Genomic DNA, 56,446 nt, shown 5'->3' with positions numbered 1-56,446 from the left:
CGGTCAACTCGGCCAGCTCGCCCAGCGGTTTGAGCGTGAGGTTCGGGTCGGCGTCGGTGGACACGTCGGCCGGCAGCCGGAAGGACGGCCGCATCGCGTCGATCCGGGCGAGCGCGCCGGCCGCGATCCGGTCCAGCAACTCGGCGTCCGGGTGGGGTACTTCGCCCTGGGCGCCGGGTCGGGCGGGGAAGTCCGGTGAGTCCGGGGGGACTTGGCGGTCTCGGCCCGGCGCGGCCCGCGTGGCGCCGACCCGGTCCGACACGCCCGGCGCTTCCGCCGCCCCTGCCCCTGCCCCCGCCCCCGCCTCCGGCCGAGCCGGACCGGACGCGGCCGCACCCGCGCCCGGTCCCGTGGCCCCGCTCCCGCCCGCGCTCACCGCGCCCCGCGCCCGTAGAAGCGCCGGGCGACCGCGGCGTGCAGGGCCACCCGGGGGTCGCCGCCGCTCATCCGCAGGACGTAGACCAGCCCCGTGTCCAGCCCGAGGGAGTCCGGTACGTCCGGTACCCGGGCCAGCCAGCGCCCGATGCCCGCGGCCTGGAGCCAGTCGCGGCGGCGGACCGCCCGGACGAAGCCGCGGGCCAGGTCCTCGGTGCGCGCGGTCAGCCCGTCGGCGATGGCGGGTGCCAGGCCGGGCAGCGACAGGGCGCCGAGCTGGGAGGCCCGGTGGGCGAGCTTGGGCCACGGGTCGGAGTACAGCCAGTCGGTGCCCGCCTGCGGCTCGGACGGCCGGCCGTCCTGTCCGCCGTCGCCGGAACCGCCCACGCTGTGACCCGCGCCGTATCCGCCCGCGCCGTATCCGCCCGCGCCGGAACTCCCGGGCAGGAAGGCGCGGGACGCCTCCACCAGCCCCCGGTAGCTCCACACGGACACGTCGGAGGCGTCGGCGGCCGGCGGATAGGCGGCGAGCGCCTTCCGCACGATCGCCTCGTCCGCGAGGCCGGCTCCGCCCGGGCGCGTCGCGTCGCCGCGCCCCGCTGCCCGGCCGCTCGTCGTGTCGGCGGCCGGCGCGTACGGCGCCAGCACATCCGCCCCCAGGACCCTGATCGCGGCGAGTGCGACCGGGTCGTCCTGCGCGAGGACACCCGACAGCGCGTAGGAGTCGTGCCCGCCGTCGAGGGCGAGCACGACTCCCGTGGCGATGTCGGCGACCACAGCGCTCAGCGAGGTGTTCCCTTGCGGCTGCTCGGCCAACGTGTCGCCTTCCGCGTCAGCGGGTGTCCGTCTTCGGACGCGGGGTAGGCGGTGAGATCAGAAGCAGGCCCGCGAGCAGAAGCGCTCCGCTGCACTCACGGGTGTCACGGTAGATGCCTTCCGGTTCTGCGGAATCCAGCAGTCCTTCGACCTCAGCGGCAAGGGCTGCCGTCTCGACCGGGGCTGTCAGCTCCGAAGCCATGGGACCATCTCCTCTTGATCGGCTTGGATCTTCAGGATGGCATTCGGTTCAACAGCCCGCAAATGCGACATTTGTCCCCGGGCGTGTCGTGCTCCCAGCCCGTGCTGGGACGGCGATCCGCGCGTCGCGGGCCGCCCGCCGCGCCCGCCGCCGCGTACCCCGTAGCGCGCCGCCCTCCCGCCGGCCGGCCCCGGACCGTAAGCGCACACGTCGAGCCCCCACGCGGCCGGGTGCCCCACGCGGTCAGGCGCCCCACGTGTCGAGCACCCGTCGCGCGCGGGCCCGCCGCTCAGAACTCCTCGTGCTGCTCCGGGTCGCCGCCCAGCCGCCGCCGCTCGCCGGCCGTGATCGCCGCCAACTCCTCCTCGGACAGCTCGAATCCGAAGATGTCCAGGTTGTCGCGCTGCCGCTGCGGGTCACCCGACTTGGGGATCGGCACCGCGCCGAGCTGGGTGTGCCAGCGCAGCACCGCCTGGCCGGGCGTGCGGTCGTGCGCCTCGGCGACCGCCTTCACCGCGGGGTCGGCCAGCAGGTCGCTGCCACGGCCGAGCGGGCTCCAACTCTCCACCGCCACGCCCTTGCCGGCGAGCTGACCGCGCAACTCCTCCTGCGGGAACAGCGGGTGCATCTCGATCTGGTTCACCGACGGCAGCACGCCCGTCTCGCGCTCCAGCCGGTCGATGTGCGCGGCGGTGAAGTTCGAGACCCCGATCGACCGCACCGCGCCCTCCTCGCGCAGCTTGACCATCGCCCGCCAGGAGTCGACGTACTTGTCCACCCTCGGCAGCGGCCAGTGGATCAGGTAGAGGTCGACGTACTCCAGGCCGAGCCGCTTGCGGGACTCCTCGAACGACGCGAGCGTCTCGTCGTAGCCGTGGTGGCGGCCGGGCAGCTTCGTGGTGACCACGATCTGCTCGCGCGGCAGCCCGCTGTGCCGCACGCCGCGGCCGGTGCCGGTCTCGTTGCCGTAGTTCACCGCGGTGTCGATCAGCCGGTAGCCGAGCCGGACCGCCTCGGCGACCGCCCGCTCCGCCTCGGTGTCGTCCATCGGATACGTGCCCAGGCCGAGCCCCGGCAGCCGTGTGCCGTCGTTGAGCTCGCGCACCGGTGCCGTGGCGGCGGGTGAAACAGGGGACATGGGGGGACCACTCCGTTCCCTACGATCGCTGTACGTTCCCGCCATTGTCCCCCTGCGCCCCGCGCGACCTGGGGGGACACCCGCCATGTCGCCCGCGGCACGGTCGGCGCGGGCCGGTCGCAGCACGGTCGGCGCGCACTGGTCGCGAACCGGTCGTGGACCGGTCGTGGACCGGTCGTGGACCGGTCGGCGCGGACCGGTCAGGAATGGAGAAGCGGGCCGCGCGGCCCCGCCCGTAGCGTGAAGCGCATGGACCTCACACTCTCCCAGTGCTTCATCGCCGTCGACGACCACGACAAGGCGCTCGCCTTCTACCGCGACGTGCTCGGTCTCGAAGTGCGCAACGACGTCGGGTTCGAGGGCATGCGGTGGGTCACCGTCGGCTCGCCGTCCCAGCCCGGCGTCGACATCGTGCTCGAACCGCCGCTCGCGAACCCGAACGCCTCGCCCGCCGACAAGGAGGCCATGGCCGAACTGCTCGCCAAGGGCATGCTGCGCGCCGTGATCTTCGCCACCGACGACTGCGACGCGACCTTCGAGCGCATCCGCGTCGCGGGCGCCGAGGTGCTCCAGGAGCCGATCGACCAGCCGTACGGGGTGCGCGACTGCGCCTTCCGCGACCCGGCCGGCAACATGCTGCGCTTCCACCAGCCCCGCAAGCGGTGATCGCGGGCAGCGGTGATCCCGGGCACCCGGTGATCTGTGGACATACCGCGCCGAGCTGGTTGGATCGGGTGCAGGAGACGCCGACCGAGGACCGGACCCGTGCGGGCGGCCCCGCGGAGCAGATGGAGAGAGCATGAGCACGGCCAGGAAGACCGCCGCGAAGAGCGGCGCCAAGGCCGCCGGCCGCGCGCCCGAGCCGCGGCTCGCCGACGACCACGACCTGATCCGGGTGCACGGCGCCCGCGTGAACAACCTCAAGGACGTCAGCGTCGAGATCCCGAAGCGCCGGCTGACGGTGTTCACCGGCGTGTCCGGATCGGGCAAGAGCTCCCTGGTCTTCGGCACCATCGCCGCGGAGTCGCAGCGGCTGATCAACGAGACGTACAGCGCCTTCGTCCAGGGCTTCATGCCGACGCTGTCCAGGCCCGAGGTCGACGTGCTGGAGGGGCTGACCACCGCGATCATCGTCGACCAGCAGCGGATGGGCACCGACGCGCGCTCCACGGTCGGCACCGCCACCGACGCCAACGCGATGCTGCGCATCCTGTTCAGCCGGCTCGGCACCCCGCACATCGGCCCGCCGAGCGCCTACGCCTTCAACGTCCCCTCGGTCCGGGCCAGCGGCGCGATGACCGTCGAGCGCGGCGCCAAGAAGGCGCAGAAGGTCACGTACCAGCGCACCGGCGGCATGTGCCCGCGCTGCGAGGGCCGCGGCACCGTCTCCGACATCGACCTCGAACAGCTCTACGACGAGTCCAGGTCCCTCAACGACGGCGCGATCACCGTGCCCGGCTACAAGGGCGGCGGCTGGAACTCGCGGCTCTACATCGAGTCGGGTTTCTACGACCCGGACAAGCCGGTCGGCCGGTTCAGCAAGAAGGAACTGCACGACTTCCTGCACCACGAGCCGGTCCGGATGAAGATCGCGGGCATCAACATGACCTACGAGGGTCTGATCCCGCGCGTCGAGAAGTCGATGCTCTCCAAGGACCGGGACTCCCTCCAGCCGCACGTGCGGGAGTTCGTGGACCGGGCGGTCACGTTCACCGCCTGTCCCGAGTGCGGGGGGACCCGGCTCAGCGAGGGCGCGCGCTCGTCGCGGATCGGCCGGATCAGCATCGCCGACGCCTGCGCGATGCAGATCAGCGACCTGGCCGACTGGGTGCGCGGCCTGGCCGAGCCCTCGGTGGCGCCGCTGCTCACCGCGCTCGGTGACACCCTCGACTCGTTCTCCGAGATCGGCCTCGGCTACCTCTCGCTCGACCGGCCGTCGGGCACGCTGTCGGGCGGCGAGGCGCAGCGGGTGAAGATGATCCGCCAGCTCGGCTCCTCGCTCACCGACGTGACCTACGTCTTCGACGAGCCGACCGTCGGCCTGCACCCCCACGACATCCAGCGGATGAACGACCTGCTGCTGCGGCTGCGCGACAAGGGCAACACGCTGCTGGTGGTGGAGCACAAGCCGGAGACGATCCGGATCGCCGACCACGTGGTGGACCTCGGCCCCGGCGCCGGCCCGGGCGGCGGCTCCGTCTGCTTCGAGGGCACCGTCGAGGGGCTGCGGGCCGCCGACACCGTCACCGGCCGACACTTCGACGACCGGGCCGTGCTGAAGGAGACCGTGCGCGAGCCCACCGGCGTGCTGCCGATCCGCGGAGCGACGACGCACAACCTGCGGGACGTGGACGTCGACATCCCGCTCGGGGTGCTGGTCGTGGTCACCGGCGTCGCCGGCTCGGGCAAGAGCTCGCTCGTGCACGGATCGCTCGGCAGCGGCCGGGCCGGCGCCGACGCGGGGGTGGTGTCGATCGACCAGAGCCCGATCCGCGGCTCGCGGCGCAGCAACCCGGCGACGTACAGCGGCCTGCTGGACCCGATCCGGAAGGCGTTCGCGAAGGCGAACGGTGTGAAGCCGGCGCTGTTCAGCGCCAACTCCGAGGGCGCCTGCCCGCATTGCAACGGCACCGGCGTCATCTACACCGACCTGGCCATGATGGCGGGCGTCGCGAGCGTCTGCGAGGTGTGCGAGGGGAAGCGGTTCGAGGCGTCCGTGCTCGACTACCACCTGGGCGGGCGCGACATCAGCGAGGTGCTGGCGATGCCGGTGGCGGAGGCGGCGGAGTTCTTCGGCGCGGGGGACGCGCGGACCCCGGCCGCGCACGCCGTCCTCGGCCGGCTCGCCGACGTCGGCCTCGGCTACCTCAGCCTCGGCCAGCCGCTCACCACGCTGTCCGGCGGCGAGCGGCAGCGGCTCAAGCTGGCCACGCACATGGCCGACAAGGGCGGCGTCTACGTCCTCGACGAGCCGACCACCGGCCTCCACCTCGCCGACGTCGAGCAACTGCTCGGCCTGCTCGACCGCCTCGTCGACGCCGGCAAGTCGGTGATCGTGGTCGAGCACCACCAGGCGGTCATGGCGCACGCCGACTGGATCATCGACCTGGGCCCCGGCGCCGGCCACGACGGCGGGCGGATCGTCTTCGAGGGCACCCCCGCCGACCTGGTCGCCGCCCGCTCCACCCTCACCGGCGAGCACCTGGCGGATTACGTCGGCGGCTGAGCGGCCGGCCGAGTGGTCGGCCGAGTGCTCGGCCGAGCGTTCAGCCGAGCCGGCGGAAGGAGCAGCGGGGCGACGGCGCGGGCCCAGGCGAGGAGCTGCTCGTCGGCTCCCGCGCGAGCGACCCACTGGGAGCCGAGCGGGAGCCCGTCGGGGGTCCGGTCGGCGGGCAGGGCAAGCGACGGCCAGCCCGCGTGGCTCCAGGGCAGGCACATGACGGGGTCGCCCGTGTCGGACAGGCCGTGGGGCGCGGGGCCGGTGGCGGCCGGGCAGATCCAGAGGTCGACCCCGGCCCGGTCGGTCGCCGCGAGCAGCCCGGCGCGGAAATCGTCGCGCGCCGACAGCGCCTCCTCGTAGCGGGTGCGGGAGATCGCGAGCCCCTGGCGGACGGTGGCCGCGGACTGCTCCCGGTAGAGGCCGCCGTGGCGGGGGAACCACTCGGCGTGGCTGAGCGCGGCCTCGTGGCGGTTCACGGCGAACACGTCGTCGGCGGTGCGGGCGAAGTCCGCGAACATCGGCACCCTGCGCACCGCGCACCCGGCCCGCGTGAGGGCCGCCACCTGCCGTTCGAGCGCCGTACGCGCCTGCGCCCCGGCCCGGTCCAGGTAGGGCCCGTCGGGCACGCCGAACACCGGAGGGCGCAGCCCGGCGTCGCGTACCACCGGCTGCCAGCCGTCGCACAGCGCGGCGGCCGCCACCTCCACCGCGGCGGGCGTCGCGGCGAAGATCCCGAGGGTGTCGAAGGTCGGCGCGTTGGGGACGACACCGTCGATCGGGATGCGGGAGACGGTCGGCTTGAACCCGACGACACCGCAGTACGCCGCCGGCCGGATCAGCGATCCGCCCGTCTGCGTGCCGATCGCCAGGGGCACCATGCCGGCCGCGACCGCTGCCGCCGACCCGCTGCTGGAGCCGCCGGGCGTGTGGTCCAGCGCGTGCGGATTGCGGGTGGGGCCCGGTGCGGACATCGCGAACTCGGCCGTCACGGTCTTCCCCGCGACCACGGCCCCGGCCGCGCGGAGCCGGTCCACGACGGACGCCTGCGCGCCCTCGAACACCTCGGCGGGCAGCCGTGATCCGGCGCGCGTCGGCAGCCCGTCCACGCGCACGATGTCCTTGACCGCGACCGGCACACCGAACAGCGGCGGCCGCGCCCCGTCCACCGGCGGGCGCGCGTGCACCGCCGCCAGCTCCTGGTGAACGCGCGCTCGCCGGGCGGCACTTGTCTCCGACCCGGCGACGAACGCTTGAACGGCCCGGTCCCGCAGGTCGATCCGGTCGCACAGCTCGTCGGCCGTCACCGACGCCGCACCTTCCATGCCGTACGTTCTCAGGTCCACGACGGCCAGGGTGCCAGATGCGCGGAGCGGTGCGCCGGTGGGAGACGCGGGGGAGACGCGCGGGAGGTGTGGGTACGGGTTCGTCCGGGCGCCGGTTCGCCCGAACTCGGCTGTCAGGCGCGGGTGCTGCGCAACTCGGCCCACACCCGCTTGCCGCGGCGCAGCGGGGTGGCGCCCCAGGTCTCGGCGAGGGCCGTGACCAGGACGAGGCCACGGCCGCGCTCGTCCTGGGGGTCGGGGACGCGCAGCACCGGGAGTTCGGGGGAGTAGTCGGTCACGGCGACCCGGACGAGCTGCCCGCCCGGCCGGGTGATCGACACCCGCAACCGCGAACCGGAGGTGTGCCGGGCCGCGTTGGCGACCAGCTCACCGACCACCGCGGCGGTGTCCTCGGCCAGGTCGTCCAGCGCCCACACGCTCAGCACGATCGTGACGAGGTTCCGCGCGGACCGCGCGCTCTGCGGCGCGCAGGGCAGCGTCGCCTCGTAGCCGGGGCGGCCGCGCGGATTGGCGACGGTGGTGACGGTCATCTGGATCTCGATGGGCTGGAGATGTGCGGTGGGGTCGGCGGTGTCGGTGCGGTCGGTGGGATCGGCTAGCTCCTGCCCGCCGTCGGCGCTCCTCGCACCACGGTTAGCCGGAATGCGCGGCAATTCCCACCATTCGGCCGTAGCGAGCAGGCATGGCGCGCGCCGGACGCCCGACGTACGCGGCGCCGGCCGAATCCGCCCGACCGGCTCGGTACGCTCGCCGGGTAGCAGGTACGGCCCGTACCTGCTACGCCCGAACGTCCGTACCCCGTACCCCGTACCCCCGTGCCGGAAGGAACCGTGCAGCCGCCATGCGTGTCGACCGCCTTGACCACCTCGTCCTGACCGTCCGGGACATCGACGCCGCCATCGCCTTCTACGCGGGGGTGCTCGGGATGACCGAGGTGACCTTCCGGGGCGGGCGGAAGGCGCTCACCTTCGGGCACAGCAAGATCAACCTGCACCGGGCGGGGCACGAGTTCGAACCGAAGGCCGCGCGGCCGACACCGGGCAGCGCCGACCTGTGCCTGGTGGTGGAGCAGCCGCTGGACGAGGTCGTCGCCGAACTCGCCGGGCACGGTGTCGCGGTGGAGGAGGGGCCGGTCGAGCGGACCGGGGCGACCGGAGCGATCACGAGCGTGTACGTCCGCGACCCGGACGGCAACCTCGTGGAGTTGAGCACCTACCCGTCCTGAACCGGGCGGGTGGGCGCGACGGGCCCTACGCGAGGCCGCCGTTGCTGTACAGGAGCTGCCCGTTGATCCACTGGCCGCGCGGCGAGCAGAGGAAGTCCACCAGGTGCGCGGTGTCGCGCGGGGTGCCGAGGCGGCCGAGCGGGGTCTGCGCCACGAGGTCGTCGCGGAGCCCGTCCGTCATCCAACCGGTGTCCACCGGGCCGGGGTTGACGACGTTGGCGGTGACGCCCAGGTGGGCGAGCTCCCTGGCGGCGGCCTGGGTGATCCGGTCCAGGGCGCCCTTGCTGGCGCCGTAGGGCAGGTTGCCGACGGTGTGGTCGCTGGTCAGCGCGATGATCCGCCCGGTGCCGTGGGCCCCGGTGAACCGGCGGCCGAACTCCCGTACCAGCAGCCAGCTCGCGCGGGCGTTGACCGCGAAGTGGCGGTCGAAGCTCTCGACGCTCGTGTCCAGCAGGCCCGAGTCGACCGACTCGCAGTGGCACATCACCAGCGCGGTCACCGGCCCGAGCCGCCGCTCGACCACGTCGAACACCCGTGCCGCCGCGTCCACTTCGGCCAGGTCGGCCTCGACCGCGGCAGTGGCCGCGCCGCGCCCGGCCAGGTCGGCCGAGACCGCCTCGACCGCGCCGTCCTCCACCCCCCACGCCATCCGCGCGTCGTACGGGTTCCAGTAGCTGAACGCGATGTCCCAGCCGGAGTCGGCCAGTTGCGCGGCGATCCCCGCGCCGATCCCGACCGTCCGCCCCACACCGGTGACCAGCGCGAGCGGGCGGGACGCGGAGACGGCACGGGAGCTGTCGGCGGAAGTCGTCACGATCCGCGATCCTCGGCCACCCCCGACCCTCCCGGCAACCGGTTTACGGCCCCCGCGGGTCCTACGGTCGGGACTCGCGGCGCCCGTGCCATCCGCAGGTTCGGGAGGCGCCCGTGCCACAACTCGCGCTCGCCGGTGGGCCGGAAGCCGTGGCGGGCGTAGAAGCGGACCGCGGCTTCGTTGTACGACGTCACCCACAGCCGGGCGGGGTCGGCGCCGGTCCAGCCGAGGAAGTCGGTCATCAGGCGGCCGCCGACACCGTGGTCGCGCGCCTCGGGCAGCAGATACATCGGGCCGAGGGTGACCACGTGGGAGCCGGGCGTTGGGCGCCGGGTGCCGCCCGGCGTCCCTTCCACGGCCGGCTCGCGCAGCCCGCACAGGAAGCCCGCCACGCCGTCGCCGTCCACCGGTCGTACCGCCCGGCAGAACGTCCGATCCGGGCGGTCCCGCGCGTCCGCGATCACCGCCCGCCAGCGGGCGACACCCGGCGGGGCCGTCACCGGGCCGATGTGCTCGGTGATCCAGGCCGCGTCGATGCCCGCGTCGGCGTTCGGGTAGGTCTCCAGCCAGGTCCGCAGGTGGACGTCCGCGAGGGCGGCGGCCTCGTCGGGGTGCGGGGTGTCGATCCGGTGGCGGTGCACGGTCCCCAGTGTGGGGGAACCGACCGGTGGGGCCCCTGCGGTTCCGGGCGGGCTCACTTCGGGGCGGGCGCGGACCAGCCGTTGGCCACGGAGATGACGGCACCGGCGAGTTGGGCGGATCGGCGGGCGATCTCCTGCGGGGGCGAGGGCATCCCCTGGTCCAGCCACCAGGTGATCGACTGGGTGAACAGGGCGCCGAGCACGGAGGCCGCGAGGCCGTCGGCGGTGCCCGTGGCCGGAAGGTGCGGCCGGGTCATGTCCGCCAGCGACGCCTGCATCCTCGCCGCGAACCACGTGCTGCCGCGCTTGCCGAGCAACGCGCCGTAGAAGCGGTGGTACTGGGCGATGTGCTCGAAGAACGAGACCCACCGCTCGGCGTCGGTCCGGGTGCCGGCGGGCGCGGCGGCGCGGTCGGGTGGGGTGCCGTGGTCGGGCGGGGCGGTGGCGGAGGAGCCGGGCGGGGCATCGGCCATGGAGCCGTGCAGGTCGGCCATCGCGTCGTCGAAGATCTGCTCGACCAGGTGGAACTTGTCGCGGTAGTTCCGGTAGAAGGCGGCCCGGCTGACCATCGCCCGCTCGGTGATCCCGCCGACGGTGACGCGGTCGAAGCCGCGCTCGTCGATCAGCTCGATCAGCGCGTCCCGCAGCAGTTTGCGGGTGCGCCGGACCCGGACGTTCTCGGTGGGCTGGGACACTTCGCGCTCCTTGTCCACAACGGGACACGTCGGTCGATCTGTTGCTTGCCGCTGCCGCCGGCGGAACGCGAGGCTGGTCACGGAACCGCTGCCCCGAACGAGACGTGCCGACCGGTCGGACACTCGCTGCCCGGATCGGGACATGCTGTCTCGATCGGGAGCGACTGTCAACGCAGACGCCGGCGTGCGCACTTTGCGTTCACGTACATCGTCCGCGCCCGCTCCGTCCGCCCACCTGCCTTTCGAGGAGCCACCCGTGAAAGCCATCCGAGTCCGCGAGTTCGGCCCGCCGGACGTCCTGCGGGTCGAGGACGTCGAGATCCCCGCCCCCGCCGAGGGCGAAGTGCTCGTCGCCGTGGAGGTGGCGGGACTGTCGTACGGCGATGTGATCGTCAGGTCCGGCCGCTACCCGTTCCCGCTGCCGTACGTGCCCGGCCTGGAGGTCGGCGGGCGGGTCGTGGCGGCGGGCCCAAGTACCGATCCGGCGCTGGTCGGTGCCCGGGTGGTGGCCGCCACTGTCGGAATGAGCGGCGGGTACGCCGAGTTCGCCGTCGCCGAGGCCGTCAACGCCCATCGCGTGCCCGAGGCGCTGGGGCTGGACACGGCCGTCGCCGTCGCCCAGTCCGGCGCCCTCGCGATCGGGATGCTCGCCGCGATCGCGCCGCGGCCGGGCGAGAGCGTGCTGGTCACGGCCGCCGCGGGCCGGATCGGCTCGCTGCTGGTGCAGCGGGCCGGGGTGCTGGGCGCGGGCACGGTGATCGGTGCGGTCGGCGGCGGTGAAAAGGCCGCCGCCGCACGCGAGTTCGGCGCTGACGTGGTCGTGGACTACACCGACGCGGACTGGGCCGCGCAGGTCCGCGAGGCGACCGCCGGGCGCGGCGCGGACGTCGTCCTCGACGCGGTCGGCGGTGACACCGCCGTGCAGGCGCTCGCCGCGACCGCCGACGGCGGCGGCCGGTTCGGCCTGTACGGGTTCACGTCCGGGCGCTGGGCCGAGCTGGACCCCCTCGCGATCGCCGGGCGCGGTCTGGCCGTGATCGGTGTGCTCGGCATCGTCTTCGCCAAGCCCGCCGCGGAGCAGCGCGCCGACGTCGCCCTGGCCCTCGCCGAGGCCGCGGCGAGCCGGCTGGTGCCCCGGGTGCACGCCTCCTTCCCGCTGGAGCGCGCCGCCGACGCCCACGCCGCCGTCGAGGGCCGCGCCAACGTCGGGGCGGTGCTGATCACTCCCTGAACCCGCCCGTGCCCAGGGGCTGTTCGCTGCCCGAAGCGAAATGCCCGAGGCGCCTGCCCGGTGCGGCAGGGCAGGCGCCTGGAGGGCTCGGCCGGATCAGGCCGGCGCGAGGTGTCGGTCGAGGCGTCGGTCCAGGTGTCGGTCGAAGTGTCGGTCGAGTCGGTCGATGTGCCGGCAGACGTGCCGTCAGCAGGAGTTGTTCGGCGGCTTGTTCACGAAGCGGTTCGCCAGGAAGACCTCGACCGACACGGCGCGGGCGGCGGCCTCCTCGGCGTGCTCGCCGAGCAGGTCGCGGACCTTCTCGACGGTGCCGCCGGCCGCGCACCAGCCGCTGACGGCGGTGTTGTCCTGGCCGACGGGCACGATCTCGTCGGTGTTGGCGTGGTAGTCGTAGACGGGAGTGGTGGGGGCGGCGGAGCCGAGGGTGTTGGCGCGCAGGACGGCCGCGACCGAGGGGACGGCGAGCGGGTCGGACACGGAGGTGTCCTCGTTGAGCTTCCGGAAGGCGTAGGCCGGCAGGATGTTCAGCTCGCAGGTGCCCTTGATGGACGCGAAGTCCTGCTGCCCGCGGGAGTTGAGCAGTCCGTTGATGCCGGACTCCGGGAACTCGGTGGCGAGGCCGTACGCGGCGGCGAACTCGAAGCCGGCGAAGGCGGTGCCGTCGATGTAGCTCGCGACCGAGGACGGGTCGGAGGGCAGCCCGCCGATCGCGGCACCGGCCAGCTTCACCTCGGGCGCGTAGGACGGCTGGAGCTGCGCGGCCCAGCCGGTCGCCTCGGCGCCGCCCGAATAGCCGTCCAGCGCCCAGGGGTTGGCAGGACCGATGCCCGCGGTGTCGAACGCCTTCACCGCGCGGATGCCGTCGAGCACGGCGTGCCCGGCCTGCGGCCCGGCGAGGAACACCGACTTGGGCCCCTCGAAGTCGGGGACCGCCACTGCCCAGTTGGCCGCGAGGAGCTGGGCGCCCAGCGCGGCGTCCTGCACGTCCTTGCCGGTGGCGATCTGGTACGAGGGGGCGCAACTGGTGCCGACGCTGTCCTCGGGAGTCTGGAGCGAGACCACCGGCCGCGGCCCGGACCCGGTCCAGGCGGTCTTGGGCACCACCAGGGTGGTCACGGCCAGCTCGGCCTGCCCGTGCGAGTCGTTGGTGCGGTAGGAGATCTGCCAGGCGTTCACCGGGACGGAGATGCCGAAGAGGTTGACGCCCGGCACCGGGCGGCTGTCGACGACGGAGCCGGGCGCGTACGAGGCGATGTCGGCCGGGGCCGCGTAGAAGGGGTCCTGGTCCGGCACGGTGGAACCGGGTGCGGTGGTGGCGGACGGTGCCGCGGCCGACGCGCTCGCGGCGGCGGGCAGGAACATGCAGGTGCAGGCCAGAGCGGCGGTCACGGCCAGGGCGTAGGGCTTGCGCACGGCTCTCCTCGAGTCCTCGGGGGTGGGGGAGTGGTGGTGGGGCGGGCGGGTGCCCGCCGCGGCGGCAGGCCGGACGGGTGACACGGCGCACGCGGGGTGCGTGGGACGGATCAGCCGTACGGGAATGACGGGATCGACGGGAACATCGGGCTCAGCGGGTCTCACGGGGTCACGCCATCATGTGCCGGGCCGGTACGCGATGAGCCTGGGGTGGTGGCGCAGACTTTCACCCGCCCGGTTGTGACCGGGCACAAAGCCGGGAGCGGCACTTCACACCGGGGTTACCCGTAGGTAATAGTGGAAGGTCCCGTATCCGGGCGCGTAGGGCCCCGCGATCCGACCCGCGCGCGCCCGCAACCCGCGAGGTGCCCTGTGACGACGCAGCCCGCGGCGGTGCCACGCCCCGCCGCCCCGATCACCATCGGCGGCACCCCGCTGGACAAGCGCCTGGTCACCGCCGTGCACGAGCTGGCCGCGCGTGTGGTCACCCGGCTGACCGAGCGGATTCCGGTGTACGCGTCCCTGCCCGCCGAGCAGCTGCGGGGCGACATCACCGCGGTGGTGGTCCGCGCCATCCGCTCCTTCGCGCAGGTGCTGCGGACCGGGCAGCCGCCCACCGCCGCCCAGTTGGCGCTGACGCACCGCTCGGCGGCGCGCCGCGCGCAGGAGCACATCCCGCTGGACGCGGTGGTCGGGGCGTACTTCCTGGGGGCGTACGAGTGCCTGGACGAGGTGCTGGCGGAGGCCGGCCCGGAGGACCTGGCGGACGTGCTGGCCGCGCAGAAGCTGCTGCTGCGCTACCTCGACGCGGTCACCGCGTCGGTGTTCGCCGGGTACATCGCCGAGAGCCAGGCCGCGCTCGGCGAGCGGCAGAGCGCGCGTCAGGCGCTGCTGTCGGCCCTGCTGGACGGAGGCGCGGCGCGGCAGGCGGCCGAGCGCGCCGGGATGCGGCTGCCGGAGCGCTACTGGGTGGTGAGCGTGGCGGCCGCCCCGCACCCGGACGAGCACACGCCCGGCGTCGACCCGGGCATCGCCGCGGGCCGCAAACTGCGCCGGATGCGGGCGGAGCTGGACCGCTGGGCGCACGGCGAGGCGCTGTCGGCGCTGTCGCCCGACGGCGGAGTGGCGCTGGTCCCGGCCGCCCCGGCACACGACACGGCCCGCGACACCACCCGGGACACGGCGCCGGCCCCCGGGGCCACCCCCGAGACCACCGGCGTCCACGGCCTCACGGGCGCCGGCTCCCACGCCCCCGCCGCTGACTCCGCGGCTGACTGCGCCGCCGACTTCGACCGGCTGGCCGGACTCCTGCGGGACATGGCGCGGGCCTGTGGCGCCGAGCTGACCGCTGCGGCGGTCGCGGCGCCCCCGCAGGACGTCGCCGGGGCGGCGCGGCTGGCGGCCCGGATACGGCAGGTCGCCGAGAGCTGCGGGCGCGGCCCGGGCCTGTACCGGCTGGACGACGTGCTGCTGGAGTACCAGCTCACCCTGCCCAGCCCGGCCCGCGACCGGCTCGCCTCGCTGCTGCGCCCGCTGGAGGGCCGCGCGGACCTGCTGGAGACGTTGCGTACGTTCCTGGCCTGCGGGTTGGACCGGCGGCGCACCGCCGAGCGGTTGCACATCCACCCGAACACGGTGGACTACCGGCTGCGCCGGACCAGCGCGCTGACCGGGCTGAACGCCGCGCACGGCCCGGACCTGCCCAGGCTCCAGGCCGCGCTGGCGGCGTACGGCGCGTGAAGCGCGGGACTCAGCCCTTGCTCGACCCGAGGGACAGACCCGCGATGAACTGCCGCTGGAGGCACAGGTACACCACCAGCGTCGGGATCGCGGCGATCATCGCGGCCGCGGCGATGAGGTTCTGGTTGCTCACGAACTGCCCCTGGAGGTTGGCGAGCGCCGAGGTCACCGGCCGTTTGTCGCCCGACGACATCAGGGTGATCGCCCAGAAGAAGTCGTTGTAGATCCAGGTGGTCAGCAGCGTCGCGAGCGCGGCCAGCGCCGGGCGGCACAGCGGCACGGTCAGCCGCCAGAACCGGGTCCACAGGCTGGCGCCGTCCACGAGCGCGGCCTCGTACATCTCACCGGGGATCGACTTCATGTAGTTGCTCAGCACGAACACGCAGAAGCCGAGCTGGAAGGAGACGTTGATGACGATCAGACCGAAGATCGAGTTGTACATCAGGCCGCTGTCCGCGAGGAAGTGCGGCAGCGGGATCTTCAGGTAGATCCGGTAGAGCGGGGTGATGATGACCTGCTGCGGCAGCAGGTTGCCGGCGGTGAAGACGATCAGCAGCGCCACGTTGATCTTCACGTTGACCCGGACCAGGACGAAGGCGACGCCGGCGGCCAGCGCCAGCACGATCACCACCGCCGGCACCGTGATCAGCACCGAGTTCCAGAAGAAGTGCGGCATGTCCGACTGCGACCAGGCGTCCCGGAAGTTCTGGAACGTCAGGTGGTGCGGCAGCGACACGTAGCCGTACTTGCTGGTGTCGGAGTAGGGGCGTACTGCCACGTAGAGGGCGAAGAGGATCGGCAAAATCCACAGCACCGACGCGACGATCAGGAACGCCTGCGAGGCGATCTGCCCGCGCAGCCGCGGCTTGGCACCGGGGCCGCCGACCCGCGGCGCCTCGGTCCGCGGCCGGGTAAGGGTCTCGGAGCTCACGCGTCCTCCTTGTTCGCTTCTCCGCCTGCTCGGCGAAGCCGCGGGCGGTCGCTTACCTGCACGTCGCCTGCCTCGCATGCGTCGCTCACGGGGTGTCCTCCCGGCGGAACGTCTGATAAAGGAAGATCGTGATCGGCACCAGGGAGATCACCAGGAGCACCACGCCCAGTGCGGAGCCGAAGCCGACCCGCTGGGTCTCGCCGACGATGTTGGAGGTCACCAGCACCGACAGCAGTTCGAGGCCGTTGATGCCCTTGTTGGTGATGTAGACCAGGTCGAAGGCGCGCAGGCTCTCGATGACGGTGACCACCATGATGACGATGTTGATCGGCTTCATCACCGGGAAGATCACCCGCCAGAAGGTCTGCCAGGGGTTCGCGCCGTCCATCAGCGCGGCCTCCCGCAGCGTCGGGTCGACGGCCTTGAGCCCGGCCAGGTAGAGGATCATCACGTACCCGGCCTGCCGCCAGGTCGCCTCCAGCAGCACCGCCCACAGGTTCAGATGGGGATTGCCGAGCCAGTCGATCGCGTTGTCGTTCCCGTTCCTGCCGATCACCGTGTTGATCAGACCGTAGTTCTGGGAGTAGACGAACTCCCAGATGATGCCGATCAGCGCCAGTGACAGCATCACCGGCAGGAAGAGCAGGCTCTGGTAGATCCGGGTGCCGCGCAGGCCGCGGTCGAGCAGCACCGCGAAGAGCATGCCCAGCGGGGTGGCGATCACCACGAAGACCGCCAGCCAGATCAGGTTGTGGCGGACCGCGGGCCAGAACTCGGGGTAGATGGTGGCGGCCTGGTGGTAGTTCTGGACGCCGTACCAGCAGCCGTTGTTGAGGATCGACGGCATGTTCGGCTTGCACGTCTTCTCGTGCAGGCTGCCCACGCCGTTCCACTTGGTGAACGACAGCAGGACCGTGCCGATCGCCGGGAACCACACGAAGGCCAGGTCGAGCAGCAGAGGTATGCCGAGCAGCAGCGCGACCACGATACGGTCGCGGGCGGTCATCGTGCGCAACCGCCGACGGCGGCGCCGGACCGGGGACTTGAGGTCCTCGGGCTTGTCCGACACCGCCGCCGGGGTACGCCCCTGGGACGTAGCGCTCATCAGGAGTAGATCGCCTTCGCCTGCTTCTCCGCGCTCTGCTGGAGCTTGGTGATGTTGGAGGTGCTCGGGTCGTCGATGAACTTCTGGCAGATCGCGATCATCGCGTTGGCCATCGCCGGGTCGGAGTCGCGGTCCATGAACTGCGCGACCGCCTTGCACTTGGCGATCTCTTCCACCGACTTCTTCTGGATCGCGTTGTACGTCGGCACCTGGAGGCCGTTGACCAGGCCGACGTCCCACTGGTCGGTCTTGAGGTACGTCGACTCGGCCGGGCCGGTGCCGATGTACTCCAGGATCGCCTTGGCGGCGTCGGAGTTCTTGGCCTTCTTGCTGAGCATGAACCCGTCGGTGGGCGCGTCCATGTAGTCCTGTCCCCACTGCGGGTTGACCGCGGGGAAGGTGAAGAAGTCCAGGTCGGCCAGGTCGGCCTTGTCGGTCACGTACTGCGCGGCGACCTGGTTGGTGCCCTGGAACATCATCCCGGCCTGCTTGGCCTCCAGGGACTTGGCGGCGTCCTGCCACAGCCGGCCGTTGGCGCCGGTCTGCATGTAGGGCATGAGCTCGGCCCAGTGCTGGAAGACCGTGTGCACGCCCTGGTCGGTCCACGGGATCTTGTGGGTCATCAACTTGTTGTGGTAGTCGTACCCGTTGATCCGCATGTTGAGGATGTCGAAGGTGCCGAGCGCGGGCCAGCCGTCCTTGTCGGCGAAGGCGATCGGGATCAGCCCGTCCTTCTTCATCTGCTTCGCCAGCGCGATGTATTCGTCCCATGTGGTGGGAATGGTGTAGTGCCGCTTGGCGAACTCGCTCTTGTTGTAGAAGACCACCCACGGGTAGTTGTAGATCGGCACCAGGTACTGGTGGCCGTCAAGACCGGTGGAAAGCTTCTTCGCCGCGGGGCTGAAGCTGCCGCCTATCTTCTCCCACACATCGTCGATCGGCTCGACCAGGCCCTGAGCAGCGAAGTACTGCATGCGGTATCCGGCGAACCAGGTGAACAGGTCGTCCGGGGTGCCCTGCAGGTAGCTGGTGATGTTGTTCTGGAAGGTGTTGTGGTCGACCGTGTTGATCTTCACCTTCACCTTGCTGGACGCCGTCGCGGCGGTCGTCAGCGCGGCGAAGGCGGCCTTGGGTGCCGCGTCGGAGTAGTTCGACCCGAAGGTCACCGTGCTCCCCGCGACGGGCTTCTTGCTGCCCGAGTCCTTCTTCTTGTCGCCGGAACCACCGCACGCCGCGAGCAGGCCGCCGCCGGCGGCGGTCAGGCCGGCGACCCCGACGCCCTTGAGCAGGTTCCTGCGGGTCGCGGACAGCGGGCTGCCCGTGGTACCCGACGACTCGACCTCCGACATGGTGCCTCCATGTGTGTGTGGGCGTATCTGGTGGAACAGCTGGCGAAAACCCGGGTGTCGGAACCTCTCGGCGACGCTTCCCGCCGATCCGTTTCCAACAGAAGTCACCAAGATGAAACGCCATCGCAATCGCAGGGTAGTTCTACGCCACATGCAGAAGACCGTCAACGCCCTGCTGTCGATGCGTTGCCGGACCGTGATGCGCACACCGTGTTTAATCGTGTTCGCTTCCGTCAACTCGATAACGGGGTAGGCCGAACCGGCCGTGCGCGCGGGTGCACCAGGCCGCGGCCGGTTGCCCGCCGAGGGCGGACGCGGTCTGCCCGTAACGCGCTGTTCGGCCTGATCGTGCCTACCGGCTGCCTTCGGCGCCTGTTCGATGCCACGCTGTCGTCATGAAGGGCTTCATTCCGCAGGAGACAACGAGTTTCGTGGGCCGCGGGCCCGAACTGGCCAGGTTGGACGGCCTGCTGGCGTCACGTCGGCTGCTCACGCTCACCGGCGCGGGCGGGGTCGGCAAGACCCGGCTGGCGCAGCGCGCGGCCACCCGGATGGCCACGTACGCGCCCGAACTCTTCCCCGACGGCGTGTGGTGGGCGGATCTGGCCACGCTCGACGGCGACGACCTGCTGCTCGCCACCGTCAGCGACGCGGTCGACCTGTCCGACCACTCGCCGCGGATGCCGGTCGACGCGCTGTGCGAATGGCTCGACGGCAAGCGGCTGTTGCTGGTGCTCGACTCCTGCGAGCACCTGGTCGACCCGGTCGCGCGCCTGGTCGGCGAGGTGCTGGCCAAGGTCCCTGGGCTGAGCGTGCTGGCCACCAGCCGCCGCCCGTTGGAGTGCGCGGCCGAACAGGTCATCGAGGTGGCCCCGTTGCCGGCCGGCCCCGACGCACTGGAGCTGTTCACCCAGCGCGTCGCCGACCAGGACCCGCACGCCCTGTCCGCCGAAGGAGCCGCCGAGGCCGCCGAGTCGATCTGCCGGCGGCTCGAAGGCATCCCGCTGGCCGTCGAGTTGGCCGCCGCGCAGGTCGGCCCGACCGTGTCCGTCGCCGATGTCGCCGCCCGCCTCGGCTCCCGCTTCGACGTGCTCGCCCGCCGCACCGGCTTCGTCTGGCCGCGCCGCCACCTGACGCTGCGCACCGCCATCGGCTGGAGCCACGAGCTGTGCGACCCGCCGGAGCGCCTGCTGTGGGCGCGGCTGACGGTCTTCCGCGGCTCCTTCGACCTCGCCTCCGCCCGCGCGGTCACCGCCGGCGCCCCGCTGGACGCCGACGCGGTCGCGGCCGGCGTGGAGCGGCTGGTCGCCCAGAGCGTGGTGCGCCGCGACGGCGAGCGCTACCGCATGCTCGACACCATCCGCGAGTACGGCCGCGAGTGGCTGCGCGAACTCGGCGAGGAGGAGTCGCTGACCGCCCGCCACGCCGACCACTTCGTCGCGCTGGCCCGCTGGGCGGAGCACAGCTGGCCCGGCAGCGACCAGATCCACTGCTACCGCATCGTGGAGGACGCCCACACCGACCTGCGCACCGCGCTGGACCACCTGTCCGGCGACGACCCGGAGCGCGGCGCCGAACTCGCCGGGCTGCTGGTCTTCTTCTGGACCTGCTGCGGCCGGCTGAAGGAGGCCCGCGCGGCCCTGGAGGGCGCGCTGGCCGGCCCGGTCCCGCCCGGCCCGGCCCGGACCCGCGCACTGGCCGGACTCGGCGTCACGCTCACCCTCCAGGGCGAGTACGACGAGGCGTTACGCGTCAGCGACGAGGCGGTGCGCGCCGCCGACGCCGACGGCGACAAGGAGGGCGTCTTCGGCGCCGCCTACCTCGCCGGGTTACTGGCCCTGCTCACCGGCCGCGGCGAGGACGCCCGCCGCACGGTCCGCGACGTCCTCGCGGCGGCTCCCGGCTTCGCCTTCGACTCACCGGCGCGCCTGCGCTGCCACCTGGTGGAGATCTTCGCCCACACCGGCCTCGGCGACCTGGACCGGGCCCGCCGCGACGCGATCGAACTGCGCGCCCACTGCGAGGAGATCGGCGAGCGCTGGACCCGCTCCTACCTCGACTACCAGCTCTCCCTGATCGCCCTGTTCCAGGGCCACCCCGACGAGGCGGCCGACCGCGCCCGCGCCATGCTCGACGCCAAGCGGCAACTGGGCGACGCCTTCGGCACCGCGCTCGGCCTCGACGTGCTGGCCGCGGCGCTGGCCGCCGACGGGTCGGTCGAGCACGCCGCCCGGGTGTACGGCCACGGCGAGGCGGTCTGGCGCAGCGTCGGCCACCCGCAGCGCGGCACGCCCGAACTGCGCGCCGTCCGCGAGCAGTACGAGCGCACCGCCCGCGGCGCCCTCGGCGACACCCGCTACGCGCGGGCCTACGCGTCCGGCGCCGCCTCCCCGACCATGCCTGTGAGCTAGATCACCCGTGCGATGCGCCTGGGCCGTACGGTGGTTCGCGCGGCCCCGGTGAGCGGCGGGAGCGGGCCGCGGGGCAGCGGGAAGCCGCCGTACGGCCGTCGCGTGCCGCCGCCGTGCCGCGCGCCCGGACGCCGGCGCCGGGCGACGCGGGCGCGGGTGCCGGGGTGGCTGTGCGCCGGGCCCCGGCGTGCGCGGGAGAATCGGGGAGGCACCCATCGGGGGTGCCGCGGCCGGGGGTGTGGACCTCCCGGCCGGTCGATGGCCTGAAAGGCTCCCATGAAAGCTGAGATCGCTGTGCCCATGGGGGCACCGCACAGCCGAATTCTCGGAGTGGGCGCGTACCGCCCCCGGCGGATCGTGGACAACGCGGAGGCGTGCCGCCATATCGACTCCTCCGACGAGTGGATTCGCGCGCGGACCGGCATCGTGACCCGCCGCTGGGCCGACCCGGACGAGACGCTGGGCGTGATGGCCGAGGCCGCCGCCCTCAAGGCGATCGCCGCCGCGGGAATCACCCCGAGCGACGTGACCTGCGTGATCGCCGCGACCTTCACCCACCTGATGCAGACGCCGGCGATCGCCACCGAGATCGCCCACCGGGTGGGCGCCGACCGCGCGGCCGGCTTCGACATCTCCGCGGGCTGCGCCGGGTTCGTGCACGGCGTGGTGCTCGCCTCGGACGCGGTGCGGGCCCGTGGCGGCCACGTCCTGGTGGTCGGGGTCGAACGGATGTCCGACATCATAGATCTGACGGACCGTTCGACCGCTTTCATCTTCGGCGACGGAGCGGGCGCGGTCGTGGTCGGCCCGTCGCAGACCCCCGGCATCGGCCCCGCGGTGTGGGGCGCGGACGGCTCGCAGGCCGACGCGATCCGGCAGAGCGTGCCGTGGAACACGCTCAGGGACGACCCGCAGCACCCCTTCCCCGCGCTGCGCCAGGACGGCCAGCGGGTCTTCCGCTGGGCGGTGTACGAGATGGCGAAGGTCGCCGTGCAGGCGGTCGAGGCGGCCGGGCTCCGGCCCGAGGACCTCGACGCGTTCATCCCGCACCAGGCCAACGAGCGGATCATCGACAGCATGACCAAGTCCATGGGGCTGCCCGCCCGGGTGACCGTCGCGAAGGACATCGTGACCAGCGGCAACACCTCGGGGGCGTCGATCCCGATGGCGATGGACGCGGTGCTGGCGGCCGGCGACGCCGCCTCGGGGGACACCGCTCTGCTGCTCGGCTACGGCTCCGGCCTGTCGTACGCGGCCGTGGTCGCGACCCTGCCGTAACGGCGTCAAGAGCGCCGTACCGGCCAGCGGCCGACGGCGCGCCGCAGCACGAGGAGGCGGTGATCCGTGGATCACCGCCTCCTCGTCCGGCACCCCGCCTGAGCGAAATGCGCAGCCTACGGCCGTGTCAGGGCGGCCGCGAGCCGCAGGGGCATCCTCTCAGAGCACCCCGGTCCTCCGAAAGGATTCGGCCACTTCTGTCACAGCTGTCGCCGGGCGCGCGCCGCGTCCCCCGCCGCGTTCCCCGCCCGCGTCAGCCGGCCGCGGCGGCCAGTTCCCCGGGCAGCCGGGACCCGGCGAACTCCCGCGCCCAGGCCAGGTGCTCCCCGCCGTACCCGCGCGGCACCACCTCGACCAGCATGATCAGGTGCAGATACGCGCGGTACAGCGCGATCCGCCGCCGGGCCGCCTCGTCCCACGTGGTGCAACCGCCACCGGCCGCGTATCCGGCGCGGAAGGCCGGGTCGTCCTCCGGGACGCTGTCGGTCAGCTCCAGCGACGCGAAGTCGGCCAGCGGGTCGCCCCAGAACATCCGCTCCCCGTCGATCAGCCCGCCGACGCTCCGGGCACCGGGCGCTCCGACCAGCAGCACGTTCCCCGGCCACAGGTCGAAGTGCACCAGCGCCGGCGTCTCCACCCGCTCCAGCAGCGGACCGGCCGCCGCGAACGCCGCGCGCGCCTCGGCCACCGTGACCGGCAGCCACGCGCCGTACCGCTCGGCGTCGTCCAGGATGGCGTCGGTCATCGCGGCGAAGGCCGGCGCCCACCGGTCGGTGAGCGGGCCGGTGCTGCCGGACGGGTAGCCGAAAGCCGGGCCGCGCACCGCGTGCAGCCGCGCCATCAAGGTGCCCAACTCGCCCCGCAGCCGGGCGTTCTCGTCCTCACCCATGCCGTCCTCCGCCGCCACCAGGTGCCAGGGCCGGCCCGGGCTGTGCGTCATCAGCAGGTACGGCGGCTGCCCGGTGCCCTCGTCCGGTTCGGCCCGCACCACCCGCGGCGCGGGCACGTCCGCCGCCTCGGCGCCCACGTAGAACCGCTCCTCGCCGTGCAGCAGCCCGGCCTCGTAGCGCAGCCGTGGCAGGTGCGCGGGCGGCGGGACCTTCAGCACCAGGCGGGTGCCGTCGGTGAGGTCCACCGCGTGCAGCGCGTTGTACGTGCCGCCGGTCAGCGCGGTGGCGGCGGCGATCCGGTCGGCGGGCACCCCGGCCCGCGCCATCACCGCCGCCACCTCGTCGTGTGCTGCCATGCCCGCGGCCCCCTCGTCGTCAGTGCCCCGTGCGAGGCCCGGCCACCCTACGGCGCCGGCGCGCCCGGGCGGCGTGCGGCGGGTGGGTGTTTCTGGGCGCCCGCGCGATACACCGGCACCCACAAGGGTCATTACATATGAAAAGCGGATCGATGTGCGCGCGGGCACATGGAAGGAGCGGCATGACGATCGCGGAACAGCAGCCCGACGGTGACACCGCCGACCCGGCGGGCGGCGGCCCCGGACGCAGACCGCGCAGGCGGCTGCTGCCCTGGAAGCACCGCCGCGACCTGACCCCCGCGCAACTGCGCCGCCGCCGCATCGTCACCCGCGGCGCGCTCGGCGTCTGCCTGGTGTGCGCCGGCACCATCGGCTGGTCGGTCGGCAGGGCGCTGACCTACCCCGGCAGCGACAGCACCGAGGCCCGCCTGGCGGAGTGGGCCCGCGACCACGAACTCGGCTTCGTGGTCGACAAGCTGGAGAACGTCCAGTACCGGATGCACCCGCCGAAGGTCGGCGGCACCCTGTCCGCCGACGCGCTGGCCCGGATGAAGGCCACCGCGGGCGCCACCGCCGCGGCCGGCGCGGCTTCGGGGGCGGTGCCCGGGAGCAAGGGCGCCGCCCACGGCCAGCCCCTGGTCGCGCTGCGCGCCCCCATGAAGCCGCCGGTCAGCCCGGCCCTGCCCGGCGAGGGCGTCTACCGCACACTCAGCAGCGCCCACGGCATGCCCATCGTCCAGGGCACCTATGTCCGCCCCGACGGCGACCACACCTCCTACGAGGCCGCCGTCGCGTGGATCAGCGGCAAGTACGCCCGCTTCCAGCTCCACCCGGGCTTCATGGAACCCGGTGGCACCTTCGACGTGCCGCCCACCATCCCCAAGGGCCGTCGCACCGGCCTCGTCGCCACCTGGAACGGCGGGTTCCGGATCACCGACGGCGGTTCCCGCGGCGGCTTCTACCTCGACGGCAAGACCGACGGCGAACTGCGCGACGGCGCCGCCTCCGAGGTCTTCTACAAGGACGGCTCCATCAAGGTCGGCGTCTGGGGCCGCGACGTGCGCATGACCCCCGACGTGGTCGGCGTACGCCAGTGCCTGCAACTCATGGTCGACGGCGGCAAGGTCGTCCCCGACATCGACGACGACTCCAACTGGGGGGTCAGCGACCAGGGCGGCATGTTCGTGCCCCGCTCCGGCGTCGGCGTCACCGCCCAGGGCGACATCATCATGGTCGTCGGGCAGGCGCTGAACGCGCAGAGCCTCGCCGACCTCATGCAGCGCGCCGGCGCCGTCCGCGCCATGCCGCTGGACATGAACCGCGCGTGGCCCTCCTTCATGTCCTACGACAGCAGCCACGACCCGGCGAACCCCAAGCCCACGAACATTCTCGACTTCGAGGACCCGCCGGACCGCTACTACGTCCAGGCCACCCGCGACTTCGTGGCGGTGTACGCGCGCTAGCCGAGCAGACCCTCCGGTCCGGCCGGTCCCGTCCCCACGGTTCCCCGCCCCCTGGTAGGTGCGGCTCCTTCCGCGGCAGGAGCCGCAACCGCCAAGGGGCGCGGGGAACGGCGCGCGTAACCCTCCACCGGCAGGTGATCCCGGAACCGGCAGAACCGGCCACCCCGGGGGGACACGGCTCAGCCCGCGGCAGCGACAAACGCCCGGATACGCGCGTTGACGCGCGACGTGCGCCAGACCGGACCCCACTCCAGGGACGGCGTGTCGTGGAACGGCACGTAGGCGACGTCGGGCCGGGCGTGGAAGCGCGTGGCGTGCGCCCCGACCGGGAAGACCCCGAGGCCCGCCCCCACCAGCGTGAGGATCTCCTGGAAGGTCGCCGCCGAACGCCCCGCCGTGATCGCTCGGCCGCCTGGCGTCAACCGCGGCGAACCCGGCTCCCGCCAGTGATCCGGCAGCGAGCACGGCGCCTGGAGCACCTCCACCCGGGCCAGGTCCTCCACCGACACCGAGCCGCGCTGGGCGAGCGCGTGCCCGGCCGGCACCGCCAGCATCCGCGGCTCCGACAGCAGCACCGGGCCGTTGGCCAGATCGGGACCGGTCAGCGGCAGGCACGCGATCAGCACGTCCAGCCCGTCGGCCCGCAGCCGCTCCAGCGCCTCGCCCATCTGCACCTCGCGGATCTCCACCTCGCACTCCGGGTACCGGGTCCGGAACGCCTCCGTGGCGCGGATCATCAACTGCCCGGCCGCCGCCCCCACGAAGCCGACCCCCAGCCGGCCGCTCACCCCGCGCCCGGCCGCGACCGCCGTGGCCAGCGCCGCCTCCAGCCGCTCGAACGCCGGGCGCAGGTCGTCGTGGAGCCGCCGCCCGACCGGGGTCAGCGCCACGCTGCGGCTGGTCCGCTCGAACAGCGGCGCGCCCACCCGCCGTTCCAGCTTCCCGATCACCTGGCTGACCCGGGCCGTCGTCACCCGCAGCCGGACCGCGGTCCGCCCGAAGTGCAACTCCTCGGCCAGCGTCAGGAACGCCTCGATCTCGTACCGCTCCACGCCTGGCCTCCGTTCCCCCGTGCCGGCCCCGCCCAGACTCCGACCGCCCCGGCCGCAACCGCGCCGCGGGGATGTCCTTGATCCACCGACAAGTATTAAATCCCACTTAACGATCGTTGAGCCAACGGCGATTGATCGGCCGGGTCCGGGCCCGCAGCCTGGACGCATGCACCTCTCCCGCACCCCGCTCGGCACCGACGCCGCGGCCGCCACCCGCGCCCGGCCGTACGCCCTCGACGTGCGCCGCACCGAGGACGCGGTCCGCGAACTCGCCGACCGCGCCGAGATCACCGACGCCCTGTACCGCTTCGGCCTCGGCCAGGACCTGCACGACCGCGCCCTGTTCCGCTCCGCGTTCGCCGACGACGCCACGCTCGACTTCGGCCCGGCCGCGGCGGCATGGGGCGGCCACAGCCCCGTGATGACCGGCGCCGACATCATCGTGGACACGATCCTCACCGGCTTCGACGGCCGCGTCGGCACCAGTCACACGGTCAGCAACCCGCGCGTCGCCGTCGCGGCCGACCGCGGCAGCGCCGAACTCACCGCGCTGGTCGAGGCCCAGCACCTCCTCACCGCCGACCGTACGACGTACGCGCTGCTGAAGAACCTCTACGCGGTCGCGCTCGTCCCTGCCGGGGACGGGTCCGGGTCCGGGTCCGCGGGCGATGACGGCTCCTGGTCCGGGTTCGGGTCCGCGGGCGATGACGGGTCCGGGGCCGAGGGCGGGGACGCGGCCGGGGGCGGGGCCGGGCGCTGGCTGATCCGCACCCTTCGGATCGACAACATCTGGTACAGCGGCGACCCGGGCGCCGTCTTCGGCTGATCCGCGCGTTGCCGGGCGCTCCGCTCAGCCCAGGGCCGGCGCCGGGCGGTCCCCGCCCAGCTCCGGACGGTCCCCGCCCAGGTCCTCGGCGAGCAGCCGCTTCGCGATCGCGTCGGAGGCGGCCCGCAGGTCCGCCGTCGACGGTCGGCCCCAGTCGCTCTCCAGCCGCTCGTTCAGCCACCGCGCCCACGCCTCCGTCAGCGCCGACGCCTCCCGCTCCCCGGCCGCCGTCGTGGACACGAACGTCCCGTCGAGCGTCAACCACCCGTCCGCGGCGGCCCGTTCGAACGCCGGCAGCAGCACCTCCGGCGGCAGCCGGCGCCGCGCCGCGATCATGTTCACGTTCGCGTGCCCCACCACCCGCGTCAGCACCACCACCTGCATCACCGTCCACGCGCCCAGCACGTCCAGCCGGGTGTCGGCCCCGCTGAGGATCTGCCGCGCGGCCGCCGGACCCGACCCGTGCATGATCTTCGCCACCGCCGACTCCAGCAGCTTCTCGGAGTCGCCGGTGCTCGGCTGCGCGAAACCCTCGCCCATGTCCGTCGAGGCCGCCCGCGCCGAGTCCCGCAGCGGCACCTGCTTCAGGAACAGCGCCACCACGAAACCCACCGCCGCGACCGGCACCGTCCACAGGAACACCGTGTGCAGCGAGTCCTGGTACGCCCGCACCAGCGGCGCGGCCTGCGCGGCCGGCAACCGGTGCAACCCCTCCGGGCTGCCCGCCGCCCGCGCCAGCACCGCCGGCGACGCCCCCGTCGCCCGCGCCGCCCGGGCCACCCCCCGCGCCAGGTTCGGCCCCAGCGCGTTGGCGTAGATCGTGCCGAACACCGCGGTGCCGAACGCGCTGCCCAGGGTCCGGAAGAACGTCACCCCCGACGTCGCCGTACCCAGATCCGCGTACGCCACCGTGTTCTGCACCGCGATCGTCAGCACCTGCATGCACAGCCCGATGCCGACCCCCAGCACGAACATGTAGACCGACTCCGCCGCCGCCCCCGAACCGGCCCCCATCCGCGACATCAGGAACAGCCCCACCCCCATCACCAGCGACCCCGCCACCGGGAACCACCGGTACCTGCCGGTCTTGCTGATCACGTTCCCGCTCGCCACCGACGCGATCAGCAGCCCCACCACCATCGGCAGCGTCCGCACCCCCGACAGCGTCGCCGAGTCCCCGTCCACGTACTGCAGATACGTCGGCAGGAACGTCATCGCGCCCAGCATCGCGAACCCCACCACGAAGCTCAGCACCGAGCAGACCGCGAACACCGGGGTGCGGAACAGCCGCATCGGCAGCATCGGTTCGACCGCTCGCGTCTCCGCCACGCAGAACAGCGCCAGCCCCACGACCCCCGCCACGAACAGCCCCAGGATGACCGGCGAGCCCCACCCGTACGCGTTGCCGCCCAGGCTGGTGGCCAGGATCAGCGCGCTCGCGCCCACCGCGACCAGCCCGATGCCCAGGTAGTCGATCACCGGCCGGCCCGCCGCCCGCACCGACGGAATGGTCCGCGCCGCCGCCAGCACCACGACGACGGCGATCGGCACGTTGACGTAGAACGCCCACCGCCAGGTCAGGTGATCCGTGAACAGCCCGCCCAGCAGCGGCCCGATCACCGTCGCCACCCCGAACACCGCGCCGATCGCGCCCTGGTACTTGCCGCGCTCGCGCAACGGGATCACATCGGCGATCAGCGCCATCGCGGTCACCATCAGCCCGCCCGCGCCCACCCCCTGCACCGCGCGCCACACGATCAGCAGCGTCATGTTCGTCGCCAGCCCGCACAGGAACGACCCCGCGACGAACACCACCGCGGACACCTGGAAGACCAGCTTCCGGCCGAACAGGTCGCCGAACTTGCCCACCAGCGCGGTCGCGACGGTCTCCGCCAGCAGGTACGACGTCACCACCCACGACATGTGCGAGGCCCCGCCCAGATCGGCCACGATGGTCGGGAGCGCGGTGCCCACGATCGTCTGGTCGAGCGCGGCCAGCAGCATTCCGAGCACGATCGTGGCGAACACGACGTTGCGCTGCCGCACCGGCAGCACCGGTGCGCCCGAGTCCGGCCCGGGACCACCGGCGCCGGGCGCCCCCGCACCTGGTGTGCCCGACCCCCGCGGGCCCGGGCCCGCTGCTCCCGGCCCCGCTGCTCCCTCGCCCGCCGGGTCGTCCGCCGCGTCCACCGGCCCCACCGCGTCCGCACTCATCCGGCCACCCTCACACGCCCCGCCCGGCGCCGGCCGGACCGTGCCCACCTGGCGCAACGTCGCCACCCATCCGGCCGATGCCGTGAAAACCGCTGGACGCCCGCCGTAGGCTTCATCCCATGGCGGCAGAACACGAGCAGCTCGGCGGCACCGTCCGCGTCGACTCCTGGATCTGGTGCGTACGGCTCACCAAGAGCCGGTCGCAGGCGGCCACCGCCTGCCGGGCCGGCCACGTCAAGGTCAACGGCGAGCGGGTCAAACCCGCGCAGGCGGTCAAGGTCGGCGACGAGGTGCGGCTGGTGCACGCCGGCCGCGAGCGCGTCGTGGTCATCTCCCGCCTGCTCGCCAAGCGGGTCGGCGCCCCCGTCGCCGTCGAGGCGTACGTCGACAACAGCCCGCCCCCGCCGCCGCGCACCGACGCGCTCGCCCTCGGCGTACGCGACCGCGGCGCCGGCCGCCCCACCAAGCGCGACCGCCGCGAACTGGAACGCCTGCACGGCCGCCGCCCCCGCGACTGACCGTCCCACGCATCGACGGCCCGGCCGGCGGCGACCTCCGTCGAGGGGTCAGTAGGACTGGAACTCCAGCAGGTTGCCGTCCGGGTCGCGCAGGTGGGCGGTGCGCGTGGTGGGGCCCCATTCGGGGCGGGCGGTCGGGGGAGCGACCGGGGTGCCGCCGTGGCGCAGCGCCAAGTCGTACGCGGCCGTCACATCGGGCACGCGGCTGACCAGCATCGCCCGGTCCTGGGCGGCGGGGGGCGAGGCGGGCAGGGAACCGGTGCCGGCGACCTCGGCCATGGCGGCGCGGTCGAAGAGCATCAGCAGCCCCTCGGTGCCGACGTCCCAGCTCGCGTACGGCCCGTCCGGACCACCCCGGGTGAGGGTGGCGCCGAGCAGGGCGGGCAGCACGTGGTCGTAGAAGCGGAACGTGGCTCCGAAGTCGCCGACGAGCAGGCGCGGGTGGAGGGCGTCCATGGTGGGCTCCGGGGTGACGGGTGACGGGTGACGGGTGATGTGCGATGGGCGGCGCGAGCCGATTAGTGGGTGCGCACCCATGATGGGGCGAGTTAGTGGGTGCGCACCCATGATGGGGCGAGCCTAGCGCAGGTGAAGGGGCGCCACCCATCGTGGGACCCGCCTTTCATGGGTGCCCACCCATCAACGGCTCGCCCCATCAATGGCCCCACCCATCATGGGTCACCGCCTACACTGCCGGAATGGACCCCCGCACGCCCCCCAGCCTCGCCGAACTCACCACCTACCTCCTGTCGAAAACCGGCAAGGAGGCCCGCTCCCGCCTCGCCGAACGCCTCGCCGAGGAAGGGCTGCGGCTGTGGCACATGGCGGTCCTCGCCGCCCTCGCCGACTTCGGCCCGCACGCCCAGCGCGACCTCGCCGCCCGCGTGGCCATCGACGCCAGCGACATCGTGAAGGTCGTCGACGACCTGGCCGAGGCCGGCTACGCGGAGCGGGCCCGCGACTCCGTCGACCGCCGCCGGGTGAACGTCGCCATCACCCCCAAGGGCCGCACCGCCCTGAAGCGGCTGCGCCTGAAGGCCGCCGTCGTGCAGGACGAGATCCTCGCCCCGCTGGACGGCGACGAGTGCGATCAGCTGCACGCGCTGCTCAGCCGGGTGTACGACGGGCTGTGACTCGGCATAAACTCACACTGCTAGTTTCTCGCCCGAGGAGTCCGCGATGCGCCCAGTCCACTTCGCCGCCGCCCGCCGCACCCCGATCGGACGGCTCCGCGGTGCGCTCGCCACGGTCCGGCCGGACGACCTCGCGGCCACCGCGATCCGCGGCCTGCTGGACGGCGTTCCCGCGCTCGACCCGGCCCGGATCGACGACGTGTACTGGGGCGCCGCCAACCAGGCCGGCGAGGACAACCGCAACGTGGCCCGGATGGCCGTGCTGCTCGCCGGCCTGCCCGACACCGTGCCCGGCGCGACCGTCAACCGGCTGTGCGCCTCCGGCATGGAGGCCGTCACCTCCGCCGCTCGCATGATCGCCGCCGGCGAGGCGGACATCGTGCTGGCCGGCGGCTCGGAGTCCATGAGTCGCGCGCCCTTCGTCCTGGCCCGCCCCGACGAGGCCCTGCCCCGCGCCCTCCAGACCCACGACACCCGCCTCGGCTGGCGCCTGACCAACCCGCGGATGCCGGAACTGCACGGCGTGCTGGCGATGGGCGAGACCGCCGAGGAGGTCGCGGAGCGGTACGGCGTCAGCCGCGCCGACCAGGACGCCTTCGCGCTGCGCAGCCACCGCAACGCGGCCGAGGCCCGAAAGAACGGCCTGTTCGACGCGGAGATCCTGCCCGTCGCCCGCCCCGACGGCGTGGTCGTCAGCCAGGACGAGAGCATCCGCGAGGACACCACGGCCGAACGCCTCGCCGCCCTCAAGCCCGTCTTCCGCGCCGACGGCACCGTCACCGCGGGCAACGCCTCGCCGATGAACGACGGCGCCGCCGCGCTCCTGCTGGTCAGCGAGGACGCGCTCGCCGACCTCGGAGTGGAGTCCCTGGGCCGCTACGCCGCGGGCGCGAGCGCCGGAGTGCACCCCGACGTCATGGGGATCGGCCCCGTCCCGGCCACCCGGCGCGCGCTGGCCCGGCTCGGCCGCGGTATCGACTCCGTCGAAGAGGCCGAGTTCAACGAGGCGTTCGCCGCCCAGGCGCTCGCCTCGGTACGGGAACTCGGCATCGACCCCGACCTGGTCAACCCCACCGGCGGCGCCATCGCGCTCGGCCACCCGCTCGGCTGTTCCGGCGCCCGTATCCTCACCACCCTCCTGCACCGGATGCGCCGTACCGGCGCGGCGCGCGGTCTGGCCACGATGTGCGTGGGCGTCGGCCAGGGCTCCGCCGTCCTGGTCGACCGGGCCTGACGCACGCCACCCGCGAGCGGGCGCACCGCGCCACAGGGGTGTGGCGCGGTGCGCTGCTGGGGAGTTCGGGTCGGGGCGGTCAGGACGCGCTGCACGAGACGGACGGCCAGGTCCATGTCCCGTTGGTCTGGATCGTGACGCCCCAGTTGCTGCCGTTGCCGTTGGGGGTGGCGGTGAGTACCTGGCTGCTGGGGTAGGCGGCCGAGATGTTCCAGGTCGCGATGATCTTCTCGGGGGAGGGGACGTTCATGGTGACCGTCCAGTTGGCGGCGCCGCTCACCGTGACATTGAGGTTGTACCGGTCGCTCCACTGCTCGCCCGCGGACAGGGTCGCGGTGCAACCGGTGCCCCCGCCGCCGCCCGTGGTGCCGCCGGTGGTCGAACCGCCCGTCGTGGAGCCGCCGGTGGTGCCCCCCGTGGTGCTGCCCGTGGTGCCGCCGCCGCTGCCGCCCACCGTGATGTTGGAGTTCCCGCTGCTCTGGTAGCCCTCGGTCGCGAGGATCTGGTAGTTGAAGGTGCCGAGGTTCATGCCGTCGCGGGCCCACGCGTCGAAGTGGTTGCCCGCGGTGATGGTGCCGCCGGTCCGCTTGGACTGCCGGACGCTCCAGTACTGGTTGAAGGTCGCGGTGCCCTCGATGGAGGGGGCGTTGGTGCGTGTCGTCTCGTAGATGTCGTACGTGCCGCCGTCGCTGGTGACCGTGCCCTTGTAGGTGCCGGTGGGCCGGTAGGTGCCCCAGTTGTCCACGATGTAGTACTCGACGAGCGGGTTCGTGGTCCAGCCGTACAGCGACAGGTAGGCGTTGCCGGACGGGTTGAAGCTGCCCGAGTAGCTCACGTTCTGCCGGGAGCCGGTGCTCCAGCCCTTGCCGGCGACGAAGTTCCCGACGTTGCTCCACGAGGTGCTGTAGTTGCCGCCGGAGCCCAGGTCCATCGAGACCGACCCGCCGCCGTCGGTCCAGAACGAGTAGTAGTAGCCGTTGTTGGTGCCGGTCTGGCTGGTCGTGATGATCGTGTCGGCGTTGGCGGTGCCCGGCAGGATCAGCGCCGCAACGGCGACCAGGACGACGGCGCAGGCGCCGCCGATGAGCAGTCTGAGGCGACCGGGCAGGTCGAGCCGCGCGCGGACGCGGCTCGCGGGGCGTGCGGGTGTGTCGTTCATGTGCGTGCTTCCTCCTGGTGAAGGCGGGTGGGGGGCCGGGCAGCGTGGAACGACCTTGCGGGCTGTCGGTGTTCGGGCGTGACGGCGACCGCGCGTCGGCTCGTACGACGCGGCCGGGACCGACCGGTCGCCGTCGTAGGGACGGCGACCGGAGGACCGGGCCGTGGGGGTGGCCCGGGTCGACGTCGGTGGAGACCTGTCGACGGCGAACAGTGTTGGTCGGGCCAGTCGGGCTGTCAACACTTTCGGCATGAACGACGAAAGAGTCGCCGTCGATTCGCGCTGCCGAAAAGGGAGTTGGCCCCAGGTCAACTGCCCTTGCGGGCGAGGCTTGTTCGGCCGCGATCCGAGGTGATCCAGAATCTTCGATGCGGTTCGCGGGTCGATATCAGCGAAAGTTTCGACCTGGTGACCGATCATGCTGTACGGCGTGTGAGCGGGCGAGCGCGCGGAGGTGGCGGTCCGTCACCCGTACGGGCACGGGCCCCGTCACCACCGCGGCGGCGCGGACCGGAAAACACCGGCACACGGGCGAAGTCGGCCCGCGGGCGGGAAGCGTCTGGGAGGATCGGAACCGTGCAGACATCGACCGCCGGCGCCCCGCACCTCCTCGCGATCAGCGACCTGCACGTCGGCTACGAAGCCAACCGCGACATCGTGGAGAAGATGCGGCCCGGCGGCGAGGACGACTGGCTGATCGTGGCCGGCGACGTCGCCGAGCAGGTCGAGGACATCCTGTGGGCGCTGCGCACCCTCAAGGAGAACTTCGGCACCGTCATCTGGCTGCCCGGCAACCACGAGTTGTGGACCCCGCCCAAGGACCCGGTGACCCTGCGCGGCGAGGCCCGCTACCGGCACCTGGTCGAGGAGATCCGCCGGCTGGGCATCGTCACGCCCGAAGACCCGTACCCGGTCTGGGAGAGCGCCACGGGCCCCGTCGCGGTCTGCCCGATGTTCCTGCTCTACGACTACACCTGGCGCGACGGCACCCCCGGCGCCACCACCAAGAAGGCCGCGCTCGACCACTCCAGCGAGCTGGGCGTGGTCTGCACCGACGAGATGCTGCTGCACCCCGACCCGCTGCCCGGCATCGACGACTGGTGCCGTGCCCGCGTCGCCACGACCGCCGACCGCCTGTCGGCCCTCGACCCCGAACTGCCCACGGTCCTCGCCAACCACTGGCCGCTGCACCGCGATCCCACCAGGGTGCTGCGCTACCCGTCGTTCGCGCTGTGGTGCGGCACCGAACTCACCGAGGACTGGCACGTCCGCTTCCGCGCCACCGAGGTCGTCTACGGCCACCTGCACATCCCGCGCATCACCTACCGCGACGGCATCCGCTTCACCGAGGCGTCGCTCGGGTACCCGCGCGAATGGGGCGCGCGCGACGCCGGCCCGCTCGGGCCGCGCCGCATCCTCGCCGGCCGCCCGGGGGCCGGGCGATGATCGAGCACCTGCTCCCCGCCGCGGTCCGCACCCGGGCCGCCTACGGCGACGAACTCGACCGCGTCCCGCTCCACCCCGAGGAGGAGCCCGCCGTCGCCCGGGCCGTGCCCAAACGCCGGGCCGAACACGCCGCCGGGCGCGCCTGCGCGCGGGAGGCGCTCGCCGCGCTCGGCCTGCCCGCCGGCCCGATCCCGCGCGACAACGCCGACCGCGGCGCCCCCGTCTGGCCCAAGGGCGTCGTCGGCAGCATCACGCACTGCGAGGGATACCGGGCCGCCGCCGTGGCCCACGCCGCCGACATCCTCGCGCTCGGCATCGACGCCGAGCCCGACGGCCCGCTGCCCGACGGCGTCCTCGACGTCATCCACTCCACCCCCGAAGAGCGCGCGGCGCTCGCGGAGTTGACCGCCGCGAAGCCCGAAATGCACTGGGGGCGGCTGCTGTTCAGTGCCAAGGAGACCGTCTACAAGGCGTGGTATCCGTACCACCACCGCATGCTCGGCTTCGAGGAGGCCGAACTCCTGCTGGCCCAGGACCAGTCCGCGTCCGGTCCGGCCCGCGGCACCTTCACCGCCCGCGTCCTCGTGCCCGGCCCGCTCCTCGCCGACGGGGTCGGCCCGGCCCTCTTCACCGGCCGCTGGATCGCGCACGCCGGCCTCGTCGCCACCGTCATCGCGATCCCGGCCCCCTCGGAGAGCTGAGCGGCGCCGGCGCGGACGTTCGGGCGGAGGGGCGGGGGTCAGGCGTCAGGCGTCAGGCGGAGTGGCGGCGGACCAGGGTGGTCTTGAAGATCACCGAACGGAGCTGCTGGGCCGGGTCGTCGATCAGTGCGAGCAGCAACCGGGCCATCTCCGCGGCCATGTCCTCCACCGGCTGCCGCACGGTGGTCAGCAGCGGGCGGGAGGCGGTCGCCGCGCTGCTGTCGTCGAAGCCGACGACGGCGATGTCCTCCGGCACCCGGCGGCCCAGCTCGCGCAGGGCGAGCAGCGCGCCCTGCGCCATCAGGTCGTTGGCGACGAACACGCCGTCGGTGTCGGGGTGTTCGGACAGCAGCGTGCGCATCGCCGCCTCGCCGCCCTCCTGCGTGAAGTCGCCCTCGATGTCGGGCGCGTACGGGTGGCCGTGCTCGGCCATCGCGTCGCGGAACCCGGCCAGCCGGTCCCGGCCGGCCGGTGAGTCGTACGGGCCGGCGATGGTGGCGATCCGGGTGCGGCCCAGGGACACCAGGTGCTCGACGGCCAGTTTGACGCCCGCCTGCTGCGCGATGTCCACGAAGCTGATCGGCACCCGGGTGGTGGGGCGGGCGAACAGCACCGTCGGCAGCCCCGCCTCGGTGAGCAGGAACGGCAGCGGGTCCTCGGGCGCTATCGACACCAGCACCACGCCGTCGATGTGCTGCTGGCGCAGGTTGTCGACGAGTTCGCGCCGCACGTCGTCGGAGTCGGCGAGCATCAGCACCGGGTGCACGCCGCGCGGCCGCAGCACCGTCAGCAGGCCGCCGACGATCCGGCCGAAGAACGCGTCGCTGAACACCCGTGCCATGAAAGGGTCGTCGGCCGGGTGCTCGGGGACCGAGAAGACCAGTGCGACCGAGTCGGTGCGACGGGTCACCAGGGTGCGGGCCGCGCGGTTCGGCACGTAGCCGGTCTGGGCCACCGCCTCCTGTACCACCTTCTGGATCTCCGGGTCGACGTTCCGCGTGCCGTTGACCACCCGGGACACCGTCGCCCGCGACACCCCCGCGGACCGCGCGACGTCTTCGAGGGTGGGCAGGCGCGGACGGCCCGGACGGCTGGTGGTCATACCTGCCTTTATACCACGACGGGAGAGCGCTCTCCCGTTGCCCCTGGGCGGCGACAACCCGCAGATGGGACGGGGTGCGGCGGCCCCCCGCCGACTGCTGAGCCCCGCTCCGGGCCGCAGGCCCTGGGCCCGCGGTGCCGTATTCGTGCTGCTGTCGTGCCGCGTTCTTGCGGTCTTCCTGCCTCCTTTCCGCCGCCTTCCTGCTGCCTTTCTGCGGCCTCCGACGCCGCCTTCCTGCGGCCTCGCACCTGCGGGGATTGATCGGCGGGGCCGGCGGACTTAGGGTCGAGGCCGTCCGGTCACACCTCCGATGTATTGGAGCGGTTGCGGCTCATGCCCATGCAGCCCTGGTTCCCCGACGCCAAGCTCGGCATCTTCGTGCACTACGGCGTCTACGCGGTCGACGGCGTCCCCGAGTCATGGGCGTTCTACGACGGCCGGGTCAGCCACGAGCAGTACCTGGGCCAGCTCGGCAGGTTCACCGCGTCCCGGTACGAACCGGACACCTGGGCGCGGCTGTTCGTCCGCGCGGGCGCGCGGTACGCGGTGCTCACCGCCCGCCACCACGACGGTGTCGCGCTGTGGGACACCGGGCAGCGGGGCCTGTCGGTGGCGCGCGACACCCCGGCCGGCCGCGACCTGATCGGCGGATACGCCGACGCGCTGCGCGCGCACGGCCTGCGCGTCGGGCTCTACTACTCGCACTCGGACTGGTCGCACCCGGACTACCCGACCGTCCGCCACCCGTCGCCGCCGGCCGAGATCCCGGTCAACGACAACCGCTTCAGCGCCCCCGCACCGGGCGCGGAGGACCCCGCCGCGTGGCGCCGCTACTTGGCCTACCGCAACGCGCAGGTAGCGGAGTTGACCACCCGCTACCGCCCCGACCTGCTCTGGTTCGACGGCGAGTGGGAGCGGTCCGCCGAGCAGTGGGGCATCGACGCGCTCGCCGACGAGATCCTCGCGGCCACCCCGGATGTGGTGCTCAACTCCCGCATGCTGCACCGCGGCGACTACGCCACGCCCGAGCAGGGTGTCCCGCTGCAAGCGCCGGACGGCCCCTGGGAGTTGTGCCTGACGGTCAATGACTCCTGGGGCTACCAGCCGCACGACCACCGGCAGAAGTCGGTCGGCCAGCTCGTCCGCTACCTCGCCGAGACGGTCGGTGCCGGCGGCAACCTGCTGCTCGACGTCGGCCCGCGTGAGGACGGCACGATCACCCCCGAGCAGATCGCCCGCCTGGAGGGCCTGGGCGAGTGGGTCTCGCGGCACGCGGACGCGGTGTACGGCACGGTGGCCGGACTGCCGCCGGGCCACCACTACGGCCCCAGCACCCTTTCCGCCGACCGCCGGACCCTCTACCTGACCTGTTTCGACCCGCCGCGCGAGACGGTGTCGGTGCGCGGCCTGCGCAATGCGGTGCGCCGGGCCACCGTGCTGGGCACCGGGACCGAGCTGGGCCACCACGTCACCGGCGGGCTGCACGACGTGCCCGGCGTGCTGTGGATCGACGCTCCCGCGCCGGGTGACGTCGACCCGTACGCGACGGTGCTGGCGCTGGAGTTGGACGGCGAGCTCGACCTGTACCGGGGGACCGGCCGGGACTGAACCCCGGGTTCGCCGCCTGCCGCCGGGACGGGGGTGAGGCATCCGATGTCTGCCGGGCCGCAGGCGCGGTGACGGCTGCCGCTCGCTCCCCGCCGGCCCGATGGAGAGCGCTCACCGGGGGACCGGGAGAGCGCTTCCCCCCTGGTGGCGGCCGACCCCCGATCTGGCACGATGTGCCGGGTACGGCGACAGGGGGGCCCGGTGAAGCGCGATGTGGGGCGGACGACGAGGGATCTGCGCCGGCACAACCGCACGTCCGTCCTGACCAGGCTCTACCTGAACGGCCCGGCCAGCCGGTTCGACCTGGCGCGGGTCACCGGGCTCAGCGCGGCGACGGTGAGCAACGTGGTCACCGACCTGCTCGGCGACGGCCTGGTGGCGGAGGCCGGGCTGCTGGACTCCGACGGCGGCCGCCCGGCCGCTCTGCTGGCGGTCGAGCCGGGATACGCCCAGGTGGTCGGCGTGGACATCGGCGAGACGCATGTCGAGGTCGGCCTCTTCGACTGGACCCTCGACACGCTGGCGACCGCCACCCACCCGATGGACGGCGGCCGTTCGGACCCCGTGCTGCTCGCCGCGTCGGTGCTCGCGGGCATCGCGGAGGTCACCGCCGAGGCAGGGGTCGATCCGGCCGGGCTGCTCGGTGTCGGCGTCGGCGTGCCCGGCGCGGTACTGCCCGGCGGGCTCGTGCACGCGCCGACCCTCGGCTGGTCCGGCGTGCCTTTCGGCGACCTGCTCGGCCCGCACCTCGCCGCCCCGCTGCACCTGGACAACTGCGCCCGCACCCTCGGCCAGGCCGAGATGTGGCGCGGCGCGGGCCGGGGCGCGGAGCGGGCGATCGTCGCGCTGCTCGCGGTCGGCGTCGGTGCCGCGGTGGCGACGGGCTCACCCGGTGGCGTCACCAGCGTGACCAGCGAGTGGGGCCACACCGTGGTGGAGAAGGACGGCGCGGCCTGCCGGTGCGGGTCGCGCGGCTGTCTGGAGGCGTACGTCGGCGCCGAGGCGATCCTCGCGTACTACGAACAGCGGCCCGGGGCGGTGGAGTTGGGAGGGGGCGACACCGAGGGGCGGCTGGCCGCGCTGATCGCCGCCGCCCGCACGCCCGGTGCCGCCGCGGACACGGTGCGCCGGGCCGCGGAGTACCTCGGCGTGGGCATCGCCAACCTGGTGAACCTGCTCGGTCCTGACCGGGTGATCCTCTCCGGCTGGGTGAGCGCCGCGATGGGCCCCGTGATGCTGCCCGTGGTGCGGGAGGTGATGGACCGTCATGTGCTCGGCTACCTCGCCGGTGGGACCGTGGTCGAACTCGGCCGGCTCGGTCAGGAGGCGGTCGCCCTCGGCGCGGCCACCCTCCCGGTGCACGAACTCCTCACCGCCGGCGGGAGTTGACCCGAGGGCGCGCGAGAGAGCCCGCCGGGCGGATCGGGTGCACCGTACGGGGGACCGCCCGAGGGCGCGCGCTCAGCTCTCGCGGCGGTAGTGCGCGGTGACGACGACCGTGGACGGGCTGAGCAGCATGCCGAGTTGGTTCCAGGTGATGCCGAACTCCGCCCGGTCCACGGGGAGATCGGCTTCCAGGGTGGCCTCCTGGGGCGAGGCGAGGGTGACCCGGGCGGGGAAGGCGATCGGGCGGGAGACGCCGCGGACCGCGAGGTCGCCGGTGACCTGGACCTCGCCGGAGCCGTCCGCGGGGGCCGTGACGGAGCCCGCGGTGAAGACGATCGTCGGGTGCTCGTCGACGGCGAAGAAGTCGGCGGAGCGCAGGTGGGTGTCGCGCTTGCCGTTGCCGGTGTCGAGGGAGGCGGCGTCGATGGTGAGGGTGCCGCGCCCGGTGCCGTCGGGCGCGACCTCGCCCTCGCCGCTGACGGTGCCGAAGGTGCCCTTCACCGTCAGCAGCCCCCAGAACGTCTTGCTGCGGAAGCCGACGGAGGAGCGCGCGGGGTCCAGCACCCAGCGTCCGGCTTCGGCGGTGGTCTGCGACATGGTGTCGTCCTCTCCGGGCGCGGGCGGGCCGGATCGACCCCTCGGGCTGATGGAACGCTCAATACGTTACCAGTAATTAGCTAACCAGCGAGATGATAGCTCGAAGGCTATCCTGGAGCCATGGTGGTGGAACCCGTACGGAGCAACGCGGCGCAAGCGTGCCCCGACGCCGACGAACTGGCCCTGCTGAAGCGGTGGCACGCCCTCCAGTCGGGCGTGCGACGGCTGACCGACGACATGCTCGCCGACGTCGAGGCCGAGCAGGGGCTGGCGCCGAGCTCCTTCCAGGCGCTGATGTTCCTGGTCACCGCGCCCGGTCAGGCCGCGCCCATGAACCAGCTCTCCGCCGCGCTCGGCTTCTCCACCGCCGGCACCACCAAGCTCGTCGACCGGCTCGCCGACGCCGGACTTGTCGAGCGCCGCCCCTCCGACGCCGACCGCCGGGTGGTCTACACCGCGCTGACCTCGGCCGGCGCCGAGTCCGTGCTCGCCGCCTCCCGCTCGCTCGCGCGGACCCTGCGGGCCCGGGTCGTCGCGCCACTCGGCGAGGACGTCTTCCACGCGCTGTCGGAGGCCGTGGGCTCCCTCGACCCGTTCGGTACGGCGCCGGGCACGCCGCCGAACGGATCACCCGCGGTCCCGTCCTGCCCGTGATCCGCTCGTCGCCGTTCGCGGCGGGGCCCCGTCGGGCACACGCGTCGGGCACAGTGGACGACATGGTTCACGAGGTCCCGTCCCTGCACGACCACCACGTGCGTCACCTGCGCCGGATGTTCCTCGCCGTCGTCACCGGCAGCTTCCTCTTCCTGATCCCGTGGATCGGCTACCTCTCGGCCAGCCTGCCCACCCACCACGAGGTCGACCAGTGGCGCTTCGCCTGGGTCGGCTTCGACGGCGCGCTGATCGTGGCGATCGGCATCACCGCGCTGTGCGCGTGGCGGCGGTTGCAGATCTTCATCCCGTGGGCGCTGGTCACCGCCGCGCTGCTGTGCTGCGACGCCTGGTTCGACATCGTGCTGGACTGGAACAGCGACGAGCTGACCGGCGCGATCATCACGGCGGTGGTCGCCGAACTCCCGCTCGCCGCCCTGCTGGTGTACGTCGCCCGGAAGATGATCCGGCTGACCGTGCTCGTCGCCTGGCGCCGGGCCGGCCGCACCGGCAACGTGCCTCCGCTCTCCCGGCTGACCCTGGTCAGGTTCGCCGCCGAGGACGAGCACGACCGGATCTGCGAGTACGGCCACGACCACACGTCCCCGGAGGCCGCCGCCCACCCCGAACCGGACAGCCGTCCCGAGCGCGGCGGCGACGGCTGAGGCAGGCACGGGCCGCCACGGCGGGCGGCAGGAGGCGTACGGCTCCTGCCACCCGGCCGAACCGGTCAGGTCAGCCCGCCTCGATCCGGCGGACCGCCGTGTCCAGTGCCGCGTCGCGCGAGGCGTAGACCTCGCACACCGGGCTCCCGTTCGGGGTGCGGGTGTGGTCGATCTCCCACAGGCTCAACTCGGTGCCGTCGAGCAGGAGGAACGCGTGCTCGTACAGCGACCAGGTCACCGTGCGGCCGGCGACGAGCGTGCTGCGGCGGGTCACGATGCCGATGGTGTGGGCGATGGCCGCGTGCAGCCGCCGATGGACCTCCTCACCCGGCGGGTTGGCGTTCGACGCGCGGCGCAGCAGGCGGCGGGCGTGCTCGGGTGAGTCGGCCTCGGTGTAGGCGCGGTGGCAGCCGTGCGGCTCGGGCAGCGGCGGCAGGGGGAGCGGCGCCGACCGCGCCGGGTCGCCCAGGACGTCCACGTCGTCGAGCCCGCCCGGACCCGCCGCGCCGCCCGGACCGGCCCCGCCCGCCTCACCGTCCAGGTCCGCGAGCCCGCCGATTCCGGCGACGCCGCCGACTCCGCCGAGGTCGGCCGCTGCCGGATCGCTGCCGCCGTCCGGGCCGGTCCACGGCGGCGGCCGGCCGAACGCCGTGTCGGCCTCCCACTCGGCGAGTGCGAGTTCGCCCCGGTCGGTGAAGACCGCGTACCGGAGTTCGCCGCCCGGCCCGGTGTTGTGCTCCAGTTCCCACACCAGCCGCACCCCGCCGTCCGGCAGCAGGAAGCTGTGCCGGTAGGTGCGCCGGTCGATCGGCCGCGGCGGCCCCTTGGCGTGGCGGCACGACTGGAGACCGCAGTAGTGCATCAGCGCGCTGTGCACCTCGGCCAGGTGGCGCGCGGCCTGCGCGCCGTTCTCGGCGCGGGCCAGTAACCGTGCGAGCTGCTCGGTGGGCCGGCCGCCCACCCGTTCGATGTCCGTCTCCACCGCCCTCGCAGGTTCAGCGTCCATACGGCCCTCCCGACTCCCCGGCGCCGTCACTCTCCTGCCGCCACTCAGCGTAGTAGCGCCGTCGCCCGTGGCGGATACGAAAGGCCGTAATTACGGGCGTGTACGCCAGAACGCGCGCCCCCGGTGGGCGATCGGGATGAGACTCACTCCGCCGTTCCCGCGCACCACAGCAGCGCGCCGTCGAGATGGCGGCGGAAGTCCGGGTCGGCGTAGGCGGATTCGAGGTGGCCGAGCGCGGTGTAGAACACCCTTCCCTCGCCCACCCGGTGGCACCACACCAGCGGATGGACGGCGCCCATCGTGCCGCCCTCGTAGCTGTCCTCGTCGGCGGACGCGAGCACCCGCACGCCCCGACCGGCCGGTCCCGCGCGGAAGTCGTACCACTCGTCGGTCCAGCGCCAGGTGGCCGGGAGGTGCGCGGTCGCGGGGTGCGTACGGTCGTGCACGAGCACGTCGGCCGGCTGGACCCGCGGATGCCCGTCGAAGCGCGCGCCCAGCAACTCGCCGTAGTACGGCCAGTCGTACTCCGCGCAGGTCGCCGCGTGGATGCCGAGGAAGCCTCCGCCGCCCGTCACGAAGTCGCGCAGCGCGGCCCGGGCCCGGTCGTGCAGGACCTCGCCGGTGGGGGAGAGGAACACCACCGCCGCGCAGCCCGCGAGCGCGTCGGGCCGCAGGTCGTCCGGGTCCTCGGTGTGGCGGGCGGGCATGCCGTGCCGGCCGGCGAGTTCCGCGAGCGCGGCGGCGCCCGCCGTGATCGAGGCGTGCCGGTATCCGGCGGTCGCACTGAAGACCAGTACGGCGCCGGTGCCGACGGTCACTGCTCGGCTCGCCGGCAGGGCGGTCGGAGCGCTGACGGTGGTGGAGGCGCGTTCTGCCGGTCGGACGGGACGTGTTCCGAGGGGAGCGGGCGCGGTCCCGCCGGACTTGACGGGCCGGCGCCAGGGTACGGGCTGCCGCAGCGCGCGCACGTCGGGTCCGCGGTCTCCCGGAAGGCCCCGCACTCCTCGCACACCCGGTCCGACCAGCAGACCGGGTCGCCGCCTTCGCTGTACTGGGCTCGCTCGGTTCCGTCGGTCACGCCGTGCCCGCCTCCTGTGGTGTGCCGGACCGCTCGCCGGTCCCGTCGCCGTCGGTGCTGTGGTCGCCGGTGTCGTGGTCGCCGCCGCGGCCGGTGCTGCCGTCGGTGCGTGCGCCCTCGCCGCGGTTGTCCGCGTCCCAGCGGTTCATCGCGCGCCGGAGCGAGCGCGACTCGGCGAAGCCCAGCCGCACCGCGCGCTGAGCGGAGCCCGCGCTCCCGTGCCGGAGTGACTGCTCGCGCCGTACCGCGTCCAGTTCGGCCCGCCAGGTGGTGCCGGAGTCGCCGAGCCTGCGTTGCAGGGTACGCGTGCTGATCGCGAGGCGCCGCGCGGCATCCGCCAACGAGGGCCGTCCGTTGGGCAGTTGCTCGGCGATCACTTCGCGCAGTCCGGGTACGGCGACCGATCGCGGTATCCGCGGTGCCGGCATCTCGGCCGCGGCGCGCAGCATGATCGCGGCCAGCGCGGGATCGGCGGTGTCCAACCGCCTTTCCAGGTCCTGCCGGTGCAGCGTGATCGCGTCGGCCGTCGCGCCGAACTCCAACCGGGCGTTCCCGAAAGCCTCCTGGTGCGGGGCCTGCCTGAGGGGCGCCCGATGGGCGAACTCCACCCGGACCGGGGAGAGTTCACGACCGGTCGAGTGCCGCAGCTGCCTGGTCAGCACCGCGAGCGCGAACTCCGCGACCACCCAGCGCAGTTCGTCGTCGCCGTGCCGTGCGGCGTAGCCGATGGTCACCTCGTCGTCGGACTCGTCGATGGTCAGCAGGGAGTTGCTGCTGATCAGGTGGATGTGGGCCGCGCCGCGGGCCAGGCCCTCGCCGACGGTCGGCGCGGAGGTCATCAGGTAGTCGAACACGTCGAGCAGGCCGGGCCGGTAGCCGGCCGCGGCCAGCAGCCCGGCGTCGACCCGCCCGGTGCGCGCCAGCACCGCGCCCCACAGCCGGTAGGTGCGCGTGGACGGGGCACGCGTGGTCTCCGGCTGGCCGAGTATGTGCGGCAGCCCGGCGGCGCGTACCAACTGTTCGGCCTCGCGCGGGTTGTTCGCGGTGGCCGTCGCGATCAGGCGGGGCACCACGACGGAGTCGGTGAGCGGGGCCCCCGCCAGCGAGGCGGGGACGGACGTGCGGGCCGTACCGCCGTACGGGCCCTGCGCGTTGTCCCCACCGCCTTCGCCCTGCCCGCCGCGTCGTCCGTCGTACTTCTGGTGTGCGGGCCCCTGGTGTACGGGCGGGCACGGGCACGGGGTCACGCCGGGGTGCGGGTGCGGGTGCGAGGTGGGCAGGTCGGTTATGGGCGCTGCTGGCGGCATACCGGAACTCCGGCGGTCGGCGGTCGTCCTGGGCGTCCCGCGGCGGTCCGCCGGGGACGTGCCAGCAGCCTACGCGCGATCTGGCGCGTTTCGACCATCAGGTGGCGCGTTCCGTCCTCCCGCCGGGACGGGGGTCCGACCCATGATCGGTGGACGGCGTCCCGGGATGCCGTGTGTGCCCGAGGGGGGCGCAGGCCCGCGGGGGAGAGCCGGTGCGGGTGCGGACCGTGTCCGTACCGACTCCAAAAGGCCCTGTCCGCCCCCCCTCGCGCCCGCCCCGTGAGGCTCGGGGCCGTGCTGTCCTGTCGCACGGTCCCGTACTCCACTGACGGGCCCGCCGGCCTCCCGCGTCCGCGCGCGACGCCGCCCCCGGGTCAGTCCGGTTCCGGGTCGAGCCAGTGCCGCCGGCCCACGCTGATGATCCGCATCCGCAGCCGGGCCGCGTGCATGATCCGCCGCCGCACGGCGGTGTCGTCGCGCGGCGCCTCCAGGAGTTCCGCGGCGGTCATCACCATGTGGTCGACGTAGAGCCCGGCGAGCACGTGCAGTTCGGCCCGGGACCAGCCGGCCGACGAGGGCTGCGCGGCCAGGCCGGCGGCCACCTCGTCGGTGAACCGGCCGAGTTCGGCCGCGATGGCCTCCCGTACGGTCCGCACGCCGCCGTGCCGCTCGCGCGCGATGAAGCGGATGTGCGGGCGGTGCTCGTCGACGTAGGCCGCGGTGATCGCGACGGTGCGCTCGATCAGGACATCGGGCACCGAACCGTCGGCGCCGTCGGCGAGCACCGCGCGGACCATGTCGTGCAGGCTGCCCAGCGCCTCGTCGACCAGGGCGACCCCGAGGCCGGCCATGTCGGGGAAGTGGCGGTAGAACGCGGCGGGGGAGACGCCCACCTCCCGGGTCAGCTCGCGCAGTCCGAGGCTGCTGAGGTTCTGGTGCTCCAGCAGGCGCAGGCCCGCGTCGAGCAGCGCCTGCCGGGTCTGCTGCTTCTGGGCCTGGCGGATGCCCGGTTGGTGCCCCTCGGCGGACGGCTGCGCGGCAACGCCCGCCTGCTCCGCCCGAGTTGCCCGGGCCGCCCCGGTCCCGGGGGCGTCGGAAGTGTGACTCATGTCATTCAGTAAACAACCGTTCTCCGACTTTGGCCACCGTACACTGGAGAAGTCAGTGAACAACTGTCATCTGAAATCTCGACTCGCTGGAGGTGCAGCAGACATGAGCCTCGTCGTCCTCCTGCTGGGGATGGGCATCCTGATGGGTGCCGCCGCCCACACCTCGCTCACGGTCTTCACCGTGCTCGCCGCCGCCATCGCGGCCTGGCTGCTCGGTTTCGCCGTCCGCGAGGGTGTCGCCCGCCGCCACCGCTGAGCGGGCCGCCCGTCCGGCGCCGCCCGATCGGCGGACCGGAAGAACCCACCGTTTCCGAGAGGAACACCGTGAACACCGCAGCGCACCCGGTCGACGCCGGCTCCTCGGCCGCGCGCACGACCACCGCGATCCGCACCGCCCCGGCGGCATCCGCGGCCTCCGAGTCCTCCGCCGTCTCCCGCAACGTCCGTGACGCCGACGGGATGGCCGTCGCGTCCTTCCTGCTCGGCCTGCCCGGCCTGCTGGTGATGAACGTCGTGCTCGGCCCGGCCGCCGTCGTCCTCGCGCTCGTCGCCTTCGCCCGCGGCACCCGCCGCCGCGGCCGCGCGGCCCTCGGTCTGGCGCTCGGCGTGGCCGACCTGGCCGTCATGGTCGCGGTCACCATCGCCAACCACGGCGTGATCTGGTCCTTCACCTGATCCGTCACCCGGGCACCCGGGCAGTCCGGCCCGTCCGGCGCTCGGTTCGCCCGATCTGCCCGGGCACATGGATCGGCCCGCCCCTCGTACGCGCGACGACGTACGAGGGGCGGGCCGATCCGGTTCGGCGGGCCGGTCAGCTCAGGTCGATGCCCGGGTAGAGCGGGAAACCGGCGAGCAGGTCGGCGGAGCGGGCGGCGACCTGCTCGGCGACGGCCGGGTCCAGCACGTAGTTGGCCTTCGACGTCCCGCCCTTCGCCGCCGCGGCGGGGGTCGTGGCCGCCAGCACCGTGTCGATGAGGCCGGCGATCTCGTCCATCTCCGGCGCGCCCAGGCCCCGGGTGGTCAGCGCGGGGGTGCCGATGCGGATGCCGGAGGTGTACCAGGCGCCGTTCGGGTCCTGCGGCACCGAGTTGCGGTTGGTGACGATGCCCGCGTCCAGCAGTGCCGCCTCCGCCTGACGGCCCGTCAGGCCGTAGGAGGAGACGTCGATCAGCGCCAGGTGGTTGTCGGTGCCGCCGGTGACCAGCGTCGCGCCGCGCCGCATCAGGCCCTCGGCGAGGGAGCGGGCGTTGTCCACCACGGCGTGCGCGTACGTGCCGAACTCCGGCCGGGCCGCCTCCGCCAGCGCCACCGCCTTGGCCGCCATCACGTGCGGCAGCGGGCCGCCGAGCACCATCGGGCAGCCCCGGTCCACGTGCTCGGCGAGCGCGTCGTCGCACAGCACCATGCCGCCGCGCGGGCCGCGCAGCGACTTGTGGGTGGTGGTGGTGACGATGTTCGCGTGCGGCACCGGGTCGAAGTCGCCGGTCAGCACCTTGCCCGCGACCAGGCCGGCGAAGTGCGCCATGTCCACCATCAGCGTGGCGCCGACCTCGTCGGCGATCTCGCGCATGATGCGGAAGTTGACCAGCCGCGGGTAGGCGGAGTAGCCCGCGACCAGGATCAGCGGCCGGAACTCGCGGGCCGCGGCGCGCAGCGCGTCGTAGTCCACCAGGCCGGTCCGCGGGTCGGTGCCGTAGCTGCGCTGCTCGAACATCTTGCCCGAGATGTTCGGGCGGAAGCCGTGCGTGAGGTGGCCGCCCGCGTCCAGGGACATGCCGAGCATCCGCTGGTTGCCGAAGTCGGCGCGCAGCCGGGCCCAGTCCTGCTCGGTCAGGTCGTTGACCTGGCGGACGCCGGCCTTGTCCAGCGCCGGGCGCTCCACCCGCTGCGAGAGCACCGCCCAGAACGCGACGAGGTTCGCGTCGATCCCGGAGTGCGGCTGAACGTAGGCGTGCGCGGCGCCGAAGACGTTGCGGGCGTGCTCGGCGGCGAGCGCCTCGACGGTGTCCACGTTGCGGCAGCCCGCGTAGAAGCGGCGGCCGACGGTGCCCTCCGCGTACTTGTCGCTGAACCAGTTGCCCATCGCCAGCAGCACCGCGGGCGAGGCGTAGTTCTCGCTCGCGATCAGCTTGAGCATCTCGCGCTGGTCGGCGACCTCCGCGGCGATCGCGTCCGCGACCCGCGGCTCGACGCCCCGGATCACCTCAAGGGCGCTGCGGAACGCGGTGGACTCGACGGACTGGCGGGACTGCGGAGTGTGCGGGGACTGCTGGGTGACAGACGGTTCGGCCATGGCGGGGTCCTCCGGAGATTCGGCAACGGGGTGGCCCAGGCGCACGGCACTTCTGTTTCGCGCGAGCCGCTTCCCGATGGTTGCACCCATCCCAGCACGCCAGTCACGGCTCCCGGGCAGCGTATCAACCCGCCCGACCCGCCGCGTACTGTCGGTTCCGGGATCACCCGCCGGCCGGGCCCGGGTACCTGCCGGTCCTCCCGCGGGGAGCCGCGCGGGAGCCCGCGCCGGCCAGGGGCGCCGTAGGCACGACGTTGGGAGCGGTACATGGGCAGGGCAGAGACCTCGGCTACGGTGCGCGGCGCGGTCACCGCCTCAGGCGTGGGGGTCCTGGAACTCGACCGCCCGGGTGCGCTGAACGCGCTGGACCTGGAGATGGCCCGCGCGATCGACACGACGCTGCGCGGATGGCGGCAGGACCCCGTGGTCCGTTCGGTGCTGGTGCGCAGCACCTCCCCGAAGGCGTTCTGCGCCGGCGGCGACATCCTGGCGATGCGCGCCGCGGGCCTGCGCGGCGACGACGCGGCGGTCCGCACGTACTTCAGCACGGAGTACACCCTGAACGCGCTGGTCGCCCAGTTCCCGAAGCCGTACACCGCGCTGGTCGACGGGTACGCGATGGGCGGCGGGCTGGGCATCTCGGTGCACGGCTCGGCGATGGTGGTCACCGAGCGGGCGGTGCTGGCGATGCCGGAGACGGCGATCGGGTTCTTCCCGGACATCGGCGCGACCTACTTCCTGCCCCGGCTGCCGGGCGCCGTCGGCTGGTACCTCGGGTTGACGGGCGTACGGATCTCGGGCGCCGCCGCGGTCGAGTGCGGCCTGGCCACGCACTACGTTCCCGCCGCCGACCTGCCCGCGCTGGAGGAGGCGCTGACGGGCGCGGACGGCGGCGCCCCGGACGCGGTGCTGGAACGGTTCGCCGTGGCCGCGCCGCCCTCCGAACTCGCCGGGCACCGCGCGGCGATCGAGCGCTGCTTCTCCGCCCCGGACCTGGCGGAGCTGCGGGACCGGCTCACCGCGCAGACCGGTGCCGGGGACGCCGCGGACCGGGCGTGGGCCGAGGACACCCTCGCGGTGCTGGACCGGGCCAGCCCGATGAGCCTGGAGCTGACCTTCGGGCTGCTGCGCGCGGGCGCCGGCGCGAGCCTGGCGGAGTGCCTGGCCCTGGAGCTGGAGAGCGCCTGCCGCACCGCCCGCGAGCCCGACTTCCACGAAGGGGTGCGCGCCGCGCTGGTGGACAAGGACCGTAGCCCCGTCTGGGCGCCGCGCCCGTAGCCGGGCGGAACCCGCGCCCGTACCCGGTGCCACGCACAAACGGCACCCCGCACCCGGCGCCCTGCGCCCGTATCCCGCACCCCGCCCGCACGCCGTTCCGGGGGTCGGCGCGCCCCGAGCGCTGACCATTATATGAGACGCCGGTATCACCATGCGGTCAGTGCGGCGTACTGTGGCGGTCGAGGTGATCACCGGACCGCCGCCGTCGGGCGGCCGGCCGTGGTCGCGTGATGATTGGAGCGCCATGCCCCGGGAATGGGATGCCAGGACGTACGACTCCCTGCCGCTGCCGCACCTCGGCTGGGGGCGGCGCACGCTCGCCCGGCTGCCGCTGCGCGGCGACGAGCGGGTGCTGGACGCGGGGTGCGGTACCGGGCGCGACACGGAAGGGCTGCTGGACCGGCTGCCGGACGGCCGGGTGGTCGCCATGGACGGTTCCGCCCGCATGCTGGACCAGTTGCGCGAGCGGCTGGCCGGACGCCTGGACCGGGTGGAGGTCGTGCTCGCCGACCTGACGAAGCCGCTGCCCTTCGACGGCGAGGTGGACGCGGTCTTCAGCGTCGCGACCTTCCACTGGGTCGAGGACCACTCCGCGCTCTTCGCGTCGCTCGCCGAGCGGATGCGGCCCGGAGCCCGCCTGGTCAGCGACTGCGGCGGCCGCGGCAACATCGCCGCGGTGAACGCGGCCGTCGCCGACGTCACCGGCACCGCCTCCGACACCTGGGAGTTCGCGGGCGTGGACGACACCCGCGAGCGGCTGGCCGCCGCCGGGTTCACCGACATCGACGTCCGGCTGCGCCCCGACCCGGCCAGGTTCGAGCGCGGCGAGCAGTTGGAGTCCTTCCTCGCGACCGTCATCCTCGGCCCTCGGCTGGACGCCATGGCCGACGCCGACCACGAGCCCTTCGTCCAGGCGGTCGCCGCGCGGCTGGCCGAACCCGTCGCGGACTACGTCCGGTTGGAGATCTCGGCCGTACGCGGCTGAACCGGGGCGGGACCGGGGCGGGACCGCGGCGCTCAACCGGTTGAGCCGGCGGCGCCGTCGCGGAGATCCCGCGGCCACGGTGCCAACGCCACTGCCCCGGTTCAGCGTTGTTAAGGTGGGCGGGCCGTATCGCCGCACACGGCCCGCCCGCGGGCCCCGCACCACCCGAGGCCGCATGTCCCCCGTGTCCCCCAAGAAGCGCCCCACCATCGCCGACATCGCCGAGGCGGCAGGTGTTTCGAAGGGCGCGGTGTCCTACGCGCTCAACGGCAAACCGGGCGTCTCGGAGGGAACCCGCGCGCGCATCCTGGAGATCGCCGCCCGGATGGGCTGGCACCCCAGCAGCGCCGCCCGCGCGCTGTCCGACGGCCGGGCCGGCGCGATCGGCCTGGTGGTGGACCGGCCCGCGTGGGTGCTGGGCATCGAACCGTTCTTCATGCGGCTGATCTCCGGTGTCGAGGCCGGCCTGGCCGCCACCGGCACGGCGCTGCTGCTCCAGGTCACCGAGGACGCCGGCGCCGAGGAGGAGGCGTACCGGCGCTGGTGGGGCGAGCGGCGGGTGGACGGCGTGCTCCTGGTGGACCTGCGCGAACCCGATCCGCGCCCCGCGCTGCTCGCCGAACTCGGCCTGCCCGCCCTGGCGGTGGGCCACGCGGGCCGGGTGCCGGGGGTGCCGTCGGTCTGGATCGACGACGCCGTCGCCGTCCGGGAGACCCTCGCCTACCTCGCGGCTCTGGGGCACCGCGAGATCGCCCGGGTGGCCGGGCCGCCGCACTTCGTGCACACCCGCGAGCGCGGCGAGGCGTTCGAGGCCGCCGCGGAGGAGCTGGGACTCGGCGGCGTCACCTGCGTCTACACCGACTACTCCGGGGAGGACGGCGCGCGGGCGACCCGGCGGCTGCTGTCGGCCGCGGAACGGCCCACCGCCATCGTCTACGACAACGACGTGATGGCCGTCGCCGCGCTCGGCGTCACCCAGGAGATGGGGGTGTCGGTGCCGGGCGAGCTGTCCCTCGTCGCCTGGGACGACAGCGAGTTGTGCCGCCTGGTGCACCCCGCGCTGACCGCGGTGAGCCGCCGCGTGCCGGAGTACGGCCACCGCGCCGCGCAGGTCCTGCTCGCACACGTACGGGGGGAGCGGGTGGCGGACGTCCTGCTCGAACCGCCGGTGCTGGTCCCGCGCGGGAGCACCGCCCCGGCCCGCCCCGCCGAACGCCCGCTGCGGGCGCGCCGCCCGGCATAGACGCCGCCCGGCCCCAGTCGCTCGGCCCGGCCCGGACGCCGCCGGGCCCGGACACGCCGGGCCCGGACACGCCCGGCCCGGACACCGCCCGGCCCAGTCCCTCCGCCAGGCCCGGACGCGCCGCTTGGCGCACGCCGCGCGTTTTCCGCGGTCCAGACCAACCTCCCGCAGGTCATCGCCCTGCACCCGGTCAACGCACCGTTGTTTCACCGTGTTTCAGACATCTGAACCGCGTTCGACACCTTGACGGCCTTGTGGAGCGCGAGTTAAATCACGTCGCGATATAAGCCGTGAAACAAGTACGGGAACAAGCGTGTGGGCCCCCTCGCTGCACGGTTGCCCCGGACGGATGGTGCACGGCCCGTAGGACGAAATGTCAGGCCCATGCCATCATTGCCGAGAAAGGCAACGAACCATGAGCGCAGCAACGCGCCCCCGCGCGGGCAGAACCCGTATGCGGCGCACCCTCGTCGGGGTGGTGACGGCGGCCGCGGCGGCCGTCGCCCCCATGCTCGCGATGCCGGCCACCGCGCACGCGGCCGGTGAGAGCGTCCAGGTGTACCTCACCACCACCAACGACTCCGGTGGCCGCAACGTCACGAAGGGCCTGGAGCAGCAGGCCCCGCTGACCTTCGCCGCCGGGACCGGCGGCTCCGGCCAGCAGGTCACGGTGGACGAGGGCACGCAGTACCAGCAGTTCACCGGCGGTGGCGCGTCCTTCACCGACACCGCCGCCTATCTGCTCAACTCCAGCGGCGCCCTGTCGGCATCCACCCGCGACTCGGTGATGCAGAAGCTCTTCGACCCGGTCAACGGGATCGGCCTGGACTTCCTGCGCAACCCGATGGGCGCCTCCGACCTGGCCCGCAACAACTACACGTACGACGACATGCCGGCCGGCCAGACCGACCCGACGCTCGCCCACTTCTCCATCGCCCACGACCAGACGGACGTCCTGCCGCTGACCAAGCAGGCCGAGCAGATCAACCCGGACGTCACGGTGATGGCCACCCCGTGGACCCCGCCGCCGTGGATGAAGGACAACGGCAGCTACGTGCAGGGCTGGCTCCAGTCGCAGTACTACGCGGCCTACGCGCAGTACTTCGTGAAGTACATCCAGGCGTACCAGGCCGCGGGCGTGCCGATCGACTACGTGTCGGTGCAGAACGAGCCGACGGTCGGCGGCGACTACCCGGGCGCGAACTGGAACGGCTCCGGGCTGGCGTACTTCACCAAGAACGACCTGCTGCCCGCGCTGCACACCGCCGGCCTGTCCACGAAGGTGCTCGCGCTGGACTGGAACCCCGACTCGTACGACAGCTTCGCCGCGCCCACCGTGGACGACGAATCCATCCGCGACGACCCCAACTTCGGCGGGATCGCCTGGCACGGCTACGAGGGCAGCACCAGCGAGCAGACCACGATCCACAACCAGTACCCGAACGTGCCGGACTTCGACACCGAGCACTCCGGCGGCACCTGGATCGGCAACCAGCAGAAGGAGGACATGGAGAACCTGATCGACTACACCCGCAACTGGGGCCAGAGCTGGGTCAAGTGGAGCCTGGCGGTCGATCAGAACATGGGCCCGCACAACGGCGGTTGCGGCACCTGCACCGGCCTGGTCACCGTGCACAACGGCGACAGCCGCAGCGGGCAGGTCGACTACACCATCGAGTACTACACGATGGGCCAGCTGACGAAGTTCGTGCGGCCCGGCGCGCACCGGATCAGCTCCGACGACAACTCCACGATCCGCAACGTCGCGTGGAAGAACCCGGACGGCTCCAAGGCCCTGATCGCCTACAACGAGTCGACCTCCGCGCAGCCGGTCACGGTCAACTGGGGCAACGAGCACTTCACTTACACCATGCCCGCGGGCGCCTCGGCGACGTTCACCTGGTCCGGCACCCAGGGCAGCGGCGGCGGCACCAGCCCCGGCCACACCGGCGCGATCACCGGCTACGGCGGCAAGTGCGCCGACGTGGCCGGCGGCAGCTCCGCCAACGGAACCGCGGTGCAGCTCTACGACTGCAACGGCTCCGCCGCCCAGCAGTGGACCGCCTCGGGCAACACTCTCCAGGCGCTGGGCAAGTGCCTGGACGTGACCTCGGCCGGCACCGCCGACGGCAGCCAGACGCAGTTGTACGACTGCAACGGCACGGCGGCCCAGCAGTGGACCAGGGGCCCGGACAACGAGCTGGTGAACACCGGCTCGGGCAAGTGCCTGGACGCCACCGGGCCGAGTTCGGCCAACGGCACCCGATTGCAGATCTGGACCTGCACCGGTGCCGCCAATCAGCAGTGGACGGCGCCCGCCGCCTGATCCGCTGCCCGAAACGGCCGGGTGGTGGACCTCTCACCACCGCCCGGTCGCGCTGAGGGAAGAGCCGCCGGTCCGCGCGTCCCGCGGACCGGCGGCCGGCGCGCGCGCCCGTGTCCGCCCCCGTATCCGCGCTCCGTGTCCGGGTCGTTCGGGGGCGCCGGCGGCCGCATAGTCGTCCATTGCGGGGCGGCGAAGTCGTCCCGTCGGCTGATGTTCCCCGGCGCGTTGACCCAAGTGGCCCTGCGCGGGTAGGAGAGCGGGTCCGTGACGTCCTAGCCTGGACGTGCCGTCCCCACGCGCCGAGGAGCCGCCGTGTCCGTCGCACGCACCGATGGAGCCTTGTGGCAGCGCGCTTCCGTGCGTTCGACGGCGATGGTGCTGCCGCTCGCCGCCGTCGCGGTGCTGCTGGCCAGCAAGTGGACGCTCATCAACTCCGGGGCCGGGCAGCTCGGTTCCGCCGACGGCGAGTGGCTCGCGGTGGCCTGCCTGGCCGCGGTCATGACCTGGGTCTTCTCCGCCGTCGCGCTCCAGGGCGCGGTGCTGCGTCCGGTCCCGCCCGGGCGGTTGCTGGCCGCGCAGTTCGCCGCCTCGGCCGCCAACCACGTGCTGCCGGCCGGCGTCGGCGGCAACGCGGTGAACCTGCGGTTCCTGGTCCGGCGCGGGATGACCCCCACCGCCGCGCTGGCCGCCCTCGCGGTGCGCGCGGCGGCGGCCGTGGCCGGGCGGATCGTGCTGCTGCTGGTGGCGCTGCTGGTCTTCCCCGACGCGCTGCACATCCGGCGGGTGGTCTCCGGGCGGCCCGCGCTGCCGGACCACCCGGTGCTGCTCGCGGTCGGCGGCGGCGCCGCGCTGGCCGGGATCGTGCTGCTGCTGCGGTACGCCCGCAGGCTCGGCGCGCGGCTGCGCGGCTTCGTCGCCTCGGTCGCGCACGACGTGCGGGCGGTGCACCGCGACCGGTCCAGGGTGGCGGCCCTGTGGGGCGGTTCGCTCGCCTTCCCGATGATGCACGGCGCGGTGGTGGCCGCCGTGATCCGCGCGGTGCACGCGCCGGTGCCGGTCAGCGGGGTGATGGTGGCGTACCTGTGCGCGAGCACCGCGGCCGGCTGGCTGCCGACGCCGGCCGGGATCGGTTCGCTGGACGCGGCCCTCGCGCTGGCGCTGGTCACCGCCGGCGCCTCCGGGGTCGCCGCGACCTCGGCCGTGCTGGGATACCGCCTGCTCACCACGTGGCTGCCGCTCATTCCCGGTGCCGCCGTGCTCGCGGTGCTGGTACGCCGCGGGGAACTTTAAGGTACGGACCTTTGCCGTTTCTCTTGACGACTCACAGGTTCGCCATTTAAATCACGTCCTGAACTAAGACGTGGCGTAAGTCTTTCCGGGGTCTCGGTGGCCCCGTTCGCCCCGAGCGTTCCCCATGTTCCCCCCACAGCGTTTCCCCCAGCACGCGAGTGGCGTCCCTCGCCTCGCGCCCGGTCCCGGCCGACCGCGTGTCAGGGGCATGACCAAATCTGCCCGCTCGATCGCTGCCCCGCCCCCCACCGACCGAGGAGTCCGGCATGTCGGCACCACCCCGCACCCGGCGTATCCGTCCCTTCGCGCTGCTCGCCGTGGCCGCGCTGCTGCTGTTCGGCTGGCTCCAGCAGGCCGCCGCCGCGACGAGCGCGAGCAGTTCGGCCGCGCCCGCGGCGGCGTCCCCCGCCGCGGCCACCTTCACCGACGACTTCAACGGCCCGGCCGGAAGCGCCGTCGACAGCTCCAAGTGGGGCTACGAGACCGGCGACAACGTCGACAACCACGAGCGCGAGTACTACACCAGCGGCACCCAGAACGCGGCGCTCGACGGGCAGGGCGACCTGGTGATCACCGCCCGCAAGGAGAACCCGGCCAACTACCAGTGCTGGTACGGCACCTGCCAGTACACCTCGGCGCGGCTGTCCACCCCGCAGAAGTTCACCCAGGCGTACGGCCACTTCGAGACCCGGATGAAGCTGCCCCGCGGACAGGGCATGTGGCCCGCGTTCTGGCTGCTCGGCGACGACATCGGGTCGGTCGGCTGGCCGAACAGCGGTGAGATCGACATCATGGAGAACGTCGGCTTCGAGCCCGGCTCCGTGCACGGCACCATCCACGGCCCCGGCTACTCCGGCTCCAACGGCATCGGCGCCGGCTACACGCTGCCCGGCGGCCAGAGCTTCTCCGACGCCTTCCACACCTTCGCCGTCGACTGGGCGCCGAACTCGATCTCCTGGTCGGTGGACGGCCAGGTCTACGAGACCCGCACCCCCGCCGACCTCGGCGGCAACCGCTGGGTCTTCGACCACCCCTTCTACATCATCCTCAACCTCGCGGTCGGCGGGTACTGGCCCGGCGACCCCGACGGCAGCACCTCCTTCCCGCAGCAACTCGTCGTGGACTACGTCCACGTCACCACCAGCGACTCCTCCGGCGGCGGCACCGGCGGCGCCATCACCGGCATCGGCGGCAAGTGCGTCGACGTGACCGGCGCGAACAACGCCAACGGCACGCCCGTCGAGCTCTACGACTGCAACGGCACCGGCGCCCAGCAGTGGACCTCCACCGGCGGCACCCTCCAGGCGCTCGGCAAGTGCCTGGACGTGACCGCGGCCGGCACCGCCGACGGCACACCCGTGCAGCTCTACGACTGCAACGGCACCGCGGCCCAGCAATGGGTGGTCAACAGCGCCCACGACATCGTCAACCCGGCGGCGAACAAGTGCCTGGACGCCACCGGGAACAGCTCCGCCAACGGCACCAGGTTGCAGATCTGGACCTGCACCGGCGCCGCCAACCAGAAGTGGACGTACACGGGCTGATGCGGAAGACCACCGGAATCCTCGCCGGCGCGGCGCTCGCCGCCGGCGCGCTGAGCACC

At 73.3% G+C, this 56,446-nt stretch carries 52 protein-coding genes and 1 riboswitch (2 of these 53 cut by a window edge); of the genes, 27 read left to right on the top strand and 25 right to left on the bottom strand.

What is annotated here, in order from left to right; all coding sequences use genetic code 11:
• From AB0399_RS04855 to AB0399_RS04840, 4 genes are all read right to left on the bottom strand, one after another.
• Window positions 1-262: the 5' portion of a hypothetical protein gene (locus AB0399_RS04855; RefSeq protein ID WP_366410240.1), read on the bottom strand. It extends 836 nt beyond the left edge of the window; the window shows 262 of its 1,098 coding nt (coding positions 1-262); the start codon lies at window positions 260-262; its stop codon lies off the left edge, out of view.
• A 110-nt stretch (window positions 263-372) separates the two neighbouring features.
• Window positions 373-1,191: a hypothetical protein gene (locus tag AB0399_RS04850; protein WP_366410239.1), complete on the bottom strand. Its 819-nt coding sequence runs from the start codon at window positions 1,189-1,191 to the stop codon at window positions 373-375.
• 16 nt (window positions 1,192-1,207) lie between these two features.
• A complete protein-coding gene (locus AB0399_RS04845; protein ID WP_366410238.1) occupies window positions 1,208-1,393 on the bottom strand; it encodes a hypothetical protein in 186 nt (61 codons plus the stop codon).
• 289 nt (window positions 1,394-1,682) lie between these two features.
• Window positions 1,683-2,531, bottom strand: coding sequence for an aldo/keto reductase (locus tag AB0399_RS04840; RefSeq protein WP_366410237.1), 849 nt, complete (start codon window positions 2,529-2,531; stop codon window positions 1,683-1,685).
• Between the two features lie 249 nt (window positions 2,532-2,780).
• Here AB0399_RS04840 and AB0399_RS04835 point away from each other — a divergent pair, with 249 nt between their 5' ends.
• A complete protein-coding gene (locus AB0399_RS04835; RefSeq protein ID WP_366410236.1) occupies window positions 2,781-3,197 on the top strand; it encodes a VOC family protein in 417 nt (138 codons plus the stop codon).
• Window positions 3,198-3,330: 133 nt separating this feature from the next.
• On the top strand, window positions 3,331-5,757 hold the full coding sequence (locus AB0399_RS04830; protein ID WP_366410235.1) for an excinuclease ABC subunit UvrA: 2,427 nt from the start codon (window positions 3,331-3,333) through the stop codon (window positions 5,755-5,757).
• Here the strand turns inward: AB0399_RS04830 and AB0399_RS04825 are convergent.
• A complete protein-coding gene (locus tag AB0399_RS04825) occupies window positions 5,742-7,094 on the bottom strand; it encodes an amidase (RefSeq protein ID WP_366410234.1) in 1,353 nt (450 codons plus the stop codon). The genes AB0399_RS04830 and AB0399_RS04825 overlap by 16 nt on opposite strands.
• Before the next feature lie 113 nt (window positions 7,095-7,207).
• Window positions 7,208-7,747, bottom strand: coding sequence for an ATP-binding protein (locus AB0399_RS04820; RefSeq protein WP_366410233.1), 540 nt, complete (start codon window positions 7,745-7,747; stop codon window positions 7,208-7,210).
• Window positions 7,748-7,935: 188 nt separating this feature from the next.
• Between AB0399_RS04820 and AB0399_RS04815 the strand changes: the two genes are divergently transcribed.
• The gene (locus tag AB0399_RS04815) at window positions 7,936-8,319 is read left to right on the top strand and encodes a VOC family protein (RefSeq protein WP_329362717.1); all 384 of its coding nucleotides are present in this window, start codon (window positions 7,936-7,938) and stop codon (window positions 8,317-8,319) included.
• 25 nt (window positions 8,320-8,344) lie between these two features.
• On the opposite strand, the gene AB0399_RS04810 is transcribed toward AB0399_RS04815, so the two are convergent.
• From AB0399_RS04810 to AB0399_RS04800, 3 genes are read right to left on the bottom strand one after another with little or no spacing between them, the layout of a single operon-like run.
• Window positions 8,345-9,133 carry an SDR family oxidoreductase gene (locus AB0399_RS04810; protein ID WP_366410232.1) on the bottom strand — a complete coding sequence of 263 codons (789 nt, stop codon included), beginning with the start codon at window positions 9,131-9,133 and terminating at the stop codon, window positions 8,345-8,347.
• Window positions 9,130-9,774, bottom strand: a complete 645-nt coding sequence (locus tag AB0399_RS04805; protein ID WP_366410231.1) for a GNAT family N-acetyltransferase — start codon at window positions 9,772-9,774, stop codon at window positions 9,130-9,132. The genes AB0399_RS04810 and AB0399_RS04805 overlap by 4 nt, the downstream gene beginning before the upstream one ends.
• A gap of 53 nt (window positions 9,775-9,827) precedes the next feature.
• Complete coding sequence (locus AB0399_RS04800; protein WP_366410230.1) at window positions 9,828-10,469, bottom strand: TetR/AcrR family transcriptional regulator; 642 nt, start codon at window positions 10,467-10,469, stop codon at window positions 9,828-9,830.
• 256 nt (window positions 10,470-10,725) lie between these two features.
• Here AB0399_RS04800 and AB0399_RS04795 point away from each other — a divergent pair, with 256 nt between their 5' ends.
• Window positions 10,726-11,700 (top strand): zinc-binding dehydrogenase, encoded by a 975-nt coding sequence (locus tag AB0399_RS04795; protein ID WP_366410229.1) that lies wholly within the window; start codon window positions 10,726-10,728, stop codon window positions 11,698-11,700.
• A gap of 186 nt (window positions 11,701-11,886) precedes the next feature.
• Here the strand turns inward: AB0399_RS04795 and AB0399_RS04790 are convergent, their stop codons facing one another.
• Window positions 11,887-13,113 (bottom strand): lipase family protein, encoded by a 1,227-nt coding sequence (locus tag AB0399_RS04790; protein WP_366410228.1) that lies wholly within the window; start codon window positions 13,111-13,113, stop codon window positions 11,887-11,889.
• 372 nt (window positions 13,114-13,485) lie between these two features.
• Here AB0399_RS04790 and AB0399_RS04785 point away from each other — a divergent pair, with 372 nt between their 5' ends.
• On the top strand, window positions 13,486-14,853 hold the full coding sequence (locus AB0399_RS04785) for a helix-turn-helix domain-containing protein (protein ID WP_366410227.1): 1,368 nt from the start codon (window positions 13,486-13,488) through the stop codon (window positions 14,851-14,853).
• A gap of 10 nt (window positions 14,854-14,863) precedes the next feature.
• On the opposite strand, the gene AB0399_RS04780 is transcribed toward AB0399_RS04785, so the two are convergent.
• The 3 genes from AB0399_RS04780 to AB0399_RS04770 all read right to left on the bottom strand — a co-directional run bounded on the left by AB0399_RS04780 (window position 14,864) and on the right by AB0399_RS04770 (window position 18,238).
• Complete coding sequence (locus AB0399_RS04780; RefSeq protein ID WP_329373711.1) at window positions 14,864-15,712, bottom strand: carbohydrate ABC transporter permease; 849 nt, start codon at window positions 15,710-15,712, stop codon at window positions 14,864-14,866.
• 157 nt (window positions 15,713-15,869) lie between these two features.
• Entirely contained in the window at window positions 15,870-16,790 is a 921-nt protein-coding gene (locus AB0399_RS04775; protein ID WP_329373709.1) for a sugar ABC transporter permease, read from the bottom strand.
• 98 nt (window positions 16,791-16,888) lie between these two features.
• Window positions 16,889-18,238: an extracellular solute-binding protein gene (locus tag AB0399_RS04770; protein ID WP_329362706.1), complete on the bottom strand. Its 1,350-nt coding sequence runs from the start codon at window positions 18,236-18,238 to the stop codon at window positions 16,889-16,891.
• A gap of 395 nt (window positions 18,239-18,633) precedes the next feature.
• Between AB0399_RS04770 and AB0399_RS04765 the strand changes: the two genes are divergently transcribed.
• On the top strand, window positions 18,634-20,649 hold the full coding sequence (locus tag AB0399_RS04765; RefSeq protein ID WP_366410226.1) for an NB-ARC domain-containing protein: 2,016 nt from the start codon (window positions 18,634-18,636) through the stop codon (window positions 20,647-20,649).
• Window positions 20,650-20,925: 276 nt separating this feature from the next.
• Window positions 20,926-21,927, top strand: a complete 1,002-nt coding sequence (locus AB0399_RS04760; RefSeq protein ID WP_329362702.1) for a beta-ketoacyl-ACP synthase III — start codon at window positions 20,926-20,928, stop codon at window positions 21,925-21,927.
• A gap of 253 nt (window positions 21,928-22,180) precedes the next feature.
• On the opposite strand, the gene AB0399_RS04755 is transcribed toward AB0399_RS04760, so the two are convergent.
• Window positions 22,181-23,173 (bottom strand): phosphotransferase, encoded by a 993-nt coding sequence (locus AB0399_RS04755; protein WP_366410225.1) that lies wholly within the window; start codon window positions 23,171-23,173, stop codon window positions 22,181-22,183.
• A gap of 182 nt (window positions 23,174-23,355) precedes the next feature.
• Between AB0399_RS04755 and AB0399_RS04750 the strand changes: the two genes are divergently transcribed.
• Window positions 23,356-24,636 (top strand): phosphodiester glycosidase family protein, encoded by a 1,281-nt coding sequence (locus AB0399_RS04750; RefSeq protein WP_329362698.1) that lies wholly within the window; start codon window positions 23,356-23,358, stop codon window positions 24,634-24,636.
• 179 nt (window positions 24,637-24,815) lie between these two features.
• Here the strand turns inward: AB0399_RS04750 and AB0399_RS04745 are convergent, their stop codons facing one another.
• Window positions 24,816-25,688, bottom strand: a complete 873-nt coding sequence (locus AB0399_RS04745; RefSeq protein ID WP_328471962.1) for a LysR family transcriptional regulator — start codon at window positions 25,686-25,688, stop codon at window positions 24,816-24,818.
• Window positions 25,689-25,854: 166 nt separating this feature from the next.
• On the opposite strand from AB0399_RS04745, the gene AB0399_RS04740 reads away from it, so the two are divergent.
• Complete coding sequence (locus AB0399_RS04740; RefSeq protein ID WP_366410224.1) at window positions 25,855-26,514, top strand: nuclear transport factor 2 family protein; 660 nt, start codon at window positions 25,855-25,857, stop codon at window positions 26,512-26,514.
• A 24-nt stretch (window positions 26,515-26,538) separates the two neighbouring features.
• Here the strand turns inward: AB0399_RS04740 and AB0399_RS04735 are convergent, their stop codons facing one another.
• Window positions 26,539-28,728, bottom strand: coding sequence for an MDR family MFS transporter (locus AB0399_RS04735; RefSeq protein ID WP_366410223.1), 2,190 nt, complete (start codon window positions 28,726-28,728; stop codon window positions 26,539-26,541).
• A gap of 119 nt (window positions 28,729-28,847) precedes the next feature.
• Between AB0399_RS04735 and AB0399_RS04730 the strand changes: the two genes are divergently transcribed.
• Complete coding sequence (locus AB0399_RS04730; RefSeq protein WP_329362689.1) at window positions 28,848-29,246, top strand: RNA-binding S4 domain-containing protein; 399 nt, start codon at window positions 28,848-28,850, stop codon at window positions 29,244-29,246.
• Between the two features lie 48 nt (window positions 29,247-29,294).
• Here AB0399_RS04730 and AB0399_RS04725 read toward each other — a convergent pair whose 3' ends face one another.
• Window positions 29,295-29,702, bottom strand: coding sequence for a VOC family protein (locus AB0399_RS04725; RefSeq protein WP_329362687.1), 408 nt, complete (start codon window positions 29,700-29,702; stop codon window positions 29,295-29,297).
• Window positions 29,703-29,944: 242 nt separating this feature from the next.
• On the opposite strand from AB0399_RS04725, the gene AB0399_RS04720 reads away from it, so the two are divergent.
• Both AB0399_RS04720 and AB0399_RS04715 read left to right on the top strand, forming a co-directional pair.
• Window positions 29,945-30,379, top strand: a complete 435-nt coding sequence (locus AB0399_RS04720) for a MarR family winged helix-turn-helix transcriptional regulator (RefSeq protein ID WP_329362685.1) — start codon at window positions 29,945-29,947, stop codon at window positions 30,377-30,379.
• 46 nt (window positions 30,380-30,425) lie between these two features.
• Window positions 30,426-31,613 (top strand): acetyl-CoA C-acyltransferase, encoded by a 1,188-nt coding sequence (locus AB0399_RS04715; protein ID WP_329362683.1) that lies wholly within the window; start codon window positions 30,426-30,428, stop codon window positions 31,611-31,613.
• A 79-nt stretch (window positions 31,614-31,692) separates the two neighbouring features.
• Here the strand turns inward: AB0399_RS04715 and AB0399_RS04710 are convergent, their stop codons facing one another.
• Window positions 31,693-32,772 carry a glycoside hydrolase family 11 protein gene (locus AB0399_RS04710; protein ID WP_366410222.1) on the bottom strand — a complete coding sequence of 360 codons (1,080 nt, stop codon included), beginning with the start codon at window positions 32,770-32,772 and terminating at the stop codon, window positions 31,693-31,695.
• Window positions 32,773-33,348: 576 nt separating this feature from the next.
• Here AB0399_RS04710 and AB0399_RS04705 point away from each other — a divergent pair.
• Together AB0399_RS04705 and AB0399_RS04700 are read left to right on the top strand one after the other, a co-directional pair.
• Complete coding sequence (locus tag AB0399_RS04705) at window positions 33,349-34,218, top strand: metallophosphoesterase (RefSeq protein WP_366410221.1); 870 nt, start codon at window positions 33,349-33,351, stop codon at window positions 34,216-34,218.
• Window positions 34,215-34,919 carry a 4'-phosphopantetheinyl transferase superfamily protein gene (locus AB0399_RS04700; protein ID WP_329362677.1) on the top strand — a complete coding sequence of 235 codons (705 nt, stop codon included), beginning with the start codon at window positions 34,215-34,217 and terminating at the stop codon, window positions 34,917-34,919. Before AB0399_RS04705 ends, AB0399_RS04700 begins: the two co-directional genes overlap by 4 nt.
• A gap of 52 nt (window positions 34,920-34,971) precedes the next feature.
• On the opposite strand, the gene AB0399_RS04695 is transcribed toward AB0399_RS04700, so the two are convergent.
• The gene (locus tag AB0399_RS04695) at window positions 34,972-36,021 is read right to left on the bottom strand and encodes a LacI family DNA-binding transcriptional regulator (protein WP_329362675.1); all 1,050 of its coding nucleotides are present in this window, start codon (window positions 36,019-36,021) and stop codon (window positions 34,972-34,974) included.
• 315 nt (window positions 36,022-36,336) lie between these two features.
• Between AB0399_RS04695 and AB0399_RS04690 the strand changes: the two genes are divergently transcribed.
• Window positions 36,337-37,629, top strand: coding sequence for an alpha-L-fucosidase (locus AB0399_RS04690; RefSeq protein WP_366410220.1), 1,293 nt, complete (start codon window positions 36,337-36,339; stop codon window positions 37,627-37,629).
• Window positions 37,630-37,830: 201 nt separating this feature from the next.
• Window positions 37,831-39,018 (top strand): ROK family transcriptional regulator, encoded by a 1,188-nt coding sequence (locus AB0399_RS04685; protein ID WP_366410219.1) that lies wholly within the window; start codon window positions 37,831-37,833, stop codon window positions 39,016-39,018.
• A 72-nt stretch (window positions 39,019-39,090) separates the two neighbouring features.
• On the opposite strand, the gene AB0399_RS04680 is transcribed toward AB0399_RS04685, so the two are convergent.
• Window positions 39,091-39,612 carry a YceI family protein gene (locus AB0399_RS04680; protein ID WP_366410218.1) on the bottom strand — a complete coding sequence of 174 codons (522 nt, stop codon included), beginning with the start codon at window positions 39,610-39,612 and terminating at the stop codon, window positions 39,091-39,093.
• 120 nt (window positions 39,613-39,732) lie between these two features.
• Here AB0399_RS04680 and AB0399_RS04675 point away from each other — a divergent pair, with 120 nt between their 5' ends.
• A complete protein-coding gene (locus AB0399_RS04675; RefSeq protein WP_328471990.1) occupies window positions 39,733-40,266 on the top strand; it encodes a MarR family winged helix-turn-helix transcriptional regulator in 534 nt (177 codons plus the stop codon).
• 62 nt (window positions 40,267-40,328) lie between these two features.
• Window positions 40,329-40,928, top strand: coding sequence for a hypothetical protein (locus AB0399_RS04670; protein ID WP_366410217.1), 600 nt, complete (start codon window positions 40,329-40,331; stop codon window positions 40,926-40,928).
• Between the two features lie 70 nt (window positions 40,929-40,998).
• Here the strand turns inward: AB0399_RS04670 and AB0399_RS04665 are convergent, their stop codons facing one another.
• The 4 genes from AB0399_RS04665 to AB0399_RS04650 form a co-directional block, all read right to left on the bottom strand.
• Entirely contained in the window at window positions 40,999-41,934 is a 936-nt protein-coding gene (locus AB0399_RS04665) for a DUF6227 family protein (protein ID WP_366410216.1), read from the bottom strand.
• 143 nt (window positions 41,935-42,077) lie between these two features.
• Window positions 42,078-42,752, bottom strand: coding sequence for a ThuA domain-containing protein (locus tag AB0399_RS04660; protein WP_366410215.1), 675 nt, complete (start codon window positions 42,750-42,752; stop codon window positions 42,078-42,080).
• Window positions 42,753-43,008: 256 nt separating this feature from the next.
• Window positions 43,009-44,319 (bottom strand): AraC family transcriptional regulator ligand-binding domain-containing protein, encoded by a 1,311-nt coding sequence (locus AB0399_RS04655; protein ID WP_366410214.1) that lies wholly within the window; start codon window positions 44,317-44,319, stop codon window positions 43,009-43,011.
• A 374-nt stretch (window positions 44,320-44,693) separates the two neighbouring features.
• Window positions 44,694-45,428, bottom strand: coding sequence for a TetR family transcriptional regulator (locus AB0399_RS04650; RefSeq protein WP_329362656.1), 735 nt, complete (start codon window positions 45,426-45,428; stop codon window positions 44,694-44,696).
• 103 nt (window positions 45,429-45,531) lie between these two features.
• Here AB0399_RS04650 and AB0399_RS04645 point away from each other — a divergent pair, with 103 nt between their 5' ends.
• Window positions 45,532-45,684, top strand: a complete 153-nt coding sequence (locus tag AB0399_RS04645; RefSeq protein ID WP_328472002.1) for a hypothetical protein — start codon at window positions 45,532-45,534, stop codon at window positions 45,682-45,684.
• A gap of 128 nt (window positions 45,685-45,812) precedes the next feature.
• Window positions 45,813-46,103 (top strand): DUF4190 domain-containing protein, encoded by a 291-nt coding sequence (locus AB0399_RS04640; protein ID WP_366410271.1) that lies wholly within the window; start codon window positions 45,813-45,815, stop codon window positions 46,101-46,103.
• Between the two features lie 136 nt (window positions 46,104-46,239).
• Here the strand turns inward: AB0399_RS04640 and AB0399_RS04635 are convergent, their stop codons facing one another.
• A complete protein-coding gene (locus AB0399_RS04635; RefSeq protein ID WP_329362653.1) occupies window positions 46,240-47,721 on the bottom strand; it encodes a glycine hydroxymethyltransferase in 1,482 nt (493 codons plus the stop codon).
• Window positions 47,722-47,747: 26 nt separating this feature from the next.
• A riboswitch (ZMP/ZTP riboswitch) is annotated at window positions 47,748-47,838 on the bottom strand.
• 150 nt (window positions 47,839-47,988) lie between these two features.
• Between AB0399_RS04635 and AB0399_RS04630 the strand changes: the two genes are divergently transcribed.
• The 7 genes from AB0399_RS04630 to AB0399_RS04600 form a co-directional block, all read left to right on the top strand.
• Window positions 47,989-48,999, top strand: a complete 1,011-nt coding sequence (locus AB0399_RS04630; protein WP_366410213.1) for an enoyl-CoA hydratase/isomerase family protein — start codon at window positions 47,989-47,991, stop codon at window positions 48,997-48,999.
• A gap of 244 nt (window positions 49,000-49,243) precedes the next feature.
• Window positions 49,244-49,984, top strand: a complete 741-nt coding sequence (locus tag AB0399_RS04625; protein WP_366410212.1) for a class I SAM-dependent methyltransferase — start codon at window positions 49,244-49,246, stop codon at window positions 49,982-49,984.
• A gap of 175 nt (window positions 49,985-50,159) precedes the next feature.
• Window positions 50,160-51,227 carry a LacI family DNA-binding transcriptional regulator gene (locus AB0399_RS04620; RefSeq protein ID WP_329362647.1) on the top strand — a complete coding sequence of 356 codons (1,068 nt, stop codon included), beginning with the start codon at window positions 50,160-50,162 and terminating at the stop codon, window positions 51,225-51,227.
• 415 nt (window positions 51,228-51,642) lie between these two features.
• Entirely contained in the window at window positions 51,643-53,553 is a 1,911-nt protein-coding gene (locus AB0399_RS04615; RefSeq protein ID WP_366410211.1) for a ricin-type beta-trefoil lectin domain protein, read from the top strand.
• Window positions 53,554-53,865: 312 nt separating this feature from the next.
• Window positions 53,866-54,843 (top strand): lysylphosphatidylglycerol synthase domain-containing protein, encoded by a 978-nt coding sequence (locus AB0399_RS04610; protein WP_329362645.1) that lies wholly within the window; start codon window positions 53,866-53,868, stop codon window positions 54,841-54,843.
• A gap of 266 nt (window positions 54,844-55,109) precedes the next feature.
• Complete coding sequence (locus tag AB0399_RS04605; protein ID WP_329362643.1) at window positions 55,110-56,387, top strand: family 16 glycosylhydrolase; 1,278 nt, start codon at window positions 55,110-55,112, stop codon at window positions 56,385-56,387.
• Window positions 56,387-56,446, top strand: partial view of a ricin-type beta-trefoil lectin domain protein gene (locus AB0399_RS04600; RefSeq protein WP_366410210.1) — the start only. It continues 1,311 nt past the right edge of the window; the window shows 60 of its 1,371 coding nt (coding positions 1-60); it begins with the start codon at window positions 56,387-56,389; the stop codon falls past the right edge of the window. Before AB0399_RS04605 ends, AB0399_RS04600 begins: the two co-directional genes overlap by 1 nt.

It is taken from the genome of Streptomyces sp. NPDC088194, assembly GCF_040702025.1.
In the GTDB taxonomy this organism is placed as follows: domain Bacteria; phylum Actinomycetota; class Actinomycetes; order Streptomycetales; family Streptomycetaceae; genus Actinacidiphila.
Note: the sequence above shows the minus strand (reverse complement) of the source record. Positions and strands in the feature narration are given on the sequence as shown.

What these genes read in the sequence shown, in the direction of transcription:
- AB0399_RS04845 (WP_366410238.1), bottom strand. Translation starts at nt 1,393, where the DNA reads ATGGCTTCGGAGCTGACAGCCCCGGTCGAGACGGCAGCCCTTGCCGCT.
- AB0399_RS04840 (WP_366410237.1), bottom strand. Translation starts at nt 2,531, where the DNA reads ATGTCCCCTGTTTCACCCGCCGCCACGGCACCGGTGCGCGAGCTCAAC.
- AB0399_RS04835 (WP_366410236.1), top strand. Translation starts at nt 2,781, where the DNA reads ATGGACCTCACACTCTCCCAGTGCTTCATCGCCGTCGACGACCACGAC.
- AB0399_RS04830 (WP_366410235.1), top strand. Translation starts at nt 3,331, where the DNA reads ATGAGCACGGCCAGGAAGACCGCCGCGAAGAGCGGCGCCAAGGCCGCC.
- AB0399_RS04815 (WP_329362717.1), top strand. Translation starts at nt 7,936, where the DNA reads ATGCGTGTCGACCGCCTTGACCACCTCGTCCTGACCGTCCGGGACATC.
- AB0399_RS04775 (WP_329373709.1), bottom strand. Translation starts at nt 16,790, where the DNA reads ATGACCGCCCGCGACCGTATCGTGGTCGCGCTGCTGCTCGGCATACCT.
- AB0399_RS04770 (WP_329362706.1), bottom strand. Translation starts at nt 18,238, where the DNA reads ATGTCGGAGGTCGAGTCGTCGGGTACCACGGGCAGCCCGCTGTCCGCG.
- AB0399_RS04765 (WP_366410226.1), top strand. Translation starts at nt 18,634, where the DNA reads ATGAAGGGCTTCATTCCGCAGGAGACAACGAGTTTCGTGGGCCGCGGG.
- AB0399_RS04760 (WP_329362702.1), top strand. Translation starts at nt 20,926, where the DNA reads ATGAAAGCTGAGATCGCTGTGCCCATGGGGGCACCGCACAGCCGAATT.
- AB0399_RS04755 (WP_366410225.1), bottom strand. Translation starts at nt 23,173, where the DNA reads ATGGCAGCACACGACGAGGTGGCGGCGGTGATGGCGCGGGCCGGGGTG.
- AB0399_RS04750 (WP_329362698.1), top strand. Translation starts at nt 23,356, where the DNA reads ATGACGATCGCGGAACAGCAGCCCGACGGTGACACCGCCGACCCGGCG.
- AB0399_RS04740 (WP_366410224.1), top strand. Translation starts at nt 25,855, where the DNA reads ATGCACCTCTCCCGCACCCCGCTCGGCACCGACGCCGCGGCCGCCACC.
- AB0399_RS04735 (WP_366410223.1), bottom strand. Translation starts at nt 28,728, where the DNA reads ATGAGTGCGGACGCGGTGGGGCCGGTGGACGCGGCGGACGACCCGGCG.
- AB0399_RS04730 (WP_329362689.1), top strand. Translation starts at nt 28,848, where the DNA reads ATGGCGGCAGAACACGAGCAGCTCGGCGGCACCGTCCGCGTCGACTCC.
- AB0399_RS04725 (WP_329362687.1), bottom strand. Translation starts at nt 29,702, where the DNA reads ATGGACGCCCTCCACCCGCGCCTGCTCGTCGGCGACTTCGGAGCCACG.
- AB0399_RS04720 (WP_329362685.1), top strand. Translation starts at nt 29,945, where the DNA reads ATGGACCCCCGCACGCCCCCCAGCCTCGCCGAACTCACCACCTACCTC.
- AB0399_RS04715 (WP_329362683.1), top strand. Translation starts at nt 30,426, where the DNA reads ATGCGCCCAGTCCACTTCGCCGCCGCCCGCCGCACCCCGATCGGACGG.
- AB0399_RS04710 (WP_366410222.1), bottom strand. Translation starts at nt 32,772, where the DNA reads ATGAACGACACACCCGCACGCCCCGCGAGCCGCGTCCGCGCGCGGCTC.
- AB0399_RS04700 (WP_329362677.1), top strand. Translation starts at nt 34,215, where the DNA reads ATGATCGAGCACCTGCTCCCCGCCGCGGTCCGCACCCGGGCCGCCTAC.
- AB0399_RS04695 (WP_329362675.1), bottom strand. Translation starts at nt 36,021, where the DNA reads ATGACCACCAGCCGTCCGGGCCGTCCGCGCCTGCCCACCCTCGAAGAC.
- AB0399_RS04680 (WP_366410218.1), bottom strand. Translation starts at nt 39,612, where the DNA reads ATGTCGCAGACCACCGCCGAAGCCGGACGCTGGGTGCTGGACCCCGCG.
- AB0399_RS04675 (WP_328471990.1), top strand. Translation starts at nt 39,733, where the DNA reads ATGGTGGTGGAACCCGTACGGAGCAACGCGGCGCAAGCGTGCCCCGAC.
- AB0399_RS04670 (WP_366410217.1), top strand. Translation starts at nt 40,329, where the DNA reads ATGGTTCACGAGGTCCCGTCCCTGCACGACCACCACGTGCGTCACCTG.
- AB0399_RS04665 (WP_366410216.1), bottom strand. Translation starts at nt 41,934, where the DNA reads ATGGACGCTGAACCTGCGAGGGCGGTGGAGACGGACATCGAACGGGTG.
- AB0399_RS04655 (WP_366410214.1), bottom strand. Translation starts at nt 44,319, where the DNA reads ATGCCGCCAGCAGCGCCCATAACCGACCTGCCCACCTCGCACCCGCAC.
- AB0399_RS04650 (WP_329362656.1), bottom strand. Translation starts at nt 45,428, where the DNA reads ATGAGTCACACTTCCGACGCCCCCGGGACCGGGGCGGCCCGGGCAACT.
- AB0399_RS04645 (WP_328472002.1), top strand. Translation starts at nt 45,532, where the DNA reads ATGAGCCTCGTCGTCCTCCTGCTGGGGATGGGCATCCTGATGGGTGCC.
- AB0399_RS04635 (WP_329362653.1), bottom strand. Translation starts at nt 47,721, where the DNA reads ATGGCCGAACCGTCTGTCACCCAGCAGTCCCCGCACACTCCGCAGTCC.
- AB0399_RS04630 (WP_366410213.1), top strand. Translation starts at nt 47,989, where the DNA reads ATGGGCAGGGCAGAGACCTCGGCTACGGTGCGCGGCGCGGTCACCGCC.
- AB0399_RS04625 (WP_366410212.1), top strand. Translation starts at nt 49,244, where the DNA reads ATGCCCCGGGAATGGGATGCCAGGACGTACGACTCCCTGCCGCTGCCG.
- AB0399_RS04620 (WP_329362647.1), top strand. Translation starts at nt 50,160, where the DNA reads ATGTCCCCCGTGTCCCCCAAGAAGCGCCCCACCATCGCCGACATCGCC.
- AB0399_RS04615 (WP_366410211.1), top strand. Translation starts at nt 51,643, where the DNA reads ATGAGCGCAGCAACGCGCCCCCGCGCGGGCAGAACCCGTATGCGGCGC.
- AB0399_RS04605 (WP_329362643.1), top strand. Translation starts at nt 55,110, where the DNA reads ATGTCGGCACCACCCCGCACCCGGCGTATCCGTCCCTTCGCGCTGCTC.